This is a genomic window from Terrabacter sp. Soil810 (assembly GCF_001429645.1).
Lineage (GTDB): Bacteria > Actinomycetota > Actinomycetes > Actinomycetales > Dermatophilaceae > Terrabacter.
Genome location: NZ_LMSW01000012.1, coordinates 58078 through 115748 on the forward strand (window position 1 = coordinate 58078; position 57671 = coordinate 115748).

The window sequence follows — 57671 nt, forward strand, 5'->3', positions numbered from 1 at the left end:
CGTCGGCAACCTCCACGCCAAACACCGCTGGCACCACAACACCAAGACCGACGGCATCTGGACCTCGCGACCAGTCCCCGACGACGGCCCAGACGACAGTCTCGATGACGGCCTTGAATGGACCACCCTCACCGGCCGCACCTACACCACCCACCCCAAGAACTGGCGCGACGGCCTCGAGCCCCCACCACCACGACACCCACACCCACAATCACCGCCCGAGCAACCTGCCACACCAGCAGCGCTCACCCGATCCGAGGACGACCCANAGCGCATGGTCGCCACGGGGTGGCGTGGCGTGAATCACTAGGACGTCCTACTAAACCGAACTCGCGAGTAGGATTACGCTTCGTGAGCACGAATGCCGACTTCGACCTGTTCCGGACCAGCGAGGACCACGAGGCCCTGAGGGAGGCCGTCCGCGCGGTCGCCGAGGACAAGATCGCCCCGTACGCCGCCGCCGTCGACGAAGAGGCGCGCTACCCCCAGGAAGCGCACGACGCCCTCGTCGCCTCCGACTTCTTTGCGCCGCACGTGCCCGAGGAGTACGACGGCGTGGGCGCCGACGCGCTCGCGACGTGCATCGTCATCGAGGAGGTCGCCCGCGTGGACGCCTCCGCCTCGCTCATCCCGGCCGTCAACAAGCTCGGATCGCTCCCGCTCATCCTCGACGGCAGCGATGACGTCAAGGCCCGCTACCTGCCACCGCTCGCCAAGGGCGAGACGACCTTCTCCTACGGCCTGTCCGAGCGTGAGGCCGGCTCCGACACGGCGTCGATGAAGTGCCGGGCCCGTCAGGACGGTGACGACTGGGTGCTCAACGGCCAGAAGTCGTGGATCACCAACGCCGGCGTGTCGGAGTACTACACGGTTCTCGCCGTCACCGACCCGGACGGGCCCCGGGGTGCCAACGTCACGGCCTTCGTGGTCGAGAAGTCCGACGAGGGCTTCACCTTCGGGGAGAAGGAGCGCAAGCTCGGCATCAAGGGCAGCCCCACGCGTGAGCTGATCTTCGACGACGTCCGGATCCCGGGCGACCGCGTCGTCGGTCAGGTGGGCGACGGCCTCAAGATCGCGTTGCGCACCCTCGACCACACGCGCGTCACCATCGGGGCCCAGGCCGTCGGCATCGCCCAGGGCGCGCTCGACCAGGCCGTCGCCTACGTCAAGGACCGCAAGCAGTTCGGCAAGCGCATCGCCGACTTCGAGGGCATCCAGTTCATGCTCGCCGACATGGCGATGGAGCTCGAGGTCGCACGCCAGATGGTCTACGTCGCGGCGGCCAAGTCCGAGCGCGGCGACAAGGACCTCACGTTCTTCGGCGCGGCGGCCAAGTGCTACGCCTCCGACGTGGCGATGAAGATCACCACCGACGCGGTCCAGCTGCTCGGTGGCGCGGGCTACACCCGTGACTTCCCGCTCGAGCGGATGATGCGCGATGCGAAGATCACGCAGATCTACGAGGGCACCAACCAGGTCCAGCGCCTGGTCATGGCCCGCCAGGTCCTCAAGTAGGCTGGGCGCCGCTCGCGCGGGGAGGCCGGGCCATCGAGCCGTGAGACCCGACGACGAGAAGGACGCCCGTGGACCTGACTCCTGACCTCCATCCGGACCCCGAGCCCGCGGTCAGCGTCATCATGCCGATCCTCAACGAGGAGAGGCACCTTCGCGACGCCGTCGCGATGATCCTCGCGCAGGACTACACCGGACCGCTCGAGGTCGTCCTCGCTCTCGGGCCGTCGACGGACCGGACCGACGAGGTCGCCGAAGACCTCGCCGAGGCCGACGCCCGTGTGCGCGTGGTCGCCAACCCGAGCGGCCGCACGCCCGATGCGCTCAACGCCGCGATCGGCGCCAGCACGGGCGAGGTCATCGTCCGCGTCGACGGCCACGCCGAGATCCCCGACGACTACATCAGCGTCGCCGTGGCCGAGCTGCTCAGGGTCGGCGCCGACAACGTCGGCGGGGTCATGGATGCCCGGGGCACCTCGACCTTCGAGCGCGCCGTGGCGTGCGCGATGCGCAGCCCGCTCGGTGTCGGCAGTGCGCGGTTCCACACGGGGGGCGAGGCCGGCGACGCCGACACCGTCTACCTCGGTGTCTTCCGTCGCGCGGCTCTCGAGCGGGTGGGCGGCTACGACCCGCACTTCGCCCGCGCCCAGGACTGGGAGATGAACCACCGCATCCGCGAGACCGGGGGCAAGGTGTGGTTCACGCCGGAGCTCAAGGTTACCTACCGCCCCCGCGCGTCGGTCAAGGCCCTGGCCAAGCAGTACTTCCACTACGGCCGGTGGCGCCGCGTCGTCGCGCGACACCACGAGGGCACCATCAACCCCCGCTACCTCGCACCCCCGACGATGGTCGGCGTCACCACCGTGGCCACGATCGCCGGTTTCGTGTGGGCGCCCGCCTGGTTGGTCCCGGCCGCGTACGCCGCGGGCGTGACGGCGGGTGGCGTTGCCATCAGCAAGGGGGAGGCCCCGGCGACCCGTGCCGTGACTCCGCTCGTCCTGGCGACGATGCACTGGTCGTGGGGCATAGGGTTCCTGACGAGTCCGGGCCGCCTCAAGCGCTGAACGTGGCTCACCGCCCACGCGGCCGCCACATCGCCCGACCTCACACACACCGCATCGGAAAGGGACCTCGACTGTGCTCGACCAAGCAAGGCTGCTGACGCAGCTGGCCCAGCAGACGGTGCGGCGTCAGGTCGCCAAGCGCAAGCTGTCCCAGCGCCTCGAGCGCACCGGCCTCGAGCCCGGGTCGGACGCGCCGTTCCGCTGCGCGGTCTACTTCTCCGACGAACCGGTCAACCTCTACCAGATCCGGCAGTGGTACGCCCCGCTCCAGGAGCTGGCGAAGACCCAGCCCGTCGTCGTCATCTCGCGCATGCCCGAGACGACGAGCCTGCTGCTCGACGAGTGCCCGCTCCCGGTCGTGCACGGCCCGCGCGTGACCGACATCGAGACGTTCATGGCGGGGCACGAGATCGGGCTCGTGCTCTACGTCAACCAGAACGTCCGCAACTTCCAGATGCTCCGCTTCGCCGAGCCGGCCCACGTGTTCGTGAGCCACGGCGAGAGCGACAAGTCCTACATGGCCTCCAACCAGCTCAAGGCCTACGACCGGGTGTTCATCGCCGGGCCGGCCGCGGCCGAGCGCCTGAGCGGCGCGCTCGTGGAGTTCGACGTCGCGGCGCGCGCGGTCGAGATCGGCCGGCCCCAGGCGGACGTCACCTACGAGGCGCCGCAGCTGCCCGACGACGGGCGCACCACGGTGCTCTACGCCCCGACGTGGGAGGGCGACCGCCAGAGCATGGCCTACGGCTCCATCGCCACGCACGGCGCGTCCCTGCTGACGAGCCTGCTGGCCGACCGCAGGTTCCGGGTCGTCTACCGACCGCACCCGAGGTCCGGGAGCTTCGACCCGGCATACGGCACGGCGTCCTCGCACCTGGCCCGCCTCGTCGGGGAGGCCAACCACGCCGACCCGACCGCCGGGCACGTCGTCGACACCGAGACCGCGTTCGGCTGGCACCTGGGCCGGCTCGACACGTGCATCACCGACATCTCCGCCGTCGCCCTGGACTGGCTCGCCACGGGCAAGCCGCTCGTGCTGACGCGCCCGGCGAGCCCGCGTGCCGACGTCGAGCCGACCCGGCTCAACACGAGCGTGCCCATGGTGACGGCCGACCAGGCGCGCGAGATCGTGGGCATCCTCGACGACGCGATGTCGGCGTCCGACGCCAGCCGCGCCGAGGTCGTGCGGCACTACTTCGGCGACACCAGCCCGGGTGCTGCGACGCAGCGTTTCGTGCGTGCGTCGACCGATCTCATCGAGGCTCGGCTCGCCCGGACGGTGAACCGAGCCTGACAGCGGTCCGGGCCGGCCCCGGACCGACCGCGAACGCGGCACACGGCGAGCACCCCTAGACTTCGGCGAGGATCGGGTGGGGGACCGCCCAGCCCGGCCCTGGATGCAGAGGCCTCGAGACAGCACGAAGGAGAAGGTGGTCTGCGCGCATGATCGGCGTGTCCCAGTTCCGTGGCCTGATGGCCAACCGTCAGGTGCTACGCACCCTCGTGGAACGCGACCTGCGCGTCCGGTATGCCGGCAGCGTGCTCGGCTGGGTGTGGACGGTGCTCGACCCGCTGCTCATGGCGCTGGTCTACTTCGTCGTCTTCACCCTCATCTTCACAGCGCGACAAGCGGGTCACCAGCCCTACTTCCTCCACCTCGTGACCGGTCTGTTCCTGTGGCAGTGGTTCGCCCAGAACATGTCGGAGACGTCCCGGGCGCTGCTGTCCGAGGCACGCCTCGTACGGTCCGCGAACCTGCCGCGTGAGCTCTGGGTGGTGCGGGTCGTCCTCGCCAAGGGCGTCGAGTTCGTGCTCACGCTCCCGGTCATCGCCGCCTTCACGATCTTCTACATGATCACCGGGCAGACCAAGCTGCACTGGACCATCGTGCTCATCCCGGTGTCCCTCGTGCTCACCTTCCTGCTGTCCGTGGGCATCGGCATGATCCTCGCCCCCGTGACCGTGCTCGTGAACGACATGGCTCGCGTCGTCCGCATCGTGCTGCGCCTCGGCTTCTACGCCACTCCCGTGCTCTACAGCGCCGACATGGCTCCGCCCGTGCTGCAGACCCTGCTCGCGCTCAACCCGATGAGCGGCATCCTCGAGCTGTTCCGGTCCGGCTTCTTCAAGGGTGAGATGAACCTCCTGTCGGTCGCCTCGGCCGTGGTGCTCACAATCGTGCTGCTGCTCGTGGGGTCCGTCGTGTTCAAGCGGCTCGAGCCCGCCGTGCTGAAGGAGATCTGATGGCCAAGCCGGTGATCGAGGTGCGCAACCTCGGGATCGAGTTCTACCGCTCCCGTCGTCGGCGCATGTCGCTGCGCGAGATGGTGCTCAAGCGGCAGAACAGCGCCCCCAGCGACACCTTTTGGGCGCTGCGGAACATCTCCTTCGACGTCGCCAAGGGCGAGGCCGTCGGTCTCGTCGGCGGCAACGGCAGCGGCAAGAGCACGCTCCTGCGGATGATCGCCGGCGTCATGCTCCCCGACGAGGGCCACGCCAAGGTGCGCGGCAGGGTGGCGCCGCTCATCGAGCTGACCGGTGGCTTCCTCGGCGAGCTCACGGCGCGCGAGAACGTCTACCTCGCGGCGGGTCTGCACGGCCTGACCAAGGAGCAGATCGACGCGCGCTTCGACGAGATCTTCGACTTCGCCGGACCCCAGGTGCAGGCCGGCATGGACATGCCGTTCCGTCACTTCTCCTCCGGCATGCAGGTGCGCATCGCCTTCGCGCTCATCACGACGCTCGACCAGCCCGTCGTCCTCGTCGACGAGGTCCTCGCGGTCGGCGACCGCGCCTTCCGTGAGAAGTGCTACGAGCGCATGGAGAACATGCTCTCGGGCGGCAAGACGCTCTTCCTCGTGTCGCACAGCGAGCACGACCTGCGCCGTTTCGCCGAGCGAGGCCTCTACCTGTCCTCGGGCGAGCTCAAGGGCGACGGCCCCATCGACGAGGTGATCGCCCAGTACAACGCCGACGCCGACGCGGACGCCGCTTCGTGAGGCTCGACGAGCGCCCGCTCGTCGGCGACGCTCGTGCCCGGGCCGTGCACGGCCGGTCGTCCGGTGGCGACGTCGTCGTGCTCGGCGGCGACGCGGCGACGGACCTGCTCGAGTCGCTCGAGCCCTTCGCGCTCGCCCACCGGGCCGGCGTGGGGGACGGACACGACGTCTCGGCGACCCTGCGGGCAGCCGCGGACGCAGCGGACGCCGTGGACACCGTGGACACCGCGGGACGGACCTCCGGCGCCCCGCTCGTCCTCGTCAGCCACGACCTGCGGATCAGTCCCGTCGCACTCCTCGACGTCCTCGACGGCCCTCGTGACGTGACCGCGGCTGCGGTCGTCGACGGCCCGGTCACCGACCTGCGCGGCGACGGGTCCGACGAGACGCCGGGCGGGTTCGCCCCGGCTCGCGTCGACCCGGTGTCGCGACGCATCACCTCGGTCGGCACGGTGCGCCACGTCGCCAGCGACCCGACCACGTATGCCGCCGGCATCCTCCGCGTCGCCGCGGCCGACCGCGTCCGCGTGGCCGAGGTCCTTCGGGCGGCAGCGACGAGCGAGTCGGCCCGGGAGCCGGGCATGCAGGCCTTCGACCTGGCCCTGCTCGCCGTGGTGCGCGACGCCGTCGTCCCGGTCGTGGCCGTGCCGCTCGCCCACGTCACCGTCGAGCGTGGTCACGAGCAGCGCCAGGGCGCGGCAGGCTCCGCCTGGCAACAGCGTCTGCGGGCGGCGTCGCGCGGCAACGACGGAGTCTTCTCGACGCACGCGATCCGTCCGCTCTCACGCCGCCTCACGGCATACGGCCTCGGTCGTGGCTGGACGCCCAACGTCGTGACCTTCGCCAGCCTCCTCCTCGGTCTCGCGGCGTGCGCCCTCGCCGCCGTCGACACGCGCTGGACGTGGGTCCTGGCTGCCGTCCTGCTCCAGGCCTCGCTCGTCGTCGACTGCGTCGACGGCGAGATCGCCCGGTTCACCCGCCGCTACAGCCCGCTCGGTGGGTGGCTCGACGCGGTCAGCGACCGCATCAAGGAGTTCACGCTGGTGGCTGCGGTCGCGTGGGTCGCGGCTCGGCGCGGCGACGACCTGTGGTGGCTCGCCATCGTCGTGCTGGCACTGCTCGCAGCCCGACATGCCGAGGACTTCGCCTACGCCATGCGTCACCGGGCCCTGTCGACCCGGCCGCTCGCGTCCCGTCCCCTCGACGTGCCCGGCGACGGGGGAGCGCAGGGGGCCCGCACCGTCGTGCCGGCCGCACCGACGGGCCGCGCCCGCGTCGTCCGCGACATCAAGCAGGTGCTGCATCTGCCGATCGCCGAGCGCTACCTCGTCATGTCGGTCGGCCTCCTCGTCTACAGCCCCGCCTTCCTCCTGTGGGCGCTCGGGATCGCGTCGGCCGTCGCGTTCGCGTGGACCCAGGTGGGGCGTCTCGGCAAGGCCGCGACGCGACGCGACCGTTTCCGCGCCGACCACCCGGACCCGACGCTGCCGCACCTCGTCGACCTCGCCGTGGTGCCGCGACCGACCGGTCGCGGGCGGTTCGCCTGGCAGGTGCCGGGGTTGCTCGTCGCCGTCGAGGCGGCGGCCCTGCTCCTGGCCGCGGGGCGTGACCCGGCTGCCGGTGCGGCCGCCTACGCCTGGCTCGCCGCGGTCTGCTGGCACGTCTACGACAACGTCTACCGCCTGCGCGAGACGGGCAGCGGCACGCCGCACGCCCTCGTGCGCGCCACCCTCGGCGTCGAGGGGCGCGTCGTCGTCCTCGCGCTGATCGGCGGCTTCACCGACCGTCCGGCCGCGCCGCTGCTCGTCGGCGCGGTCCTGCTCATCGTGGCGTATGCCGCCGAGTCCGCCCGCGGGTGGCGCGCGGTCATCGGGTCGGCCCCCGCCGGTCGGGCCACCGATGCGGCAGTGGACGGTTCGACACGGCAGGATGGCTCCTCGTGACGCACGACCCGACGAACGACCGCCCGAGCATCGCCGAGCTCAAGGCCGTCGCGCAGCCGCCCGAGCACATCGCCCGCTACAACGCGGAGCACTGGGCCGGCGCGCTCTACATCCGTCACCTGTCGATCTATGCCACGCGGGCGCTGCTGCCGACGCACATCTCGCCCAACGGCGTCACGTGGCTGATGATCGTCACCGGTCTGCTCGGGGCCCTCGCCATCCCGTTCGGCGGCATCGTCGGGCCGATCGTCGCGGTCGTCGCCATGCAGCTGCAGATCCTGCTCGACTGCTCCGACGGCGAGGTGGCCCGGTGGCGGCAGCGGTTCTCGCCCGCCGGCATCTACCTCGACCGCATCGGGCACTACGTCACCGAGGGGGCGATCCCCGTCGCGATCGGCCTGCGCGCCGACGGCTGGAGCCTGTCCGCGCCCGGCGACGTCGGCGGCTGGACGGCGCTCGGCATGCTCGTCGCCCTCGGCGTCCTGCTCAACAAGGCCTTCACCGACCTCGTCCACGTGGCCCGGGCCAAGACCGGTCGCCCGCCGCTCGAGGACGTCGAGGGCACGGCTCGCCCCAAGGCGTCGGGGATGGCCCGGCTGCGTGGCGCCTTCGACTACGTCCCCGTCTTCCGGGCGTTCGTCGCCGTCGAGGCCTCGATCCTTGCGCTCGTCGCGGCCGTCGTCGACGCCGTCCACGGCGACCTGCTCGGCACGCAGGTCCTCGTCGTCGCCATGGTGCCGCTCATCGTCTTCACGGCCGGGGGTCACCTGCTGGGCGTGCTGTCCAGCTCGAGGCTCGACTGATGACCGGCGACGAGGCGCCCCTCGCGCGGCCGGCGCCGCTGCCGGTGCTGCAGTGGGCCCAGGAGCACGGCGAGGTCGGCGGCGTGCGCACGAGCCACGCGCAGCTGACGGCCGTCCTGCGGGCCGAGGGCATCCCGGTGTCCTACGTCGACACGGGGTCGGCGCGACGCGCGGCGGCGATGCTGCCGCGGCTCGGCCGCCGCTCGCTGCACCTGCTCCACCTGACGCGCCTGTGGCGGGCCATGCTGCTCGCCCCGGCGTTCGCGCTGCTGCCCGGACGCACGGTGCTCGTGCTGCACTCGGGATCGACGAGCGGGCAGGTCGAGCGGATGACCGCGTGGCGCCGGCGTGCGCTGGTGCTCGCGCTCTACGCGTACGACGAGATCTGGGCCGTCAACGACGAGATCGGGGCCATCCTCCCCGCGGCACTGCGCGCGCGCATCACGGTCGTGACGCCCTTCGACTCGTCGGCGGCGCCGGTGCCGAGCCCCTACGAGCGTGAGGCGCACGCGCTGGCCCTCGCGACGAACGCCGGGCTGGCCCACTACAACGCGCTGCTCGGGATCGAGACCACGCGCCTCGTGCGCGAGCGGTGGCCCGACGCGACGCTCACCGTCCTCGCGTACGGCAACGACACCCCGGAGGTCGACGCCCTGCGCCGGCTCGCCGAGACCGAGCCGTGGATCTCCGTGGCCTTCGACTCGCCGCCGGACCAGGTGTCGGCCGTCCTGTCCCGCGTCGGCACCTTCCTGCGCCCGACGAGCTGGGACGGCGACTCGGTCATCGTCCGGGAGGCCCAGGCCGCCGGAGCCACCGTCGTCGCGAGCGACACCGCTCCTCGTCCTGCAGGCGTCGTGCTCGCCGCTCTCGAGGCCGGGGCCCTCGCTGCCGCTGTCACGGACGGGGGACCCGTCAGCGACGGCAGCGGTCTCGCCCAGACGACGCTCGCCCAGGCCGTCCGCGCCACCGAGTCCGCCGCGGCTCGTCGCTGAGCAGGCGGACCGGTACCCTCGCTGACGACGAGGTGGGTCGCCCGCCCCGTCCACCCTGCCCTAGGAGAAGAGTGAGCAACCGGACCGTCATCACCTTCGGGACCTTCGACGTCTTCCACGTCGGCCACGTCCGAGTGCTCCAGCGTGCCGCCGAGCTCGGCGACCGCCTCGTCGTCGGGGTCTCGGCTGACGCCCTCAACATCGCGAAGAAGGGCCGACCGCCGGTCTTCAACCAGGACGAGCGTCTCGAGATCATCTCGGCGCTCAAGGTCGTCGACGAGGTCTTCGTCGAGGAGTCGCTCGAGCTCAAGCGCGACTACATCGTCGAGCACGGCGCGGACGTCCTCGTCATGGGCGACGACTGGGCCGGCAAGTTCGACTGGGTCGGCGACGTCTGCGAGGTCGTCTACCTGCCGCGCACCCCGTCGGTCTCGACCACGGGTCTCATCGAGCACATCGCCAGCCTGGGCTGACTCCCGCCCGGGCCTCCGCCGTCGCCGGCCTACTGCCCCCAGGCCACCGTGGACGCGTACGTCCCCGCCGCGAGCGGCGCCGTCAGGCGAGCTGCTGCCTGGACGCGGTAGACGAGCAGCTTCCCGTCGCTCGCGCGCCGGGCCAGGAGGTCGTCGCGGCCGTCGCCGGTGAGGTCACCGATGCCGCGGACCGCGCTCATCGCGTTCCAGCCCGAGGCGCCGATGTCGACGGCGGGGCGGAAGCCGCCGGTGCCGTTGCCCGGGTAGAGCACGAGCGCGCCGTCCGTGGCCCGCACCGCGACGAGGTCGCGCCGGCCGTCACCGTCGTACTCGCCGGAGGTCACCTGGCGGAGGCCGCCCCACCCGGTGCCGATCGTCGTGCTCGACACGATGCGTCCCGTACCGTCGCCACGGTGCAGGACGAGTCGCCCGTCGGTCGTCCGCGCGGCGATGTCGGTCTTGCCGTCGCCGTCCCAGTCACCCACGGGCACCACGAGGTTCACCGAACCCCACCCGGTCGCGAGCTGGTAGCGGCCCGCGTTGAGACCGCTCCTGCCCAGGCCGGGGTAGTACCAGGCCGTGCCGGCTGCGTCGATGGCGACGACGTCGCCGAGGCTGTCCTGGCTCCACGGGCCGACAGCCGCCGCCGCACGCATCCCGCTGAAGCCGGCAGACAGGATCTGCTTCGTCGTGAAGGCCATCGACCCGGTGTAGCTGACGGTCTTCAGGGTCGATCCGGACGGCAGGATGACGTCGGGGAGCCTCTCGCCGGTGACGTCGCGCGGCGAGATCGGGACGGACCGGACCGGGGCAGAGGTCACGGTCCACCACGTGCTGCGCAGGCCGAGCCGGGTCCGGAACGTGTCGCCGCTCACCGTGCTCGTGCCGGCGGATCCGGCGACCGTGACGGAGGCGACGCGTCCGCCCCACGTCCCCGTGCCGCCACCGCCGGTGCGGGAGCCGACGGCGATGGTGCGCAGGGTGCCGACGGTGGGGAAGGCCTTCTCGACCGACGCCGCCGTGAGCGAGGTCGTCCAGGCGCTCGGGTTGGACGCCGAGACCACGGCGCCGTCATAGGGGTCCGTCTTCGCCGGGAGGTAGGCCGTGCCGCCACTGACCGTGCGGCCGCCGTTGGACGCGGAGTACTGCGTGTAGGCCGGCTTGCCGCCGTAGGTCAGGACGTTGCCGGCCGTCGCGGTCGTGGCGTTCGTCGACCGCGTGTCCTCGTACCGGCGGACCAGGGTGCCCGCCGAGCTGTAGTCCGCGATGCCGTTGTACGCCTGGCACGACACGTCGCAGATGTCGTAGACGCGCGAGCCGGCCGCTGCGCGAGAGTGCGCGGCATACGTGCGGGCGGCGACCGCCTGCGCCGACAGGGCCGCTGCGGGCCAGCTCGCCGACATCTCGACGGGCACCACGGCGCGGGTGTAGCGCTCGGAGCCGACGAGGTTGACGGCATACGCCTTGCCGGAGACGGGCACGACCCGCACCGACCCGGCGTACTCGCGCTGGGTGCCGCTCGGCAGCAGGACCCGGACCGAGGACGTGGAGGGACGGCTGACCGTGAGCGGCAGCGTCGACCCCCGCCAGGTCGTCACGACGAACCAGCCGGCGCCCGAGTTCGCCTGCAGCGTCACGGCCGAGCCCTCCGGAACGATGCGCCATCGATAGGTGCTCGGGAGGGTGGACTGCCGCTTGCCGTCCGAGACGACCATGCCGCTGACGTTCGAGAACTGGGTGCCGGACGTGCCGACGGCGGAGAGCCAGACGCGCAGCGTCGGGTCCCCCTGGGCGGTGCGCGTCGTGCCGGGGTAGTAGAAACCGACGATCTGCTGCCACGTCAGGGCCTTCGTCGCCGCGCCGTAGGCACCCCACTGCGACAGCCCGACGCCGTGGCCGAAGCCGCGACCCGAGAGGGCGAACGTCGAGGAGGCCGGGCGGGCGTACGTCTCGAGGGCGGGGACGGCCGGCTGGGGGTCCCACTGCCCGTCGCGCCAGATCGTGCCGGCGCCGCTGCGGATGGCCGGCAGCTGCTGGGCGTATGCCGTGTCGCCGGGGCAGCCGGTCAGGCTGAGGTCCCGGTGCCCGATGGTGCGCGGCAGGGTCACCCTCTCGCCCGGGTCGAACTTCGAGTTGCCCGCGGAGGTGAGGGTGACCGAGCTCGTCGGGTCGAAGAGGGACCGGTCGGCCTCCCACGCGACGAGCTTCGTCACCGTGCTCTGGGTGGCGGCCGGGAAGGGGACGGACGTGAAGTCCCCGATGACGGAGATGCCGGTCGTCTCGGCGTTGAAACCGCCCGCCTGGGCCCCCTGGACGAAGCCGTCCGGGCTGCCCTTGCGGCCCTCGTAGGCCCGACCGAAGCGGTCGACGAGGATCTGGTAGCCGATGTCGCACCAGCCCTGGCTCTGCGTGTGGTACGAGTAGATCGAGCGGATGATCGCGGGCGCCTGGTCGGCCGTGTAGGTGTTGGAGTTGACCGTGTGGTGCACCACGACGGCCTTGAACCCGGGAAGACGTTCGGCGTCGCAGGTGCGCAGGCTCTCGTCGGCGCCCCACTCCGCGCGAGAGATGATCGTCGGTCGCGTGACGGCGGCGACGGCCGAGCCCGCGGGCGTGGCCAGGGCGTCGTCTGCGCTCGAGCGTCCTCCGTCGACGAGGCTGGCCCGAAGGCCGCGGGGGAGGGTGCCGTCAGGGGTCGTCACGCGGACGTCGAGGCCGTCCGAGCCGGCCGCGGCGACGGCCTCGGTGCCGGGGCGGGCGTGGCGCGCGTCGGCGGAGCCCGGGTCCGGACCGTCCCCGTCGAGCTCGAGGTCGGTCCAGCCCGACCATCCGCTCTCGCCGTGGGTCCGCACCTCGACGTGGGTCCCGGCGGGCGGTGCCGAGTCGAAGGTGACACCGGCGAGGTCGAAGTCGACGCCCTGCACCTGCTTCGTGGCGACGACGGGGTCACCGGCGCCGTGGCGGTCGACCGCGTCGGCACCGGTGCCGGACGCCGTGGTGGAGCGTTTCGCGGTGCCCGCGCCGACGCCGGCCACGGCGGGGATCGCGACGTCGTGGACGACCGGTGAGACCGGTCGGGGCGTGGCACCCGAGGTCACGGTGGGAACGACCATGAACGTGGCGCTGAGCGCGACGACGGTGAACGAGGTGGGGATGAGGCGCACGAGAGTCACTCCTGGGTGGAAGACGGCGATCGTCCCAAATGTCCCATTTATTGACGTAAACACAAGGCCTTGTTGGCCGATTCGTGACCGTACCAGCCGAATTCACAGGAAAGACCGCAATTGCGCAGACCGAATGACAAAGGGAGGTAAATTCCCGCGTTCCCGCAGGCACGGAAAATGCGCGGTCACGACATTCGTGACCGCGCCTTCTCTCGTTCTCGGAAGCCGGTGGGAGGGGCCGGTGGCTCAGCCGTGGGTGGGCGCCGGCTACAGGTCGACGATGAGCTCGGGCTCGGTCTTCTCGCGCACCTCGGCCTCGGTGACCCCGGGTGCGAGCTCGCGCAGCACCAGGCCCGAGTCGGTGACGTCGAGGACGCAGAGGTCGGTGATGATGCGCTGGACGACGCCACGGCCGGTGTAGGGCAGTGAGCACTCCTTGACGATCTTGTAGGACCCGTCCTTGGCGTTGTGCTCCATGAGCACGATGACCTTCTTGGCGCCGTGGACGAGGTCCATCGCACCACCCATGCCCTTGACCATCTTGCCGGGGATCATCCAGTTGGCGATGTCGCCGCCCTGAGAGACCTGCATGGCGCCGAGGATGGCCGCGTCGACCTTGCCGCCGCGGATCATCCCGAAGCTCGTCGCCGAGTCGAAGAAGGCCGCACCCTTGCGGAGGGTGACGGTCTCCTTGCCCGCGTTGATGAGGTCGGGGTCCTCGTCGCCGTCGAACGGGTAGGCACCGACGCCGAGGATGCCGTTCTCGGACTGGAGCACGATCTCGACGTCGTCGGGGACGTAGTTGGGAACGAGGGTCGGCAGGCCGATGCCGAGGTTGACGTAGGCGCCGTCGGCCAGCTCGGCGGCGGCGCGCGCGGCCATCTGCTCACGGGTCAGAGCCATCTCAGGCCTCCTGCTCGGTGGTCGTGCGCGGGCGGACGGTGCGGCGCTCGATGCGCTTCTCGGCAGCCTGCTCGGGGGTCAGCGGCAGCACGCGCTGGACGAAGATGCCGGGCAGGTGGATCTCGTCGGGGTCGAGCTGCCCGGGCTCGACGAGCTCCTCGACCTCGGCGACCGTGACGCGGCCGGCCATGGCGCACAGCGGGTTGAAGTTGCGGGCGGACTGGTTGAAGACGAGGTTGCCGTGACGGTCGCCCTTGGCGGCACGCACGAGACCGAAGTCGGTCGTGATGGCCTGCTCGAGGACGAAGGTGCGCGTCTCGCCCATCCAGTCGAAGTCCTGGGTCTGCTTGGGCGGCGACGCGACGGCGATGTTGCCGGAGTCGTCGTAGCGCCAGGGCAGCCCGCCCTCGGCGATCTGGGTGCCGACTCCCGTCATCGTGAAGAAGGCGCCGATGCCGGAGCCGCCGGCGCGCAGTCGCTCGGCGAGCGTGCCCTGCGGTGTCAGCTCGACCTCGAGCTCGCCGGAGAGGTACTGCCGCTCGAACTCCTTGTTCTCGCCGACGTACGAGCTGACCATGCGACGGATCCTCTTGTCGCGCAACAGGATGCCAAGGCCCCAGTCGTCGACGCCACAGTTGTTCGAGACGGCCTCGAGGTCGGTGAGGCCGGCGTCGTGGATCGCCGCGATGAGGACGGAGGGGATGCCGCAGAGGCCGAAACCGCCGACCGAGAGCGACATTCCGTCGCTGATCCCGGCGATGGCCTCCTGGGGGGTGGAGACGACTTTGTCCATGGGTCGGACTCTATCCGCGCCGCCGCGCGCCGGTGCCGTGGGGTCGCCCTACACGAGCGGGTCGACCTGTGGTCGCCGGGCACGTATGCCGTCCGGCTCCCGGAGTGGCCGAATGACAGCCGTGTCATTCGACGCCGTCGAGAAGAACACCCCTGTAATTCAGCGGACTGCCTTGTGATGGGTGTGACTGGAGTGCATAAATGGTGCGGGAGTAAACCCACTGCACGCCACCCACCACCCCATGTCTCGACCCGGCTCCAACGCCTGACAAGAGGTTCACCATGGCCCTGCGCCGACGCCCGCTGGGCCTCGTCCTCGCCCTGCCCGCGCTGACGGTGCCGATGACGGCGACCCCGGCCGCGGCGGTCCAGGCACCACCGACCCGGACGCTCCCGAGCGCGCTCGACGTCTACGTGCCCTACCAGGGGCAGACGATCTGCGACCCCGTGGCGCGGCCCGGCGTGCTGGCGTTCGCCCGGCTCATGACCTCGCACTACGGGATGGGCTCGACCGGCCTCATCGGGCGCACGTGCGGCAGCGGCCCCTCCGAGCACTACGACGGCCGTGCGTGGGACTGGATGCTCAACGTCAGCAACCCCTCGCAGGAGGCGGTCGCCCAGTCCGTGCTCGCGTGGCTGACGGCCCCCGACAAGAACGGCGTCAAGGGGGCGATGGCCCGTCGCTTCGGGATCATGTACATCATCCACGACCGGAAGATGTGGCGCTCCTACGCGACGGAGCGCGGCTGGGCGCCGTACTACGGCTCGTCGCCGCACACCGACCACGTCCACTTCAGCTTCAACTACGACGGGGCGGCGGGCCGCACGTCGTGGTGGACCGGCGTCGCCACGCGCAGCTACCTCACCACGCTCCCGCCGGCGGCGTCGAGCATCCCGACCACGCCGACGACGCCGGTGACGACGAAGCCGGTCGTGCTCTCCTACGGCATGCGCTCCGAGGCGGTGCGACAGCTGCAGGTGCGCCTGGGCAACCTCCCGACCACCGGCTACTTCGGCGACCAGACCAAGGCCCGCGTCATCGCCTACCAGGCCTTCGTCGGACTGCCCCGCACCGGCACCGCCGACCTGCGCACCCAGGAGATCCTCGCGACGCGCGGCTGGAGGAGCGTCACCGCCGCCTACCCGACGCTGAGGCTCGGCATGACCTCGGCCGCCGTCAAGGTCCTCCAGACGAAGCTCGGATCGCTGCCCACGACGGGCTACTACGGCTCCATGACGCGGGCCCGGGTGACGGCCTACCAGAAGTTCGTGGGGCTGCCGCAGACCGGCGTCGCCGACCCCGTGACCCAGGCGCGGCTGTGGGTCCGTGGGTGGACCGGCACGGCGGCCTCGGGCGCGACGACGCCCGCCTACCCGACCCTGCGGTTCGGCATGACGTCGGCGGCCGTCAAGACCCTGCAGGCCAGGCTCGGCTCGCTGCCCACGACCGGCTACTACGGCACGATGACCCGCGCGCGGGTGACGGCGTACCAGCGGTTCGCCGGCCTGCCGCAGACCGGCGTCGCCGACTCCACGACCCAGCAGCGTCTCTACACGCGCGGCTGGTCCGCCACGGCGACGGCCGCCCTCGTGGGCCGCCCGACCGTGACGACCGCAGAGCTGCCCACGACCACGACCGGGAGGGACCTCGCCATGACCACCTACGCCAGCACGTCGTCACGCACCAGCGCCGGGGTCGCCAGCGTCGACGTCGGCACGAGCTACACGGCATACAAGAGCCTGACGCTCGCGACCGGGTCGCGGGGCGCGGCGGTGCGGGTGCTCCAGCGCGCCCTGGGTGGACTCGCCGTCGACGGCGTCTTCGGCTCCGTGACACGGGACAAGGTCGTCTCGCTGCAGCGGTCGCTCGCCCGGCCGCAGACCGGGCTGGTGACGCCCGAGCTCTGGGACGTGCTCGAGGCGCGTGACTTCCCGTTCGTGGCCGACCGGTCGACGGTGCTGCGCGCGGGTGACACCGGACCCCAGGTGGTCGCCGTGCAGCGCCTCCTCGGGGTGCGTCAGACCGGCATCTTCGACCTGGCGACGCGTGAGGCGGTCAAGGCCGCCCAGGCGCACGCCGGTCTCGCGAGCACCGGGGTCGTGGCCTCCCGGACCTGGTCCCTCTTCGACCGCCTGTCGGCGTAACCGGCTGCGGCTCAGGCGTTCTCGCGGGCGTCGACCGTGACGCCCTCGGACGCGAAGCGAGCCGCGAGATCCTCGCGGTCACCGCGCACGAGCACGACCGAGCCGTCGGCCGACCACGCGCCGAGCGCCAGTCGCAGGACCTGCTCGAGCCCACCGGCGAGCGCGACGCGCGGGGACGTGCCCCACCCGTCGTCGGGCACGACGACGGCGCCGTATGCCGTGTCGAGGCCGTCCGCGGCCAGCGCGACGTCTCCGGGCTCGGCGTCGGACATCGGTGAGAAGAGGTCGCCGTGGGTGGCCAGCTCGCGGGCCTCGTCGACGGCGCCGCCTGCGTCGCCGGCCTCCGGGTGGCTGCGGGCCAGCGCCGGCAGGGAGACGAGGACCGCGTCGCCGCCGTGGCCGGCCGCAGCGGCAGGGGAGTCGGTGACGAGCACGTCGGCCCCGGCCGCAGCGCTGCCGACGACGACCGTCGCCCCGACCGACCAGGTGGCGAGCGCCCAGTAGAGCGAGCGCCAGTGCGCCGGCAGGTCGAGGCCGACGGTCGTGCCCGGTCCGGCCGCGGCGTCGTCCTGGAGGAGGTTCGCGGCCTTGGAGACCCAGTTGGCCAGGACGCGCGCGCTCAGCTCGATGCGCTCGCCCGCGGTCGGTCCCGGCTCGTCGTCGTACCACGTCAGGCGCGGCCGGCCCGGGTCGGCCGCGACCATCCGGGCGAGCACCTCGGCGGGCAACAGGTCGGCCATCAGCTGTTCTTCGCTCCCTCGACGGTGGTGCCGGGCGGCGGCTCGGTCAGCGGCTCGTCGTCCTTGAGGGCCCTGAAGAGCGCCTTGGCGCGCTCGGTGTCCCACTTGACGGCGAGGGCGCCGGCGCTCGTGCGGTAGGCGAGGTCCGAGGTCGGGACCGAGAGGGAGAGCCCCTCGTCGTTGCTGACGGCGCGCATCGCCTGGAGCACGCGGACGGCGTCCGCGATGCCGGTCTCCTGGCCGACGGCGAGGCCGGCGGCGGAGGCGTCGGCGAAGCTCTTGTAGCGCCAGGGGATGAGGACGGTCGAGGGCGTCGCCGCCTTCTTCATGAGCGCGCCCAAGAACTGCCGCTGGCGGGCGGCGCGGCCGATGTCGCCCAGCGGGTCCTCGTAGCGGGAGCGGACGTAGCCGAGGGCGTTGCCGCCGTCGAGGGTCTGGCAGCCCTTCTTGAGGTCGATGCCGGCCTTCTTGTCGTTCATGTCCCGGGCCACGCAGATGTCGACGCCGCCCACGCTGTCGACGACGGAGGCGAACCCGCCGAGGCCGATCTCGATGTAGCCGTCGATGTGGATGCCGGTGACCTGCTCGACGGTGTCGGTGAGCAGCTTCGGCCCGCCGATGGAGTAGGCGGCGTTGATCTTGTTGGAGCCGTGGCCCGGGATCGGCACGTAGGAGTCGCGGGGCAGCGAGACCATGACCGGCTTCCCGCCGCTCTCGGGCACGTGGACGAGCATGATCGTGTCGGTGCGGTTGCCCGCGGCGTTGCCCGTCGCGTACTTCTTCCGCTGCTCCTTGGTCAGGCCCTCGCGGCTGTCGGAGCCCACGAGCAGGTAGTTGTAGCCCGAGGTGTCGGTGGGTCGCTCGCCGTCGGGAATGTTGTCGACCTTGTTGACGGCCCCCCAGGCCTGCATCGGCACCCAGACCATGAAGCCGATCCAGGCCACGAGGAGCACGAGCAGCACGACGAGCGCGATGCGTCCCTTGCGCCAGCGGTAGCGCGGCTCGTGGGGTGGGGCGGTGGGTCCGAGGTCCCGCTCGTCGTGGCGCGGGGGTGCGACGGCGCCACCTCGGGGTCGCTTGGGCCGACGCCGCGTGTCGACGACGTAGGCCTCGTCGCGGCCGGGGGTGCCGGGGCGGCGCGGAGTGCTCGGATCAGTCGGCATCGGCTGCCTTCACGCTCGGGGACGGGGGAACCTCGGCGGACAGTGTGTCAGTCGATCCTGTCGACCTCACGTGCTCCACTGCCGGCCGTGCCTCGTCGAGGGCGATGCGCCGCGCGAGACGCGTGTAGCGGGTCTCCATCGCGCGGAAGCGCTTGTACGTCGTCACGACGAAGCCGAGGAAGGCCACGACGAGCCCGTAGAGGATGAGGTCGGCGCCACGCCCGATCCCGAGCGCCTTGGCGAGGTTGGTCCACGTCTTGCTCGGGTCGATGATCGAGTAGATGACGATGCCCAGCAGGAAGAGGAGCCCGAGCCGTCGCATGGCCTGCGTGCGCTGGCCCGAGCCGATCAGCAGCCGCCACGCGATGGCGAGGACCGCGGCGATGAGCAGGATCTGGATGACGCTCTGTCGACTCATCGCCAGATCAGCTCCGCCAGGATGTTGACGGCGTTCCAGAGCGACTGGCCCTTGGCCTTGGAGTAGTCGGTGTAGAGGATGTGCACGGGCTCCTCCGCGTAGGCGACCTTGGCGCCGTCGAAGCGCATCGAGCCGATCTGGGCGACGATCTCGGACGCGTGGGCCATCCGGTTCTGGGTGATGTCGAGCTTCTCGACGACGTCGCGGTGCAGCACGCGCAGGCCGTTGTGTGCGTCCGTGAGGCGGGTGCCCGTCGTGAAGTTGGTGTAGGCGACCGCGGCTCGCAGGACGAGCCGCTTGGACGCCGAGGCCTCCGTGCGCTCGTCGAGGAAGCGCGAGCCGAAGACGACGCGCACGTCCTCCCGCCGGATGCGCTCGACCATGACCTCGACGTCGTCGATCTGGTGCTGGCCGTCGGCGTCGTAGGTGACGACGTAGCGCATGCCCGGGTCACCCAAGGCGTAGTCGAAGCCGGTCTGCAGGGCCGCGCCCTGGCCGAGGTTGACGGGGTGGCGCACGACGGCCGCGCCGGCCTGCTCCGCGCGGGCGGCAGACGCGTCGTGCGACCCGTCGTCGACGCACACGATGTTGGGGAAGACGGCGCGGGCCTCGCGCACGACGTCGGCGATGACGGCTGCCTCGTCGTAGAGCGGCACGACCAGCCACACGTCCTCGTTCTGCATGCGCCCAGCGTAGAGCGCCCCCGGCGCCCCGACCGACACGCGAGGTGCAGGCGGCAGCACGCCTCGGGGTGCACGCCGGCAACTAGAGTCGGGGCACCATGACGGACGCGTTGCCCCAGGCCGCCGGGAGCCCCGGAGCCGCACCCCACCTCGAGGCCTCGGCCGGGCCGGACGACTCGACGGGATCGGCCGCGCTCCGCCTCGCGATCGTCGGCCCGACCCATCCGCACAAGGGTGGAGTCGCCGCACACACGACGATGCTTGCCCACCACCTCGCGGACGCGGGCCACGACGTCACGCTCGTGTCGTGGGCGCACCTCTACCCCTCGAAGCTGCACCACGCCGACGCCTCGGTGCCCGACGGGGTGCCGGAGGTGCCGCCGTTCCCGCGGACCATCCGGGCGCTCAGCTGGGCCCGCCCCGACACCTGGGTGCGCGCGGGGCGGCGGCTGCGCGACGTCGACGCCATCCTCGTCGTGCACGTCATGCCTCCCGTCGTGCCGGCCCACCTGGCGCTGCTGCGGGCCGCCGGCGCCGTGCCCGGTGGTGCCGGCCCACGCCCCCAGTCGGTCGTCGTGTGCCACAACGTCCTGCCGCACGAGCCCCATCCGGGCGACGCCCGCCTCATGTCGGCGCTCTTCTCGCGCGTCGACTCCGTGCTCGTCCACAGCGCCGACCAGGCCACCGTGGCCCACGACCTCGGCGCGCGCCGCGTCTCCGTGGCCGACCTCCCGCCCCACCTGCCCGGCGGTGACCCCATCCTGCGCGGCCCGCGCCCCGGTCCCACCCGGCTGCTCGCCCTGGGTCTGATCCGCGAGTACAAGGGCATCGACGTGCTCCTGCGTGCCATGCGGTCCGTGCCCGAGGTGACGCTCACCATCGCCGGTGAGATCTGGGGGGCCAACCGCGGCGTCATCGGCCGCCTCGCCTCCGACCCGGCGCTCGCGGGACGGGTGGAGATCCGCGACGGCTACGTCCCGGCCGACGCCCTCGCCGCGCTCCTCGCCGACCACGACGTCCTCGCGCTGCCGTACCGCTCTGCGACGGCGTCCCAGAACGTCATCCTCGGGCACGCGCACGGGCTGCCCGTCCTCGCCTCCGACATCGCCCCGTTCTCGCAGCAGGTGGACGACGGCGTCAACGGGATCCTCGTCCCGCCGGAGGACGAGCGTGCGCTCGCCGGCGCCCTCCGGCGCCTCGGCGACCCGGACGTCCGCCGCCGCCTCGCCGAGGGCGTGCAGACGCCGGACCTCTCGGGTCCGTGGGCGCACTACCTCGGCACGCTCGAGGCCCTGTCCGTCGACGAGAGCGTGCTGCTCGGTGAGCCGGGCGGGTCGTATGCCGTCGCCCCCGACCCCGACGACCCCGACGACCCCGACGACCGCGACGACCCGGACGACCCGGACGACCCGGACGACCCGGACGAGCTCGAGCCCGCCGACCAGACCTCCGACGAGACCGCCGCGGGGGACCGGGGCCTTCTCCCGCGCACCGGGCGGCTCCTGGGCCACGGGGCGCGCCACGTCGCCGGTCGGGTGCGCCGCAGCGCCACCCGGGCCGTCGCGGCCCGGCGCCCGCTCGTCTCCCTGCGTCCCGACGACCTGCCCGAGTGGGTCCTCGCGACCGACGTGCTCGGCGAGCCCGACGAGGCCGACGACGCCCGCCGGCTCTCGCGCATCCTCGGCCTGCCGCGGTCCCTCGACAGCGTCTCGGCGTGGGCGGCCCTCGGCAGCCTCGCAGCGATCCTGCGGGTGCGAGACGACGGCCGCCGCAGCGCGGTGATCGTCGACGAGGGCGGCACCCGCTCCCTGCTCTCCCGGTGGGCGCGCGCGGTCGGTTTCGCGCCGGTCGAGATCGACTTCACGGGCGCGCACCCGAGCGTCGCGGCCCTCGACGTCGACACCGGCTCCCTCGACGTCATCGTCCGCATCCACCCCAACGGGTGCGACGCCGACGACGTCGACCACGTGCTCGAGCAGGCCTCGTGGGCGCTCCGCTCGGGGGGCCTCCTCGTCGTCACCGTCCCGATCGGCCCGCGCGCGGCCGAGGGGGCAGTCGGACCCGCCGACGTGCGCGGCATCCTGGCCCGCGCCCACGACCTCGGGTTCGTGCTCATCGGCGACCTCGACGGCGACGTCAACTCCCGGATGCGGGAGGCGGCGTCACGCGCCCGGGCCGACGACGCGGCATACGGACTCGTGCGTCTCACGCTGAGACGGCGCTGAGCACCCGGATGACACTGCGATGATGGGTGCGACATGACCCGTAAGAAGATCCTCACCCTCCTGCGCGTGGCCATCGCGCTCATCACGCTCGCAGCCGTCACCTACGCAGTCGTCCACAACTGGGCCGACGTGTCCGTGCACCTCGACAAGATCTCGTGGACGACGTTCCTGTGGTCGACCCTGGCGGCGGCCGTCGGCACGTGGCTGACGATGATCGGCTGGAAGACGCTGCTGCGCGACCTCGGCTCCGACCTGCACCTCGCGCCCGCCTCCGGCGTCTACTTCGTCGGCCAGCTCGGCAAGTACCTCCCCGGCTCGCTGTGGTCGGTGCTCGTCCAGGCCGACATCGCGAGCCACCTCAAGGTGCCGCGCCGGCGCACCGCCGTGACAGGCCTGCTCGCGCTCGGCCTGGCCCTGCTCACGGGCCTGCTCGTCGGGCTCCCGGCGGCGTCGTTCCTGCTCACGAGCACCGAGTCGGGCTTCGACTGGTGGCTGCTCCTCGGCATCCCGATCCTCGTCGTGCTCTGCGTGCCCAAGCTGCTCAACGCGGTCATCGCCAAGATGCTGCGCACCATCAAGCGCGAACCCCTCGAGCACGAGCTGTCGGCGGGCGCCGTCCTGCGCGCCGTCGTCATCTTCGTCCTCGTGTGGGTCGCGTTCGGCGTGCACACCCTGCTGCTGGCCCGAGCGGTCGCCGGCGACGCGTCACCCCACCCGGACCTGACGACCGCTGCGATGACCGGATACGCGCTGTCGGTCTCCCTGGGCATGCTGACGATCGTCCTGCCGGCCGGGCTGGGCGCCCGCGAGGGCCTGCTCACCCTCATCCTGTCCACGGCGATGCCGACGCCGGCCGCGGCCGCGGTCGCGATCATGTCGCGCTTCATCGTCACGATCGTCGACGTCGTGGCCGCGCTCGGAGGGTGGCTCTACGCCCGCTCGCACCACCTCATCAGCGAGCGGCACGCCGCCGCGGAGAGCGACGTCAGCGTCTGAGCCGCCGCCGGACTAGCGGCGCTCGAGGACGAAGACGGGGATGAGGCGGTCGGTCTTCGTCTGGTACTCCGCGTAGGGCGGGTAGGCGGCGACGCACCGCTCCCACCACTGCTCGCGCTCCTCGCCCTCGAGCTCGCGGGCGTGCACCGGGAACGTCTCGGTGCCGGCCTGCAGGTCGATGTCGGGGTGGGCGAGGAGGTTGTGGTACCACTTCGGGTGCGTCGGCGCTCCGCCCTGGCTCGCCACCGCGGCGAACGAGCCGTCGTGCTCGACGCGCATGAGCGGCACCTTGCGGATCGCCGCGGTCTTCGCGCCGCGCATCGTCAGCATGACCACGGGCAGGCCCATGATGTCCACGGAGTCGGTGGTGCCGGTGCGCTCGATCGTCTCGACCTGCTTGCGGACCCAATCGCTCGGGCTGGGGACGTACTCGCCGGTGATCGCCATGACGGCAGGGTAACCCCGCCTCACGCGACCGGCCCCCGGTGGGTCACCGGGGGCCGGAAGGCGTACGCGTGGGCTGCGTCGTGCTGACGGGTGGCCCGCTCAGGCGGCGCCGGGCTCCGGGGCCGAGCTCCACGGGTGCTTCTTGACGAAGTCCTCGACGAGGGTGGTGTTGAGGCCGCCGCACAGCTGGCGGTGGCCCATCTGGTTGGCGACCTTGCCGCTCGCCTGGTCGACGTCGGCCGACCAGTGCGACAGGGCGTACTTCTTGCCGGCCGGAAGGGCGCCGTAGGCGGGGTCCCAGGGGCTGATGAGGAACTTGTTGGCCGACTCCTTCATGGCGTTGACCTGCGTCGACAGCGCCTGGAACGCGGCCGCCTGCTCCTTCTCGACGGAGCGGTCGTACCAGAGGATCGTGTAGCCGTGCTCGAGGTTGTGCACCAGCGTCTCGATCTGCGGGGCGTCCGCGACGGTGTAGACGCGGCGGCCGTCGACGGCGGGGACGGCGAAGTGCTTGCCGCTCGACGGCGGGACCGTGGAGTACGCGATCTTCGTCACGTCTGGCTGGTTGGTGCCGGGGCCGACGTGCTCGCTCGAGCCGCTCGCGGGGTCGTTCGTGACCGGGTCGCACGAGGCGGCTGCGACGTCGCCGCTGATGTTGGCGAGCGCCTCGTCCTTCTTGTTCTGCTCACCGATGATCGCCCAGGCGACGGCCGCGCCGATGATGGCGATGACGGCGACGCAGGCACCGATGACGACGAAGAGGCGACGGCGCTCGGCCTTCTTCTGGGCGGCCTGCATCTCGGCGACGCGCTCGCGGCGGTCTCGGCTCGTCTCGCGGGCCATCGTTCCTCGTTCCTGTCGGTCTGTCGGCATGGGGCCGGGGCCGGTGGGGCCGGTGGGCGGAGCGGTGTGGGTCGCACTCGGCGAGGGAGGTGTCATCCCGTGGGGCGACGGTGCTGAGTGTAGGCGAGGATGTTGTGGTGCCCGAACCCCTGACCCGCCTGTGGCGCAGCGACCGCGAGATCGCGCTGCGCGCCCAGCTCGGGGTCTTCCGCAGGGGCTCGGGCGACCCGACGTCGCGCTTCGGACGCGACGGCACGGTGACGCGGGCGGCGCAGACCCCGGAGGGGGTCGGCACCCTCCACCTCGTGTGCCGTCCGGGCGACTCCGAGGTGCACGCACAGGCGTGGGGTCCGGGGGCCGCGTGGCTGCTCGCCGCGGTGCCGGCGCTGCTCGGCGAGGACGACGACCCCTCGGGCTTCGAGCCGCACCACGACCTCGTCGCCGAGGCGTGGCGGCGCTTCCCGCACTGGCGGGTGCCGCGGTCGGGCCTCGTGTTCGACGCGCTCGCACCGGCGGTCATCGAGCAGAAGGTGACGGGCCAGGAGGCGTTCTCCGGCTACCGCTTGCTCGTGCGTCGTTTCGGCGCGCCGGCGCCGGGTCCCTTCCCGGGGCTCATGGCCCCGCCGACGGCGACCGGGTGGGCGGCCGTCCCCTCGTGGGCGTGGTTGCAGGCGTCGGTCGACGGCGCGCGCTCGCGCACGATCGTGCGGGCCGCGGGGTATGCCGGCCGGCTCGAGCAGGGTGCGTCGGTCTCGGTCACCGAGGCGCACCGTCGGCTGCGTGCGCTGCCGGGCATCGGGGTGTGGACGGCGGCCGAGGTCGCCCAGCGGGCCCTCGGCGACCCCGACTCCGTGTCGTTCGGCGACCACCACGTCGCCAAGGACATCGGGTGGGCCCTGACCGGGACCCCGGTCGACGACGACGGACTCGCCGAGCTGCTCGAGCCCTACCGCGGTCACCGCTACCGGGTGCAGCACCTGCTCGGTCTCGCGGGTCACCACCGGCCGCGCCGGGGCCCGAGGATGGCGCCGCGGACACACCTGCCGACGCGTGCGCGCTGACCGAGCGGCACGGCATACGCCGTCGGACGCGTGGGACCGGTGGTGGTTCGTGCAGATCTGTGCCGACAAGCCACCACATGTCGCCCGTGTCGTCTAGGCTCCGGTCGGCCGCCCGGAGTGCGGCCCTCCATCCTCACGAAAGGCAGCCACGTGGCTCGTCATCACCTGGGGGCTCGCGCCCTCACCATCGGGGCCGCTGCGGCGCTGCTCGGCCCCATCGCACTCGCCGTCCCGGCGGGTGCGGGGCAGGCGCAGGGGTCGCACGGCCTCGACCTGCGCGGCCGCACCGGTCTCGCCGTCGCCGGCAGCGCCAGGGCGTCGTCCGGCGAGGTCGCGTCGAGCGCCCGGAAGGCCGTCGGCTCCGCCCAGGGCCGGAAGGCGGCGCCTCGCTCGGCGACCTCCGGCCGCGTAGCGGCGAGCACGCTCGGCTCCGTGTCCCTCTCGGCGGCCTCCGTCGAGGGCACGTCCCCGTCCCTGACGACCCAGGCGGCGCCGCAGGCGGTCGCGGGCACGTGCGCCGACGGCACCATCGACGTCAACCCGATGGCCGACCGCACGGTCGTCCACGCCACGTCGCCGATCAACGGCGCCCTGACACTCCAGCGGCTGCGCGAGTACGGCTCCTGGCGGACGATCGCCACGGGCTCGGGCACGACCCTCAAGGTCAACGACACGACGGTCAACGAGAACGTGTCCTACCAGTACCGCCTCATCGCCAAGAACGGGACCGATCCCGACTTCGACTGCTCGACCGAGTTCATGTACGGCATGTGGACCCGTGACGGCGCCGGCGACCCCGACGCCGTCGTCGCGGGCACGACGGGCATCTTCCAGCAGGGGATGTTCAGCGTCGGCAGCCGTGCCGTCGCGAACGAGTACCAGAGCCCCCGCTACTCGACCGACGGTCGCCTCTACGCGGCGACCAAGGTCATCGACGACGCCACCGGCCGGGCCGTCCTGGAGGTGCGTCGCGCGTCCAGCTCCGCGCTCGTCTTCACCGTCGACCTCGGCACGGGTGCCTTCCCGGCGGACCCCGACTTCTCGCCCGACGGGCAGACGATCGCCTACACCCGCTACGCCGCCGACACCGGCCGGTCGCTGGGCCTCGGCTTCGTCGACGTCTTCGGCCCGCACACCAAGACGGTGCTCGACACCACGACGCGCATCGGTGAGCCCTCGTGGCGTCCCGACGGCACGAGCCTCGTCGTGTCGACGTTCGGGGTGACGACGCCGGGTCTCGCCGTCGTCACGAAGGCGACCGGGGTCGTCACGCCGCTCAGCGGCACCGCGGGCGGGTACACGCCCGAGGTCGCACCCGACGGCACGATCCTCTTCGGCTGGACCGCGGACGACCAGTCGTCCAGCGCTCTGCGCCGCAAGGCCACGAGCGGTGCGGTCACTCCTGTGCGCACCTCGACGACCGACTTCTTCATCTCGCCGCGCCTGACCCCGGACGGCACGCTGTACGTCGAGCGCGACACGCCCGACACGGCCGACCCGACGAGCTACTCGATGGCCGTCCACTACGTCGACCCCGCCAACGAGCTCGATGACGAGGTCACCGCCGTCGGCCTCGAGTTCGAGGACACCCTCATCAACGGGTGGGACGTGCGCCAGCCGCAGAGCAAGGGCACCTCGGACTTCACGGCCGAGGCCCACCACGACATCGTGGCCCGCGACTCGAGCGGCAACCTCTACGCCTACCGCAACACCGGCAACCAGCTGAGCGGCCGCGTCCAGATCGGGTCCGGCTGGAAAAGCTACACGGCAGTCCTCGCCGCGGGTGACCTCACCGGAGACGACCAGGCCGACCTCGTCGGCCGCGACGCCAACGGCGCGCTGTGGCTCTACCGCGGCAAGCCGACCGGCGGCTTCTCGGCCCGGACCGCGCTCGGCACGGGCTGGAACAGCTACACGCTCGTGGCGCCCGGCGACTGGAACGGTGACGCCCGGGCCGACATCGTCGCGCGCGACGGCGCCGGCACGCTCTGGCTCTACCCGGGCACCGGTCGCGGCACCCTCGCCGCCCGCGTCCAGCTCGGCACCGGCTGGGGTGGCCTCACCATCGTCGGCACCGGCGACATCGACTTCGACAACCGCGCCGACCTCATGACGCGCGACTCGGCGGGCCGGCTGTGGATCTACCCGGGCAACGGTACGGTCGGCTTCCTCGCGCGTCGCCAGATCGGCTCGGGCTTCGGCCAGTTCAACGCCATGACGATGACCGAGGTCACGTGGCACCGCCCCCTGCTCTGGGTGCGCACCACGGCCGGTGAGCTGGTCAGCTTCGAGCTGCGCGGCGACGGCGTCTTCTCACCCGGCGACGTCTACAGCGTCGGCACCGGCTGGGGCGGCTTCACGCTGACGTCCTGACCGGCATACGCCTTCGNGGACGCGCGAAGGCCCGGCACCCCCTGACGGTGCCGGGCCTTCGCGCGTCGCGCCGCTCGGTCAGCGGCGGTAGGAGACCACGACGCTCGGGCGCGGGAANGCCGTCGGTGTGCGGCCAGGTGCTCGAGGGCGTCTCGAACGTCGCGCCGTCGGTCTCGCCCGGGTGCTGCACGGCGACGAAGACCGAGAGCTGGTCGTCGGTGACGAGCGGGCCGCACGTCTCGGCGCCGAACGGCACGGTGAGGAACTGCTCGACCCGACCGCGGTCGGGGCCGGCGACCGGGACGCGGAAGAGGCCGTCGTTGGAGCCGAGGACGTTGCCGTCGGTTGAGATCCAGAGGTTGCCGGCGGCATCGAAGGCCACGTTGTCGGGGCAGCTGATCGGGCTGACCTTCGACGTGTCGTAGCCGGCGAAGTAGGTCTCCGGGGCCGCGGGGTCGCCGCAGACGAGGAAGAGGTCCCACGTGAACGTCGTTGCGGTGTGGTCGTTCCCGAGCTCGGTGAGCTCGAGGACGTAGCCGTTGCGGTTGCCGGACTTGCTCGTCAGCGGCGCGTCGAGGGCGGCCCGGACCATGCTCGAGCCGAGCGGGTTCGTCTCGTCCGTGGGGTACTTCACGCCGCGGTCGGAGTTGTTGGTCAGGGCGGCGTAGACCTTGCCGTTGACGGGGTTGGGCTCGACGTCCTCGGGGCGGTCCATCCTCGTCGGGCCGACGGTGTCGGCGGCGAGGCGCGTGTTGACGAGCACCTCGGCGACGCTCATGCCGGCGACGTAGGACGTCGTGTCCGAGGTCAGGGCGATCCACGTCCCGGCGCCGTCGAACTCACCGTCGCCCGTGCCGTCGCCGACGAACTTCGCGACGTAGAGCGTGCCCTGGGTCAGGAGCGTCTTGTTGTGGGCGCGGGCCGAGCGGGAGCTGCCCGGGCGGAAGCGGTCGGCGGACACGAACTTGTAGAGGTAGTCGCCGCGCTCGTCGTCGCCCATGTAGGCGACGGCGTGGCCGGAGTCGGAGATCGTGACGTTGGCGCCCTCGTGCTTGAGGCGGCCGAGCATGGTCTGCTTGACCGGCGTCGAGTCGGGCTCGTAGGGGTCGACCTCGACGACCCAGCCGAAGCGGTAGGCCTCGTGGGGGTGCTTGCTGAGGTCGAAGCGCTCGTCGACGGTGGACCAGCCGCGGTTCGTGGCAGCGCCGGTCGCGAGGCCGTAGCGCTTGAACGACGTCGCGTTCGCCGGGTCGACGGCGCCGCTCGCGTCGAAGTAGCCGTTGAAGTTCTCCTCGCCGGACAGGACGGTGCCCCACGGCGTCGTGCCACCCGCGCAGTTGCCGAACGTGCCGAGCACGCGGGTGCCGGTCGGGTCGGCGGCCGTGCGGAGCAGCTCGTGGCCGGCGGCCGGGCCGTGGAAGGCGAACTCGGTGTGCACGGTGATGCGGCGGTTGTGGTGGGCGCGACGGTGGTCGGCGCGGATCCAGGATCCCTGCGCGCGGCCGCGCTCGATCGTGACGACGGCCATGCCGTGCGCGGCCATCGCGATCTTCTTGGTCGTCGCGTCGTCGTACTCACCCGTCGGGAACATGAGGTTCTCGTCGGTGTACTCGTGGTTCGTGACGAGCAGCGCGCGACGGCCGTCGAGGGGCAGGACGCCCACGTAGTCGTTGTTGTAGCCGAACTGCTGGGCCTGAGCCTCGGGTGTCTGGGCGTGCGCGTCGAAGCGGGGCGCGCCGGCCTCGACCGGGTCGCCCCAACGGATGACGACGTTGTGGGTGAACTCGGGCGCGTTCGTCACGGCGTCGGCGCGGTTGGGTGCGACGGGCGTGAAGGCGGCGCGGCTGACGTCACCGGTCTGGCGGCCGCGAGCTGCCGAGGCGGCCGTGGAGTCGGCGGCGGCGGCCGGCGTGGCGGTCGCGAGGCCGCCGACGACGAGGGCACCGGCGCCGATGGCACCGCCCTTGAGCAGCGACCGGCGGGCGAGGGCGCGCTCGACGAGGTCGCGCATCGCGGGGTTGGCGCTCTCGTTGGGGACGGGCGCGTCGCACGCGTTGTTGCAGCGGTAGTGGCACGTCATGCGGCTGCGCGAGCCGTGTCGCGGGGTGGCGATCACGGGGAGAAGCTTGGGGGTCACGCGGGTGCTCCTTCGGCGAGGTGAGTCCGCCGCGCCCCTCTGGTCGACGCGGCTGGGAACCGTCTGTGACGCTATGAGCGGTGGGGGAGCGGCTGGGTGCCCCTCCGGTGGCCATCGGGTGAACTCCGCGTGTCCCCGCTTGTGCCCCACGAATCGCTTCGGCCGAGGGTGTGCCGTCGGAAAGGCCTCGTGCCCGCACGCCGGCGGTGGGACGCTGGTGGCCATGCGGATGCTGTTCGCGACGACGGCGGGCACGGGACACTTCGGGCCGATGACCTCGGTCGCGAGGGCGTGCGCCGAGGCCGGACACGAGGTGCGGGTGGCTGCCCCGGAGTCGTTCGCGAGCCACGTGACGCGGGCCGGTCTCGAGCACGTGCCGTTCGACGACGTGCCGCCGGAGGTCATGGGCGCCGTCTTCGGTCGGCTGCCGTCGATGTCTCCGAAAGAGGCCAACGCGACGGTGGTGCGCGACGTCTTCGGCCGGCTCGACGCGCAGGCGGCCTGGCCGCGCGTGCAGGAGGTCGTCGACGACTGGGCTCCCGACGTCATCCTGCGCGAGCCGTGCGAGTTCGGGTCGCTCGCCGCCGCTGTGCGATCCGGAGTGCCGCACGTCGAGATGGCGATCGGGCTCGGGAACCTCCAGCGGTGGGCCGGGCAGGTGCTCGTCGACCCGCTGGGCGAGCTCGACGTGCTCGCCGGGCTCGACCGGGGGTCGTGCGCTGCGGCGATGTCGTCGGCCCCCGTCTTCTCGCAGGTGCCACCGAGTCTCGACATCACCGACGAGGACGGGAGCGGGACGAATGACGATGCTGCAGGGGGCGGCGTCCCGACGGTCATGCGCTATCGGGACGGCGAGGCGAGCACCCGCTCGGGGACCCTGCCGACCACGTGGGGGGACTCCGAGCGCCCCCTCGTCTACGTGACCTTCGGGTCGGTGACGGCCGGCTTCGAGGAGCTGAGCACCGTCTTCCGCCTCTCGCTCGAGGCGCTGGCCGACCTCCCCGTGCGGGTGCTCCTCACGACGGGGCACGCGGGTGACCCCGAGATGCTGCGCCCCTGGCCCCGGAACGCCCACGTCGAGCAGTGGTGGCCGCAGGACGACGTCATGCCGCTCGCGTCCGCGATGGTCGGTCACGGCGGGTTCGGCACGATGATGTCGGCCCTCGCGGCCGGGGTGCCGCAGGTGCTGGTGCCCCTCTTCGCCTTCGACCAGGAGGTCAACGCGCAGCGCATCGACGAGGTCGGTGCCGGCGTGCGGCTCGGGGGACGGCAAACGGCCATGTCCGGGCTGGCGGAAGCCGTCAACCGGGTGCTCGACGACGCGGGTGTCAGGTCGAGAGCCGAGGCGCTCGCGGACGAGATCGCGGGGCTCCCCGACGCGTCGGAGGTCGTGCCCCTGGTCGAGGCCATGGCTGCGGTGCGGTGACCGACCCGCGCCGGCCAAGAGGCGTACGGTCAGCGAAAAGCGCTGTGGGTCAAGGGATGTGGCGCTCGGCGTCGACCTCGTTGCGCATCACCACGAGGGCCTGGGCGTGGTCGTGCAGGGCGACGTCCTCGTCGCTGACGGGCACCCATGGGCGAGCGGCGACGGCGTTGCCGTCGACGTCGAGCGGCACGAAGACGATGAGCGAGTGGGTCGTCAGGTCGAGGTCGCCGGTGGACGGGTCACCCGAGCGGACGTGCACGCTGATGTGCATGCTCGACGTGCCCGTGAGCAGCAGTCGTGCCTCCACCTCGACGAGATGGCCGATCCGCAGCGGTCGGTAGAAGCGGACGCCGCCGGCGTACACGGCGACGTTGGACGCCGAGCCGGTCCACTCGGTCGCGAGCACGTGCGCGGCCTCGTCGATCCAGCGCATGACGATGCCGCCGTGCACCTTGCCGCCCCAGTTGACGTCGGTCGGTGCGGCGAGGAAGCGCAGCACGACGCGCGGGGCGGTGCCGGCGTCGCTGTAGGTCTGGGCCGCCATTGCGGCGGCGATCTCGTTGCGCAGCCCGATGCGGGTGACGGCGCTCTCCTGCCATTCGCGGTCGTGCTCGTCCTCGGGGACCATCTGGGCGACCGGTGTCGGCCTGCCGTGCTCGTCGACGGCGACGAAGACCATGATGCAGTCGGTCGTGGGCCGGAGGTCGCCGTCCCGGGGGTTGCCGGCCGAGACGGTGACGAGGATGTGCATGCTCGTCGTGCCGGTGTGGATGACCCTCGCGGTCGCCTCGACGAGGTCGCCGACCTCGACGGGCCGCGTGAAGCGCACGTTGCCGACGTATGCCGTGACGCTGTACGTCCCGCTCCACCCCGCGGCCGCCGCGTAGCCCGCCTTGTCGATCCACTCGAGGACGCGCCCGCCGCCGACGGTGCCGGAGTAGCCGGCGTCGGTCGGCGCGGCGAGGAAGCGCAGGGTGATCTCTCGTGCGCCGCGCGGCATGGGGTCCTCCTCGAGCCAGGGTGTGGGTCACGAGAGTGGCAGAGCGCGAGCCGTCGTGGGCGGTGAGTCCGGCCTCCGGCACCGCTCCGGGTCGAGCAGCGCCACCTGGAGCGGTGTCGCGCGCCCGTCGACGACGAGGTGGCCCCGACCGGGGCGGCGGGTGGCCTCGACCTCGAGACGGACGCCGAGCACGTCGCCGTCACCCGGGGAGGTCGCCCCGAGCAGGATCCCGACTCCGTCACGGGCCACCTCGGGCACGAGCCCGCGGAAGGCCGCGTTCGCGCGGGTCAGGTCGGCGCCGACCACGACGACCCCGTCCGTGCCGTCGACGAGGCGAGCCGCCTCGAGGAGCGCCGCCTCGGCGGGGCTGCCGTCGACGAGCTCCGCGTCGTCGACGAGCAGGCACAGGTCGGGGTCGTCCTGACGGGTCCTGACCAGGTCTGCGGCGTCCTGCTGGGTCAGCGCAGGGCAGTCGCGGATGGCCGCCCACGTCGACAGGGCCGAGCGGCGGGGGCTGACGACCGTGACGGACCTTCCCTGTTCGAGCAGCTGGTGACCGATGGTCGCCAGCGTGGAGGATCGGCCGGAGCGGCTCGGCCCGGCGACCAGGACGCGGCCACCGGGGCCGAGCGGCAGTGCCGAGGGCGTGGCGGTGTCGCCGCCGATCCCGATCCACAGGGTGTCCCGGGCTGTGGGTAGCTCGTCGAGCTCGACCCGCTCCGGCAGCGCGGCGATACGCCACGGGCCACCGCTCGGAGCACCGGCAGGCCCCGTGGTCCTGGTCAGGCCGTCGCGCTGGGCGTCCGCGACGCGGGCCACTTCGTCCAGGAGGGAACCGGTGGTGGGCGTGACGAGCTGCACCTCGTGTCCGGTGCGGAGGTCGATCGCTCGTCCGGGTGGGCGGCCCGAGGCGGCGTGCTCGGGAGAGATGCCGGCGAGGGTGAGGTCCAGAGGGTCGGGCAGGTGCAGGGCCAGTCGTCGGTCGAGCAGGCCCGGCAGCCTGCCGGAGAGGATGGCGCGGCCACCCGTGACGGCGAACCTCACCCCGGCGCCCGGGCCGTCGCGGAGGAGCCGGTGGAGCTCGTCGACGGGCGCGCCGTGGTCGATGCCCGCCAAGGACTCCTCGAGCGACTCCCAGCCGTCGACGAGCACGACGGTGCGGGCGGCCCCGGGCTCCTCCCCGTCGACGAGGCGGAGCAGGCGGGCGATCAGTCGTCGGCTGCGGGTCGGGTCGCCCCCGTCCGTCACCGTCCCCACGTGGGGGAGCGACCCGAGCGTGGCGCACGGTCCCGCGACGCCCTGGAGCACGTGGACGTGCAGCTCCGTGGGTGCGGCCGTCCCGACGAGGCCGAGTGCGAGGGTGACGAGCGCGGTGGAGCGTCCCGAGCGTGGACCCCCGGCGATCCCGAGGTGCCCACGGTCCTGCGCTCGCCACCAGAACGTGTCCCGGCGCTGCTCCTCGGGGACGTCGACGAGCCCCAGCGGCACGTCGCCCCCGGGTGAGGTGGCTGGGGTGCTCGGCTCGGTCGCGATGACGTCGTCCGGGCGCAGCACGGTGGGGAGCGGCGGCAGCCAGGGTGGAGGCGGCGACGGTATGCCGGCTCGGCGAGCGGCGGTGTTTGCGGCCTCGACGACGGCGTGCAGCTCGGTCGGTCGACTGTCGTCACCGTCCGGTTCGTGGTCCCGCGGGGCGACGGGGGAGAGCAGGTCGCGCTCGACGACGCGAACGTCCCTGCTCTCTGCGGCGTCCTCCTCGGGCCGCCCGAGGTAGGCCGTCTGGATCGTTGCCAGGCTCCGGTCGCCCGAGCGGATACAGGCCCGTCCTGGTGTGCGGGCGTCCAACGACGCAGCGTCGACGGCGTCGACGACGTCCTCGCTGTCGGACCGGTCACGGACGCGCAGGGCGATGCGGACGGCGACGTTGGCCCGCATGTCGGCGGAGACGATGCCGGCCGGGCGCTGTGTCGCCAGCACGAGATGGAGCCCGAGCGAGCGGCCGAGGGCTGCGACGCGCACCAGGCCCGCGATGAAGTCCGGGAACTCGTCGGCGAGTGCCTTGAACTCGTCCACGACGATGACGAGCCTGGACAGCGGAGGGAGCTCACCGCATACGGCCGCGGCTCTCCGATAGTGGTCGAGGTCGCGCGCCGACGCCCGCGCGAGCAGCCGCTCGCGGCGCTTCATCTCGGCGTCGAGCGAGGCGAGTGCCCGTGCGGTCAGGTGCGCGTCGAGGTCGGTGACGAGGCCGACCGTGTGCGGCAGGCGGGCGCAGTCGCTGAAGGCCGAGCCCCCCTTGTAGTCAACGAGGAGGAAGGCCAGCTCGTCCGGGCGGTTGCTGACGGCGAGGCCGGTCACCAGGGCCTGGAGCAGCTCCGACTTGCCCGAGCCCGTGGTCCCTCCGACGAGCACGTGTGGCCCGTCGGCCGCGAGGTCGATCGTGAGGTCGCCGTCGGTCGTGCGGCCCAGGAGGGCGACGGGCCGACCCGTGCTGCGCGACCACGACCGCTGCAGACCCTCGACGGTCGTGGGGTCGAGACCTGTCGACCGGTGCAGGTCGACGAACGACACGTGACGCGGGAGGGCTGCCTCACCACCCTCCGGTGTCGCGTCGACGAAGGGTGACAGGGCGCGGCTGACCCTCTCGAGCCATCCGAGGGACGGCAGGTCGGGTGCCACACCGGTGAGGGTGTGGCCCTCCTCCCGCACCGTGGCCGACTGTCCGGTGTCGGCCACCTCCACCGTGGCGCGCGTCTCGGCCGGGAGCGAGGTGACGTCGCGGTCGAGGCAGACGAAGACGACCCCGGCCCGTGGCCCGTCCCTCAAGAGCTCCGCGACCCCGGGTCGTGCTCGCAGACCGCTGGCACCGTCGAGGACGACGACCACGTCGGGGGGCGGGGGCCGAGAGCCGGTCCAGCGACCGTCGGCCGCCACGAGTCGGCTCTCGACGAGGACGCGGAGGCCGCCCACCTGTCGGGCCACGCCCGTCGGGTCGCCGGACACGGCTGCGGCCGAACCGTCGTCGGCGCGGACGTGCGGGAGGTGCGCGGCCCACTCCCAGTCGAGCGCGGCAGGCCGGCTGTCGGCGAGGACGAGCAGCCGGACGTCGCGCGGTGTGTGCCATGCGGCCACCTGAAGGAGCAGGCCGCCGACGAGGCTGAGTGTGTGGCCCCGAGGGCCCGCCGCGCCCACGACGCCGCACGTCCCGAGGTGCAGCAGGGCTGGCAGGCCGCCCACCTCGGGAGGCCCTTCGGGCGCCGGACCTGAGACGTCGACGCCCGTCGGCTGGGTCGCAGTCCCGACCCGGAGGACCAGGTGGTCGTCGTCCGACCGGCGGCGTTCCCACAGACGGGTCCCGCGGCGACGGACCACAGCCTCGAGGTGCGTGAGGTCGGGATGGTGCTCGCGCCGTCGTGCTGCATCGGTCGCGGTGGCCTCGACGAGGTCGTCACGGGCACGAGCGACTCGGGTGGCATGCTCGCGGACCTGTCTGCGGTACGACACCCGACCGGCGCGCCGGTCGCTCCACCACTGGCCCAGGAGCAGGACCGGCGACATCAGGGCGAAGAGGAGCAGGACGGGTGAGGAGAGGGCGACGGCGAGCACTGCCGACAGGACCACGGGTGCCAGGGACGTGAGCAGCGGCATCCGTTGGTGCTCCGGGCGTATCGGCGCATCGGGGAAGACCACCGACGGCGGCGCGCCCACCTCGCGGAAGCGCGGTTGGCGATGGATGCGGACCTCACCGTCGACGGTCTCGTGGTGCCCACTGCGGACGTCGACGGTGCCGAGCACGAGGGTCGTCGACCCCACGGTCAGCCGCTGGCCGTGCTCCAGTCGGGCGCCCTCGAGCGGCAGGGGCGACGAGTCGACGCGCGACCCGTTGGTCGGGCGGTGGTCCGTGACCGTGACGCGGTCGGCGGCTACCGTGACGACGGCGTGCGCGCGCGAGACCCCGGGGTCGTCGAGGCGTACGTCCGCGGACGCGGCCCGGCCGATGACGTGCTCGCCCCTGCCTAGTGAGACGACACGCCCAGCCCCCGGGCCGCCGACCACCCGCAGCTCGACGGCTCCGCGGCCCGTCGCGGGCGCCACGGGGTCACCTGGCCGCGCGACGGTGAGGAGGGCGCCCCTCAGGAGGGGTGGCGACCCGACCACGTCCCCGTCGGACACGAGGCGGCCGTCGATCCGGAAGCCGCAGCCCTGCACCCCGGCGATGTCGTTGAGACTGGGACGGACGGCGCCGAAGACCGTGCCGGACGGGGCCTCGATCGTGACGTGACGCGGGGCCGGACCGACCTCGTGGGTGTCGATGACAGTCATGGTCAGGCGCACCGGAGCCTCCTTCTCGGGGGTCCCATGAGACCGCCCAGGAACCCCGAGGTGCGAGGTGCGTGCACAGGTGTGGATGACGACGGCCGCGTGCGCCCGGGAGACGATACGGTGCCCGGTGCATCGACGAACCCCACGGCGCCCTGTGGACGAAGTTCCCGCGTTTGACTGCATTTGACCTAGCTTGGACGCGCCAGATCGCGACAGTCCGGGCAGGATGTCGGGCGAAGCAACTCACAGGGTTCAGGGGAAGGCATGTCGACACAGGAAGCGGTGCGTCACGTCGAGGGCGAGGTCCGCGAGCTGATCCGTCGCTCGGGTCTCGATCCGGCCAGCGACTCGAAGGCGGTCCGCCGGCTCGTCCAGGACGCCGTGCAGGACTACGACGAGAGGTCCCTCCACGGCGGCCTGCCCTCGCTCGGGGACCAGCGGCTGGCCGTGCACTCGATCCTCGCGGTCGTCGCCGGCTACGGGCCGCTCCAGCAGTACTTCGACGACGCTGCCGTCGAGGAGATCTGGATCAACGAGCCCTCGAGGGTCTTCGTGGCTCGTGGCGGCATCGCCGAGCTGACCCCGACGATCCTGACGGCCGACGAGGTGCGAGACCTCGTCGAGCGCATGCTCAAGAGCAGCGGTCGGCGCGTCGACCTCAGCAGCCCCTTCGTGGACGCGACCCTCGCGGACGGTTCGAGGCTCCACGTCGTCATCCCGGACATCAGCCGGACCCACTGGCAGGTCAACATCCGCAAGTTCGTCGTCAAGGCCGACCACCTCGACGACCTCGTCCGCCTCGGCACGATGCCACGGCAGGCGGCGACGTTCCTCGAGGCCGCTGTCGCGAGCGGGCTCAACGTGCTCGTGGCCGGAGGCACCCAGGCGGGCAAGACGACGCTCCTGAACTGCCTCGCGGCCGCCATCCCGCCACGCGAGCGCATCGTCACGTGCGAGGAGGTCTTCGAGCTGAAGATCCCCCAGCGTGACGTCGCGGCGATGCAGTGCCGACAGCCCAGCCTCGAGGGCACGGGGGAGGTCCCGCTGCGCCGACTCGTCAAGGAGGCGCTGCGGATGCGCCCGTCGCGCATCATCGTCGGCGAGGTGCGTCAGGAGGAGAGCCTCGACCTGCTCATCGCCCTGAACAGCGGTGTGCCCGGCATGTGCACCGTCCACGCCAACAGCGCCCGCGAGGCCGTCACGAAGATGTGCACACTGCCCCTCCTCGCGGGCGAGAACGTCTCGAGCCGCTTCGTCGTGCCCACCGTGGCAGCGGCGGTCGACGTCGTGGTCCATGTCGCGCTCGAGCGTGACGGCGTGCGGCGCGTGCGGGAGATCGTGGCCGTGCCGGGACGGGCCGAGGGCGACGTCATCGAGATCGCCGACCTCTTCGTCACCCGCGGCGGTGCTCTTCGACGCGCCGACGGGTTCCCGCCGCACCGGGAGGCCTTCGAGCGGGCGGGATACGACGTGACGGCCCTTCTGGGGCAGGCGGACTCGTGATCTCGCCGCTGTTCGTCGGTCTCCTGCTGGGTGTGGGCGTCTTCTTCGTCTACTGGTCCTTCTGGCCGCAGCAGCCCGCGCGCGAGAAGGCCGGCAGGGGCGGCTTCATGGTCGAGCTGCGAGACCACCTCACCCAGGCCGGCTACTCCTCGGTGTCTCCCGGCCACGTCGTCGCCGGGTCCGTGGTGCTCTTCGTCATCACCTTCCTCATGGTCCTCGCGCTGACGCGCGTCGTCCCCATCTCGCTGTGCTTCAGCCTGATGGCCGGCGCGCTCCCGCTCTCGCTGGTGCGGATGCGGGCGCGCAAGCGCCGCAACAAGCTTCGCGACCTGTGGCCAGACGTCGTCGACAACATCACGTCTGGCGTGCGTGCGGGCCTGGCGCTGCCCGAGGCGTTGTCGCAGCTCGCCGTCCGGGGCCCGGCCGAGCTGCGTCCCGCGTTCGCCGCCTTCGCGGAGGACTACCGGACCACCGGCCGTTTCCACGACTGTCTCGACCGTCTCAAGGACCGGTTGAGCGACCCGGTCGGCGACCGCATCGTCGAGTCCCTCCGGATCGCACGCGAGGTGGGCGGCAGCGACCTCGGCAAGCTGCTGCGCACGTTGTCGTCGTTCCTGCGCGAGGACGCTCGCACCCGGTCCGAGCTCGAGACGCGGCAGAGCTGGACGGTCAACGCGGCCCGGCTCGCGGCCGGCGCCCCCTGGGTCATCCTCGGGCTGCTCGCCCTCAACGGCGGCTCGCTCGCGGCCTACTCGTCGCCCACCGGCTGGGCCGTCCTCGCGATCGGTGCCGGCCTCTGTCTCGTGGCCTACCGCGCCATGGTCTGGATCGGTCGACTGCCTGAGGAAGAGCGGGTCCTGCGGTGAACGGGCTGACGGGCCGGCTCGGCGAGGTGCTTCGTGACGGGTGGTCGTGGGCCGGGGCCAGCGCGGGTGTGCTCGTGGTCGCGGGCATCGCGCTCGTCGTCGCCGGGCTGCCCACCAACCGCCGCCCCACGCTCGACGACCGCCTCGAGCCCTACCTGCGTGACACACCGCGCCCGTCGACCCTGCTCTCCCGGCCGGCACCACCGCGTGGGCCCTTCGGCTTCGGTGAGCTGCTCGCGCCCTTCGTGGCCAGGCTCGGGTCGGGGGTGGGTTCCGTGATCGGCGGCGCCCCGTCCGTGGCCAGCCGCCAGCTCCGAGCCGGCCGCCAGGCGGACGTCGACCGGTTCCGCGCGGAACAGGTGATGTTCGGCGCGATCGGCGGACTGGGCGGACTCGTCTTCACCGCCGTCGTCGCCGTCGCGCAGCGGCGCTTCCCGGTGTCGGTGCTCGTGTCGATGGTGCTCGTCGGCGTGCTCGGCGGGATCGCGGGTCGCGACTACCTCCTCAGCCGTGCAGCAACCCGGCGGGAGGCCCGCATGCTCACCGAGTTCCCCACGGTGGCAGAGTTGCTCGCGCTCGCCGTCAGCGCAGGGGAGGGCGCGGTCGGGGCGCTCGAACGCGTCTGCCGACTCTCCCGCGGAGAGCTGTCCGACGAGCTGCGACGGTGCCTGGCCGACGCGCGTGCCGGAGCCAACCTGCCCACCGCCCTGCAGGGCCTTGCCGACCGCACCGGACTGATGAGCCTGACCCGCTTCGTCGACGGGATCGTGGTGGCTGTCGAGCGCGGCACGCCGCTCGCCGACGTCCTCCGGGCCCAGGCGCAGGACGTCCGCGAGGAGGGTCGACGCACGCTCATGGAGGAGGGAGGGAAGAAGGAGATCTACATGATGGTCCCGATCGTCTTCCTCACGCTGCCCGTGACGGTGCTCTTCGCGCTCTACCCCGGCCTCAGCTTCCTCCACCTCAAGCTCTGACACCCGGCCCTCCGGGTGCTTCGTCACCGCAATCCGACACAGGGAGAAAGAGAATGAACCGCATCATCACGGCCCAGGCACGGGTCCGAGCCGTCCTCACGACCGCCGTATCGCGTCGCATCGCCGGCCCTCGTGACCGTGGCGACGTCCCCGGCTGGGTCCTCGTCACGATCATGACCGCGGGGCTCGTCACCGCTCTGTGGGCCCTCGCCGGCCCCCAGCTCGGGCAGCTCTTCAGCGACGCCATCTCGGACGTCAAGGGCCCGTGAGGCCCGCGAGGGCCGTCGGCACGTCCGTGGTGAGCCCCGGTGTGCTCCTGGCCCGCCTGCGGCACCGCTCGACCACGGCTGCAGACCGCGAGCGCGGTTCTGCGATAGCGGAGTTCGTGATGGTGGCTGCCCTGCTGCTGTTCGTGGCCATGGGTGTCTTCCAGCTCGGACTGGCGCTCTACGTCCGCAACACGCTGATCTCGGCGGCGTCCGAGGGCGCCCGCTACGGCGCACGAGCCGATGCGCAGCCCGGCGACGGCGTCGCGCGCACGAAGGCGCTCATCGCGACGTCCTTGAGCGCATCCTTCGCGCAGGACGTGAGTGCCGCTCGCTCGCTCACGGCTTCGGGCGTACGCGTGGTGGAGGTCCGCGTGACGGCTCCGCTGCCCGTGATCGGCCCGATCGGGCCCGCCGGAGGACTCACGGTGTCGGCCCGTGCCTTCAGCGAGGAGCAGGTCGTGGCCGGAGCCGACCTGTGATGCGACCGCAGGACCTCGTCGCCTGCGCGGCCCGGCCTCGACACCCCGGAGGAGGCAACGGTCGCGTCGACCTGGAGGCGGGCCGCGCCATCCTCGAGTTCATCTTCCTCGGCATCCTGCTGCTGCTCCCGCTGACCTACCTCGTGCTCACCGCGGCCCGTCTCCAGGCGGCGTCCTTCTCGGCTTCACTGGCCGGACGGGAGGCCGGGCGCGCGTTCGTCACGGCTCCGTCGGACGACGAGGGGTACGCCCGTGCACGCGCAGCCGCCCTCCTGGCCTTCTCCGACTTCTCGTTCGACGACGGCGCGGGGGTGGCCGTGGCCTGTGACGGTTCTCCGTGCCTGCGCCCCGACGCTTCCGTCACCTCCACGGCGACCATCGAGGTCCAGCTCCCGCTGGTGCCGGACTTCCTCGCGGTTCACCTGCCGGCGTCGGTGACCATCTCGTCGACCCACGTCGCCTCCGTCGACCGGTTCGTGGCGCGATGACGAGCGCGTATGCCGCCCGCCCGGGAGCCGTCGCCCGCCGGCTGTGCGTCCGGCCGCGACGTGGACGCGCGCGTGACGAGGGCCAGATCGGGGTGCTCGCCCTCGGCCTCTTCGTGCTCGCGACACTCCTCGTGCTGGGCGCCATCGACGTCACGGCGGCCCAGCTGGCCCGCATGCACCTGCTCGACGCGGCCGACTCGGCGGCGCTCGACGCTGCCGACGCGCTCGACGAGCGCGCCGCCTACGAGGGCGGCGTCCTCGAGCAGCTCGCCATCACCGACGAGTCGGTGGCACGCGCGGCCTCAGCGCACCTGGCCCGCACACCGCTGCCGTCAGGCATCACCGCCTGGTCCGTGGTCCCCGACACCGGCACGAGCGACGGGGCGACCGCCGTGGTCACGATCCAGGGCAGCGCGACCCTGCCGATGAGCGGCTGGGTGCTCGAGTCGCTCGGAGGCAGCGTCACCATCACCGTGACCTCCAGGGCCCGGGCGCCGCTCGGCTGAGGCCGCGGGCGTCAGACGACGCGAAGGCTCCGCAATATTCGCAAAACGGCCACCCGCCAGTCGAATCCGCACTAGCGTCCGTCGACGACGCCCACACCGCCCAGCACGTCCAAGGCCTGGCGGCGTGGCGCGTCGCGCCAGGCAGTGATGGCGCCGTCCGAAGGGCGGCGCCATCCGCACGTGCCGCGGCCATGGTGCCGCGACGTCAGACAGGGAAGCATGCGCACGCTCATCACCAAGGCCCTCGTGGCCACCGCCGGACTCGGCCTCGCCGTGGCCGCGCCCATCGCCGCCGCGAGCTCGGCCCAGGCGCTCCCGGCGATCATGATCTACAAGGTCCAGTACAACTCGCCGGGCTCCGACACGGGCAGCAACACGAGCCTCAACGCCGAGTACGTCGTCATCAAGAACACGACCCGCAGCAACCGCGTCCTCACCGGCTGGACGCTGCGCGACAAGACCGGCTACACCTACCGGTTCCCGACCTTCACCCTGAAGGCCGGCGGCACCGTGACCGTCCACACCGGCCGCGGGTCCGCGACGTCGACGCACCGCTACTACAACAAGACCTGGTACGTCTGGAACAACACGGGCGACACGGCATACCTCAAGAACGCCTCGGGCACGACGGTCGACACGTGTGCCTGGAGCGGCGGCGGCACCGCGAAGTACTGCTGAGCCCGCACGACCGACGCCCTCACGACAAGGCCCGCCCCGCACCCGGGGCGGGCCTTCGTCGTCCCCGGCAGGGGGAGGCACCCAGTGCGCTCGCCCGGCGCCCGCGGAACTGGGAGCTGTCCCACCAGCGGGCTGGGAAAGGTCAAGAGATCGTCAAAAACGCCTCATTACGTCACGAAGGCGATAATTTGGACAAACAGTGCCAATACCCCTCGAGACCACGTGCCCCACGGGTGGTCTCGGCGTCTGTCCGAACACGCACCAACACGCACCGCATGGAGCCACCTCGGTCCTGAGCCCCCAGCACATCCCCCACAGCAGGAGAAGGCACATGAAGCGGATCATCTTCGTCGTCCTGGCAGCCCTCGGACTCGCCGTCGGGGCGGCCGCCCCCACGCAGGCCGCCAAGCCCAGCCCCACGGTCAACCCGGCCTACTGGGGCCACTGGAGCAGCCCGGCCCTCGTCTACGACGCGACCGGCAGCAACACGAGGTTCAAGGTCGCCGAGGCCGTCTCGGAATGGCGCAAGTCCGGCTGGAACGTCAGCATGACGACCGACGCCACCAGGGCCAACATCAGGGTCATCCCGGAGCAGCCGGCGAGCGGCGCCATAGGCGAGGCCTCGCTCGTCAGCAGCGGCGGCGTCATCACCGGGTGCACGGTCAAGCTCGGCCCGGCCTTCGCCCAGCAGGTGTACTCCGAGCACATGGCCATCCACGAGCTCGGCCACTGTGGCGGCCTGCCGCACTCGTCGTCGCCCAGGAGCGTCATGTACCCGCAGACCAGCGCCACTCTGGCCATGACCCGGCCCTCGGGCCAGGACATCCAGTGGATGGCCGGCGACTACTGATCGACCAGCACCACGTGCTCGGGGGAGCCTGCACCGCAACCACATCGGGCCCACGGCGTCTGCCGTGGGCCCGATGCGAGTGCTGCCGCGCCGCTCGTGGCGGGGATGGCGACGAGCGGTACGCGTGCGGGAATCGGGCCCGGTGCCCGCCCGGCGTGCGCGGCGCGGCTCCCTGCTGCCGTAGGCTGTTCCATCGTGGCTGTTGACTTCACGCAAGAAATCAAGGAACTGCGCGCGACGATGGATTCCGTGCGCGGGGTCACGAACCTCGACGAGCTCGCCCGGACCATCAGCGAGCTCGAGCAGCAGGCCTCCGCCCCCGACCTGTGGGACGACCCGGACGCTGCCCAGCAGGTCACGAGCGCGCTGTCCCGCGCCAACTCCGAGCGCGACCGCGTCCTCGGCATGGATGCGCGCATCGAGGACCTCGAGACCCTCGTCGAGATGGGCCAGGAGGAGGCCGACGCCGCCACCCTCGAGGAGGCCGAGCGCGACCTCGCCACCCTGAAGAAGGACGTCGGCGAGCTCGAGGTCCGCACGCTGCTGTCGGGGGAGTACGACGAGCGCGAGGCCGTCGTCACGATCCGGGCCGGCGCCGGCGGCGTCGACGCCGCCGACTTCGCCGAGATGCTCATGCGCATGTACCTCCGCTGGGCCGAGCGCCACGGCTACCCGACCAAGGTCATGGACACCTCCTACGCCGAGGAGGCGGGCCTCAAGTCGGCCACCTTCGAGGTCAACGTCCCGTATGCCTTCGGCCACCTGTCCGTCGAGGCCGGCACGCACCGCCTCGTCCGGATCAGCCCGTTCGACAACCAGGGCCGTCGCCAGACGAGCTTCGCCGCCGTCGAGGTCATCCCGCTCATCGAGAGCGACGACTCGGTCGAGATCCCCGAGAACGAGCTCAAGGTCGACGTCTTCCGTTCGAGCGGGCCCGGCGGCCAGAGCGTCAACACGACCGACTCGGCCGTGCGCATGACGCACATCCCGACCGGCATCGTCGTCTCGATGCAGAACGAGAAGAGCCAGATCCAGAACCGCGCCGCCGCCCTGCGCGTCCTCCAGTCCCGCCTGCTCCTGCAGCGCAAGGCCGAGGAGGCCGCGGTCAAGAAGGAGATGGCGGGCGACGTGAAGGCGAGCTGGGGCGACCAGATGCGCTCCTACGTGCTCAACCCGTACCAGATGGTCAAGGACCTCCGGACCGAGTTCGAGACGGGCAACCCGAGCGCGGTCTTCGACGGCGACATCGACGGTTTCGTCGAGGCCGGGATCCGCTGGCAGATCGGGCAGAACCGGCAGCAGGACTGACATTTCGGGGCGACCTCGTCTTTCGACGGGCGCGACGGCCGCTGCGCTCGTAGGGTCGCGTCGTCGGCTCCCCCCGACGGCGTCACCGTGCCGGACCGCTCGGTGACCGTCCGCTCACGGTGGGTCGGCGCAGCTCGCGCACCCGCCTGAGAGGTTCCGCCCATGTCACCCCTCCACCGCCTCGCCACGACCTTCGCCGCGCTCGTCGCAGCCGCCACCGTCGCCATCGGGCTGGCGCCCGCGGCGTCTGCTGCTCCCACCGCCCCCACCGCTCTCGTCGCCAGCGCTTCCCAACCGTGCAGCAGCGTCCGGCAGATCGGCGACCGGAAGGTCGTCTCCGACCTCGGCATGTCCGCCTTCACGGTCCGCCAGTACATCGGCTGGTGCAGCGACTCGCGCGGGTCGGCGTGGATGAACTTCGCGTCCGTCTACGTGTGGGACCAGTACCACGTGCGCGGCTTCGCCTACCGCTCGTACGCCGGTGTCGCCGTCCGCGGCGAGCCCGAGACGCGCGGCTTCACGGCGAGCGCCAACCGCCAGCAGCTGAGCTACTCGACCCCCGTGCGCACGACGGCCCTGTGCACGCAGGGCTGGGGCAAGCTCTACCGCGCCGGGTCGGAGTCGGCACAGGGCCTCTCGTCGCTCGCCTGCTGAGGCGCCCGACCGACCCGGCGGCCCGCCACGCCGGGCCCGGCCGTTTTCCGGGGGTTTCGCCCGTCGGCCCGTAGCCTCGGATGCGGCCCGGTGCACGCCGGCGTATGCCGTCACGCACCACCCGGCCCAGCCGCTGTCCCGCTGATGCCCAGCTGATGTCCAGTACGAGTCGAGGCCCGACGCATGATCCTCTTCGAGAACGTCACGAAGACCTACCCGCGCACGACTCGTCCGGCGCTCGACGACGTCAGCCTCGAGATCCCGCGCGGTGAGTTCGCCTTCGTCGTCGGCACGTCCGGATCGGGCAAGTCGACGATGATGCAGCTCGTCATGAAGGAGCAGGACGTCACCCGCGGGCGCGTCCTCGTCGCGGGACGCGACCTCGACCGCCTGCCGGAGCGCAAGGTCCCGGCCCTGCGGCGCGAGATCGGCTGCGTCTTCCAGGACTTCCGCCTGCTGCCCAACAAGACGGTCTTCCAGAACGTCGCCTACGCCCTCCAGGTGCTCGGCAGCAGCCGGGCCCGCATCCGCCAGACCGTGCCCGAGACGCTCGAGCTCGTCGGCCTCGCCGGCATGGAGAAGCGCCTGCCGCACCAGCTCTCCGGCGGGGAGCAGCAGCGCGTCGCCATCGCCCGCGCCTTCGTCAACCGCCCGCCGATCCTGCTCGCCGACGAGCCCACCGGCAACCTCGACCCCGACACGAGCCTGGGCATCGTCCAGCTGCTCGACCGCATCAACCGCACCGGCACGACCGTCGTCATGGCCACCCACGACACGGTCACCGTCGACGCGATGCGCAAGCGCGTCATCCGCCTCGACCGGGGCGTCCTCGTCAGCGACATGGAGGCGGGCGACTACACGACCGGTTCGATCCCGCGCATCCGGCTCGAGGAGGAGGCCGAGGCCCCGCGCCGCGCGGACGAGCCCGAGGCGTCCGACGGCTACGACGACGGGGACCCCACGGCATACGACCCCGGCGACGAGCCCGATGGGCTCCCGCCCATCGGGCGCGACGCCGACGAGCCACGCAGCAGGGGCGGGATCTTTCGCCGGCACAAGGCCGTCCAGACGAGCGACCGCTGAGCGCGAGACGGAGCGAGACACGACATGCGATTCCAGTTCCTCCTCGGCGAGATCGGCAACGGCCTCCGGCGCAACCTCTCGATGGCCGTCTCGGTCGTCATCGTCACGATGATCTCGATGTACCTCCTCGGCCTCGGCCTCATGGGCCAGCGGCAGGTCGACACCATGAAGGACTACTGGTACGACCGCGTCCAGGTCACGGTCATGCTCTGCGCCGAGAAGACGCGGTTCACCAACTGCGCGGGTGAGGCGACGACCGACGCACAGCGGACCGCGATCAAGGCCGAGCTCGAGGCCCTCAAGCCGACGGTCAAGGAGGTCTACTACGAGTCGCGCGACGAGGCGTACGACCGGTTCAAGCAGACGTACAAGAACTCGCCGCTCGCCCGGGCGGGGGAGTCCTACTTCGCCGACTCCTACCGGGTGAACCTCAACGACGCCGGCAAGTTCGACGTCGTCGCGAGCTCGATCAAGGGCATGCCCGGTGTCGCCGACGTCCAGGACCAGAAGAAGCTGCTCGAGAAGTTCTTCACCTTCATGAACACCGTGTCGTGGGCGGCGATCGCCCTGTCCTCGCTCATGGTGCTCGCGGCCGTCATGCTCATCTCGACGACGATCCGCCAGACCGCCTTCAGCCGTCGGCGCGAGACCGGCATCATGCGTCTGGTCGGCGCCTCGAACTTCACGATCAGATTCCCGTTCGTCATGGAGACCGTCCTGTCGAGCGTGCTCGGGGCGGTGCTGGCGATGGGCATGCTGTGGGCCACGGTCCGCTACGGCGTCGTCGGCTTCCTCAGCCAGACCCTGACCGACACCGCCTTCATCGGGGTCGCGGACGTCTACTACGTCGCGCCCTTCGTCATCGTCGGCGTCATCGTGCTCTCGAGCCTCACGTCCTGGGTGACGCTCCGCCGCTACCTGCGCGTCTGACGCCCGCCGCTGCTCCACGATCTCCCGGATCCGCACCCGGGGGAGGGGTCGGTGCCGCATGCTGTCCCAGGCGGGCATACACCCCTGATCGTGACGAAGTCTCCCCATCGCGAGTGACCTGTGGTACCAATGGAACATATGTGGCTCATGAGGCGTTCTGAGAGGAGCGGGCCCGCGGCCAGGCTGACGGCCGCCGGGCTCGTCGTCGTGTGCTCCGTCTCCGTGGGATCGGCGCTCGTCGCCCGCGCCGACTCGGTCTCCGACCAGAAGAAACGCAACGACCGGAAGATCGCCGCGCTCGGCCAGCAGCTCGAGGGCACCAACGCCTCGCTCGCCCGCGCCTACGTCAACCTCCAGCGCACCAACGCCGCGCTCCCGATCGCCCAGCAGCGCGTCGCCTCCGCCCAGACGGCCCAGGTGCGAGCCCAGGCCGCGCAGGTGGCGGCCGAGGCCACCGAGGCCCGGGCCATCGCCGCCGAGGCCAAGGCCCGCGCGCACAACGAGGCCGTCGCCCAGAAGCTCGCCGTGGCCCAGGCCAACGAGCAGCGCGCCAAGGAGCAGCTGGCCAAGAGCTCCACCGACCTCGTCACCAGCCAGGACGCCCTCGACTCGTACGCCGCCGAGGTCTTCCAGGGCTCCGGCCAGGAGTCCCAGCTCGGCATGGTCTTCGGCTCGACGTCGCCCGAGGACTTCGCCAACCGGCTCGTCATGGCCGACACCGCGAGCGCCGTCGCCAGCGACACCATCGACAAGCTCGCCGCGATGACGGCCGACAACACCTCGACCCGCTCCTACCTCACGTCGGTGCGGGGCGAGATCGCCGAGCTGAAGCGTCAGGCCGAGGCCGCGCTGCGGGGCGCGGAGGCGGCCGCCGCGGCCGCCACCCAGGCCAAGAACCAGGCGATCATCGCCAAGAACAACGCCATCACGGCCACCCAGAACGCCGCGGCGGCCAAGACGCAGCTCGACCAGCTGAAGTCCAAGCAGTCGTCCTTCGCCGCCGACCTCGCGGTCCAGAAGAAGAGCGAGGCCTCTGACCTCGCCGCGGCGCGCGCCGAGTCGGCCCGCCTGCAGGCCGTCCTCGTCGAGCGTGCCCGGCAGGCCCGCATCGCCGAGCAGAAGCGCCTCGCCAAGCTGCGCGCCGAGCGCGCCGCCAAGATCCGTGCCGAGCGGGCCAAGGCAGCCGCGGCCAAGAAGCGCGGCCAGGTCTACGTCCCCAAGACCCCGCCGCCCGTGCAGGGCGACTCGACCCCGTCCAACTACCTCAGCTACCCCGCCGTCGGCCCGACGACGTCCGGCTTCGGCATGCGGTGGCACCCGGTGCTCCAGAAGTGGATGCTCCACGACGGTCTCGACTGGGGCATCCCGTGCGGCACGCCCGTGTATGCCGCGGCGCCGGGTGACGTCATCCGCGCCGGCTGGCGCGCGAGCGGGTGGGGCAACCAGATCCTCATCGACCACGGCATCCACCGGGGCGTCGACCTCGTCACGAGCTACAACCACCTGTCGAGCATCGTGAAGTTCGGCGGCAGCGTGAGGCGAGGCCAGCTCATCGGCTACTCGGGCACGACGGGCTACTCGACGGGCTGCCACCTGCACTTCGGCACCTACGAGGACGGCACGCCCGTCAACCCCCGCAAGTGGCTCTGACCGACGCCCGCCGACAAAACCGACTCTGAGTCGAGTCTGCCTTCGGGGTAGCGTTGGTGCGCTGACCACACACCACGAAGGCGGAAGGACGGCCCGGTGCCCAAGGAGAAGGGGCGGTCGCTCATCGCGAGCAACCGCAAGGCCCGACACGACTACCTCATCGACGACACCTTCGAGGCGGGCATCGTCCTCTCCGGCACCGAGGTGAAGGCGCTACGGATGGGGCGCGCGTCCCTCGTCGACGGCTTCGCCATGTTCACCGGCGACGAGCTCTACCTCGAGAACGTCCACATCCCCGAGTACCTCAACGGCACGTGGAACAACCACGCCCCGCGTCGCAAGCGCAAGCTGCTCCTGCACCGTGCCGAGCTCGCGAAGATCGCGCACAAGACCCGCGAGAGCGGGCGCACCATCGTGCCGCTGTCCCTCTACTTCAAGGACGGCCGCGCCAAGGTCGAGATCGCGATCGCGACCGGCAAGAAGGAGTACGACAAGCGCCACGCCCTGCGCGAGCGCCAGGACAACCGTGAGGCCGATCGCGCCATGAGCGCGGCCAACCGTCGCCGCTGACCCTCCAGCCGGAACCGCGGGCGTCGATGCCGCGTCCGGTGTCAGGATGCAAGGGACCAACGACGTGGAGGGATCCCGATGGCTGGATCGACCGGACCGACCCGATCGAGCGTGACGCGCGGCCGGCGACTCGCCGTGCTGGGGCTGCTCCTCGCGGCCGCCCTGCTCCTGCTCACCCCGGCGGGGAGCGCGCAGGCCGCCGGTGACGAGGGCATGGACTCCTTCGTCGCGGTCTACGACCTGCAGCCCGACGGCAGCATGAAGGTCACCGAGACGATCACGTGGCGCTTCCCGAGCGGTGAGCAGCGGCACGGCATCTTCCGCAACATCGTCGTGCGGATGGGCTGGAACGACGAGGAGAACCGCTACCGCTACTTCGACCTCACAGACGTCGCCGTGTCGAGCCCGACCGGTGCGCCGGACGAGTTCCGCGTCAGCGACAACGGTGCGTCCGAGGAGATCCGGATCGGCTCGGCGGACCAGCTCACGAGCGGGACGCAGGTCTACACGGTCAGCTACACGCTGCACGACGTGCTCAACCCGATCACGGCCGACGGCAAGCCGGCCCCGGACTCGAGCCAGGCCGCCACCGTCGAGCTCTACTACAACGTCTTCGGGACCAACGAGACGACGGCGCGTGACCGGGTGTCGATCACCGTCAACGCCCCGACGGGTTCGACCCAGGTCGCCTGCTACCAGGGCGTCAGCCGGTCCGACACGCCGTGCCAGGCCACCTCGGGCGACCCGGCCCGTTTCTCGGCCGCCGGCCTGACGTCGGGCGACGCCATGTCGGTGCTCGCCTCCTACCCTGCCTCGGCCTTCGGCGACGTGCGCGCCGACGTCCGTGAGGGCGACTCCGGTGCGTCGATCGGCTCCGACGCCGCGCCGGCCGCCAACGCGGCGGCCTGGGCCGGCGCCGTCGGCGCCCCGGTGCTGGCCCTGGCCGTCATGGGTGCGCTCGTCTGGACGCGTGGTCGCGACGAGCGCTACGCCGACCTCACTCCGGGCCTCTCACCGGCGTACGGCACCGGCGCCACGGGCGACGGCACCCCGGCCGCCGCCACCGTGCGTGGCGGGTCGTCGACCGTCGCCGTCCAGTTCCAGCCGCCGAAGGGCGTGCAGCCGGGGATGGTCGGGACGATCATCGACGAGACCGCGAACCCGATCGACGTCTCGGCCACGGTCATCGACCTCGCGGTGCGCGGCTTCATCCGCATCGAGGAGAGCGACGGCGGGGGCGGCGTGTTCAGCCGCACCGACTGGACGCTCACCCGGCTCGCGCCGCCGGCCGACGAGCGGCTGCTGCCCTACGAGCGCCAGCTGCTCGACGGGATCTTCTCCAGCCGGGGTGACGCCGTGCGCCTCTCGGAGCTGAAGAACACCTTCGCGAGCACCCTCAAGCGCATCCAGAGCGGGATGTACGAGGAGGTCGTGACGCGTGGGTGGTTCCGCTCCTCGCCCCAGACCCAGCGCGGCGCCTGGCAGGGGCTCGGCCTCGTCATCGCCGTGCTCGGCGGCCTCATGCTCTTCTACGGCCGGCCGGCGATCAGCGCGATCCTCGGTGGCAGCTTCGGCGGCGGGGTCGCCCTGGGTGTCGGGCTCGTCGTGGCCGGCATCATCGTCTGGGTCCTCGGCGGGCGGATGGCCGCCAAGACCGCCGAGGGCTCCGCGGTGCTCGCCCAGTCGCTCGGCTTCAAGGAGTACCTCACGACCGCCGAGGCCGGGCAGATCGAGTTCGACGAGGCCTCCAACATCTTCAGCCGCTACCTGCCGTATGCCGTGGTCTTCGGTGTCGCGGACCGGTGGGCCCGCACCTTCGCCGACGTCGCGAAGGCGGCCGAGGCCGCGAACCGGCCGCTCGTGATGCCGACGTGGTACGTCTGGAGCGGCAACGCCTTCCCTGACTTCACGAGCATCGCGGACGGCGTCGACTCCTTCTCGACGACGTCGACGGGCACGTTCACCTCGACACCCGGCTCGTCGGGATCGTCCGGGTTCTCCGGCGGGGGTGGCTTCTCCGGTGGCGGTGGCGGCGGGTCCTCGTCCGGCTCCTGGTAGACGGAGCCGGACGCGCCGACGCGAGGGCGAGCAGGGCGCCCACGCCGGCCACGACGCCACAGAGCGGCCACAGCAGGCCGGGGGCTGCGGCATACACGATCCCGCCCAGCGGCGCCGACAGCATGGCCCCGCTCGTCGCGGCGCCCGTGTAGAGGCCTTGGTACTGACCGACGAGATGGGAGGGCGCGGCGTCGAGGACGTGGGCGGTGGCCGTCGTCTTGTAGAGGACCTCGCCGGCGGTGAGCACCACCATCGCGACGACGGCCGCGACCGCGACGCCCAGCCAGGTCAGTCCGAAGATGACGAACCCGACTGCCACGAGGGCGTATCCGGTCGCGATGATGGGAATCGCGGGGCGGTCCCGGGCCAGATCGCCACGGGGATCTCGAGGGCGAGGATGAGCGCCGACCCGATCGCCACCAGGAGCGTGTAGAGCGCGAGCGGCTGGCCGTGGTCGCGCAGGTACAGGGGGAGGGTCGAGTAGAGCTGTCGGTAGACGAGGTCGACGAGCACGACACCGGGCAGGAGCAGCAGGAGCGACCGGTCGGCCCGGACGGCCCGCCAGAGCCCGGCCGGTGCGTCGGGCTCGCGGGCGACCGGAGCCTCGTCGGGCAGGAAGCGCGACGTGACGTGGCGCAGCACGAGGGTGAGGACGCCGTCCACCACGAAGAGCGTGTCGTAGCCGTGCGTGGCGAGCAGGGCGCCGACGGGAGGCCCGATGACGAAGCCGGCGTTCGAGGCGGCTCGGCTGACGGCGACGGACGACCGGCGCGACCCGGCCGGGACGGCGAGCGCCGCGAGGGCGCCCTGCCCGAGGGATGCGACGGCGCCGAGGTAGCCGGTCACGGGCATCGTCATGGCGAGCAGCCAGACGGGCTGCCACGGGATCAGGGCGGTGAGGACGCCGACGACGCTCGCCGCGAGGAGCAGGACGCGGCGGTGTCCGTGGCGGTCGCCGAACCGTCCTCCCGTGAGGTTGCCGAGCAGTGCGCCCACGCCGTTCGAGCCGGCGACGACACCCGCCGGCACGACGCCCAACCCGCGGGGGCCGGTGAGGTAGAGCACGAGGAAGAGCATGAGGAAGGCGCTGGCGGAGCTGACGAGGCGCCCGGCGGCCAGCACCCAGACGACGCGGGAGAGGTCTCTCAGGTCGTGCACCCCGACATCAGACCATGGTCAGTCTCTTTTGGAAACTCGGTTAGGATGACGACATGACGAGGCGACACGCGAGCCCTGCAGACCCGTGCGGCATCGCCCATGCCGTCGGCGTGCTGGGTGACCCGTGGAGCCTGCTCGTCCTGCGCGACGTCGCGGGTGGTCGCACCCGCTTCGAGCAGCTCGTCGCCGAGACGGGCATCTCGCGCAAGGTCCTCACCCAACGCCTCGAGGCCCTCGTCGCCGACGGCGTGCTCGAGCGCCGTGCCTACTCCGAGCGACCTCCCCGACACGAGTACGTCCTCACGGACCTCGGCCGCGGCGCGCTCCCGGTGCTCGGCGCCCTCCAGGAGTTCGGCGACACGTGGTTGCTCGGTGACGGGCAGCCTGACGCCGGCGCTCCGGCGGACTCCAACGAGGCGGCCCGCGTCGGCGCCCTGGTCGGAGAGACGGTCCCGCGACTGCACGCGCTCGACCCCGTCTCCGACGAGCCGCTCACCGTCGTCTACTGCTACCCGGGCAACGCCTTCCCGGGTGCAGCGGAGATCCCCGGCGGCATCGGCTGCACGCTGGAGTCCTGCACCTACCGCGACCGGCTCGCAGAGTTCGCCGACCTCGGCGCCTCCGTCGTCGGGGTCTCGACACAGCGCCCCGGCGAGCAGGCCGCGTTCGCGGCGGCGAACGGCATACGCTTCCCGCTGCTCTCCGACGCCGACCTCGAGCTGACGACGGCGCTGCGCCTGCCGACCTTCCGGGCCGGTGGCACGACGAGGCTCAAACGGCAGACGCTCGTCGTCGACCGCGACCGCACGGTGCGCGCCACGCTCTTCCCGATCCCCGACGTCACGGGCTCGGTCGAGGAGGCGCTGCGGCTCGTCCGCGAGATCGCCGGGCGGCCCGACGGGTTCGGTCAGGACGACTGGCCCACCCGACGCAACGTGCCGCTCCTGCCGCCGTCGTAGCCCGTGCGGTACGCGAGGACGTCGTCCCCGAGGATGAAGTAGTCACCGCCGTGGCGCAGCTCGCAGGACGGTGAGCTGTCAGGCGAGTAGGAGCCCGTCGCGAAGTCGAACTGCGGACCGTCGCTGATGCCGACGAGCGTGATGTCGGCGACGCAGGGGAGCAGGTCGGTCGTCAGGGTGCCGCAGCGACGCCCCTCGGCACAGTCGGCGGTGACGACGAGGGTCATCGTCAGCTGCTGGGAGCCGTACCGGGCGGGCCCGGACCAGGTGCCCGTGAGCCGGTCGATCAGCGCCGACCTCGGTGCCGGGACCGGCGAGGGTGCCGGCGTGACCAGCGCGCCCTGTCCTGACGCGGACGGCGACCCGAGGACCGACGACGCGCCGACTGCGGCCTGGGGCGTCGACGGGGGGAGGAAGTGGGTCACGAGCGTCGCGGCCGCCGTGATGCCTGCGGCCCCGAGCGCCGTGACGGCCGCCCAGCCGGTGGGGCTGAGACCGCGACGACCCCCACCGACGGGAACACCCGGCGGCTCGGTCAGCCCTGTCTCACCACTCATGCCGCACCAGCTCTGACGGCCCCGAGACCTCCAGCCTAGCGGCGGCCGGCCCCCGGCCGTCAGCCGATGACCACGAGCAGGTCGCCACCCTCGACCTGCTGGTGGGCGCCGATGGCCACCCGCGAGACGGTGCCACCGGCGGGGCTCGCGATGTTGGCCTCCATCTTCATGGCCTCGATCGTCGCGACGACCCCGCCGGCCTCGACGGTGTCGCCCTCGGCCACGGCGAGGGTGACGACGCCGGCGAAGGGGGCCGCGACCTGGCCCTTGGCTCCGGGGTCGGCCTTCTCGGCGGACTTGACGTCGGCCTCGACCGAGCGGTCGCGCACGGTGATCGGGCGGAACTGGCCGTTGAGGGTGCACATGACGGTGCGCATGCCCTTGGGGTCGGCCTCACCGATGGACTGGACGCCGAGGATGAGGCGCTTGCCCGGCTCGATCTCGACCTCGTACTCCTCACCCGCCTCGAGACCGTGGAGGAACTCGACCGTCCCCAGCACCGACAGGTCGCCGTAGGACTCGCGCGAGGTCTCGAACTCCTTCGTCGGCCCCGGGAAGAGCAGCTGGTTGAGGGTGCGTCGGGGGGCCGTGCCGAGATCGGACTCCTGCTCGGCCGTCAGCTCGGTCAGCCGCGGCTTCGACTGGCGGCCGGCGAGTGCCTTCGTGCGGAACGGCTCGGGCCACCCGCCGGGCGGGTCGCCGAGCTCACCGTTGAGGAAGCCGATGACCGAGTCGGGGATGTCGTAGCGCTGCGGGTCGTCCTCGAAGTCCTTCGGGTCGGCGCCGGCACCGACGAGCGCCAGGGCGAGGTCGCCGACGACCTTGGAGCTCGGCGTCACCTTGACGACGTTGCCGAGGATCCGGTTCGCCGCGGCATACATGTCCTCGATGGCCTCGAAGCGGTCGCCGAGACCGAGAGCGATCGCCTGCTGGCGCAGGTTGCTCAGCTGCCCACCGGGGATCTCGTGGAAGTAGACCCGACCCGTGGGGGAGTCGAGGCCCGACTCGAAGGGGCGGTAGAGGTGGCGCACGGCCTCCCAGTAGGGCTCGAGGGCGAAGACGTTCTCGATGTCGAGGCCGGTGGGCCGGTCGGTGTCGTCGGTCGCAGCGACGAGGGCCGAGAGCGAGGGCTGGCTCGTCGTGCCCGCCATCGTCGCGGTCGCCGCGTCGACGGCGTCGACCCCGGCGTCGATGGCCGCGAGCAGCGTGCCGATCTGCCCGCCCGCCGTGTCGTGGGTGTGCAGATGCACCGGGAGGTCGAAGCGCTCCCGCAGGGCCCGGACGAGCCGCGACGCGGCGGGGGCACGCAGCAGCCCCGCCATGTCCTTGATGGCGAGGACGTGGGCACCCGTGTCGACGATCTGCTCGGCGAGGCGGAGGTAGTAGTCGAGGGTGTAGAGCCTCTCGCCCGGCGACATGAGGTTGCCCGTGTAGCAGAGTGCCACCTCGGCGACCGCGGTCCCGGTCTCGAGCACGGCCTCGACGGCAGGGCGCATCTGCGACACGTCGTTGAGCGAGTCGAAGATGCGGAAGACGTCGAGCCCCGTCGAGGCGGCCTCGCGCACGAAGGCGTCGGTGACCGCGGTCGGATAGGGGGTGTAGCCGACGGTGTTGCGGCCGCGCAGCAGCATCTGGAGCGGGATGTTGGGCATCGCCTCGCGCAGCGCGGCCAGGCGCTCCCACGGGTCCTCGGCGAGGAAGCGCAGGGCGACGTCGTAGGTCGCGCCGCCCCAGGCCTCCATCGAGAGCAGCTGCGGCGTCAGGTGCGAGACGTGCTTCGCGACATGGAGCAGGTCGCGGGTGCGCATGCGGGTCGCGAGGAGCGACTGGTGCGCGTCGCGGAAGGTCGTGTCGGTGACGGCGACGTCGTTCGCCTCGCGCAGCGCTCTCGCGAAGGCGGCCGGACCGTCGGCGACGAGACGGTCTCGGGCACCGGGCGGCAGCGGCGCATCCGGGAGCGGGGGGAGCTTGGTGCGCGGGCGGATCCGCGTCGTCACCGGCCCGTTGGGCTGGTTGACGGTGACGTCGGCGAGGTAGCTGAGCAGCTTCGTCGCGCGGTCGGCGCTGATGCGCGCCGAGAGCAGCTCGGGTCGCTCGTCGATGAACGAGGTCGTCGCGAGGCCCTCCTGGAAGACCGGGTCGCCGAGCACCGCCTCGAGGAAGGGGATGTTCGTCGAGACGCCGCGGATGCGGAACTCCGCGAGCGCGCGCTGGGCCCGACGGACGGCGATCGGGAAGGTCATGCCGCGGCACGTGAGCTTGACGAGCATCGAGTCGAAGTGGGCGCTGATCTCGGCACCGACGAAGACGGTGCCACCGTCGAGCCGCACGCCGCTGCCGCCGGCCGAGCGGTAGACCGTGATGGTGCCGGCATCGGGACGGAACCCGTTGGCGGGGTCCTCGGTCGTGATCCGGCACTGCATCGCGAAGCCCTTGGTCCGGATGTCGTCCTGGCGCAGGCCCATCGACGCGAAGGTGTCGCCTGCCGCGATCTGCATCTGCATGACGACGAGGTCGATGTCCGTGACCTCCTCGGTCACGGTGTGCTCGACCTGGATGCGCGGGTTCATCTCGATGAAGACGTAGCGGCCGTCCTCACCGAGGAGGAACTCGACGGTGCCGGCGTTGACGTAGCCGATCGAGCGGGCGAACTCGACGGCGTCGGCGCACATGCTCTCGCGGGTGGCCGCGTCGAGGTTGGGCGCCGGGGCGATCTCGACGACCTTCTGGTGGCGTCGCTGGAGCGAGCAGTCGCGCTCGTAGAGGTGGACGACCTCACCCGTGCTGTCGGCGAGCACCTGGACCTCGATGTGCCGCGGGTTGACCACGGCCTCCTCGAGGTAGAGCGTCGGGTCGCCGAACGCCGACTCGGCCTCGCGCTGGGCGGCCTCGAGCGCGTCCCGCAGGCCCTCGCGCGCCTCGACGCGGCGCATGCCACGGCCACCGCCACCGCTCACCGCCTTGACGAAGACGGGGAAGCCGATGTCCTCGGCCGCGGACGCGAGGGTGTCGAGGTCGGTGCCGGGCTCGGAGCCGCGCAGCGTCGGCAGGCCGGCGTCGCGCGCGGCCGCGATGGCACGGGCCTTGTTGCCGGTGAGGTGGAGCACCGAGGCGGGTGGGCCGATGAAGGTGATGCCGGCCGCGTCGCACGCCTCGGCGAGGAGGGGGTTCTCGGAGAGGAAGCCGTAGCCGGGGTAGATCGCGTCGGCACCGGCCTCGACGGCCTGGGCCACGATGGCCTCGTGGTCGAGGTAGGCCCGGACCGGGTGGCCCTCCTCGCCGATCTGGTAGGCCTCGTCGGCCTTGAGCCGGTGCTCGCTCTTTCGGTCCTCGTAGGGGAAGACGGCGACCGTGCGGGCGCCGAGCTCGGTCGCGGCCCGGAAGGCTCGGACGGCGATCTCGCCTCGGTTGGCGACGAGAACCTTGCGGAACATCGGACCTCCAGGGTGCGGGGGCGACTCGTGTGGTCCGCGTCGACCACGTCGGCAGCCTAGTGGCGGGCTCGTCAC

The 57671-nt window shown here is 71.9% G+C and carries 47 protein-coding genes and 1 pseudogene; 32 read left to right on the top strand and 16 right to left on the bottom strand.

Features of this window, described 5'->3' with window-relative positions:
- Positions 1–351 precede the first annotated feature (351 nt).
- The 9 genes from ASG96_RS15130 to ASG96_RS15170 all read left to right on the top strand — a co-directional run bounded on the left by ASG96_RS15130 (position 352) and on the right by ASG96_RS15170 (position 9786).
- Entirely contained in the window at positions 352–1515 is a 1164-nt protein-coding gene (locus tag ASG96_RS15130; protein ID WP_056759594.1) for an acyl-CoA dehydrogenase family protein, read from the top strand.
- A gap of 68 nt (positions 1516–1583) precedes the next feature.
- The gene (locus ASG96_RS15135; protein ID WP_082588833.1) at positions 1584–2576 is read left to right on the top strand and encodes a glycosyltransferase family 2 protein; all 993 of its coding nucleotides are present in this window, start codon (positions 1584–1586) and stop codon (positions 2574–2576) included.
- A 73-nt stretch (positions 2577–2649) separates the two neighbouring features.
- Positions 2650–3870 (top strand): CDP-glycerol glycerophosphotransferase family protein, encoded by a 1221-nt coding sequence (locus ASG96_RS15140; protein ID WP_057588485.1) that lies wholly within the window; start codon positions 2650–2652, stop codon positions 3868–3870.
- Between the two features lie 149 nt (positions 3871–4019).
- Positions 4020–4820 (top strand): ABC transporter permease, encoded by an 801-nt coding sequence (locus ASG96_RS15145; RefSeq protein WP_056759592.1) that lies wholly within the window; start codon positions 4020–4022, stop codon positions 4818–4820.
- Positions 4820–5575 carry an ABC transporter ATP-binding protein gene (locus ASG96_RS15150; protein WP_056759591.1) on the top strand — a complete coding sequence of 252 codons (756 nt, stop codon included), beginning with the start codon at positions 4820–4822 and terminating at the stop codon, positions 5573–5575. Before ASG96_RS15145 ends, ASG96_RS15150 begins: the two co-directional genes overlap by 1 nt.
- Positions 5572–7518, top strand: coding sequence for a DUF5941 domain-containing protein (locus ASG96_RS15155; protein WP_057588486.1), 1947 nt, complete (start codon positions 5572–5574; stop codon positions 7516–7518). Before ASG96_RS15150 ends, ASG96_RS15155 begins: the two co-directional genes overlap by 4 nt.
- A complete protein-coding gene (locus ASG96_RS15160) occupies positions 7515–8321 on the top strand; it encodes a CDP-alcohol phosphatidyltransferase family protein (RefSeq protein WP_057588487.1) in 807 nt (268 codons plus the stop codon). Before ASG96_RS15155 ends, ASG96_RS15160 begins: the two co-directional genes overlap by 4 nt.
- Positions 8321–9313 (top strand): glycosyltransferase family 1 protein, encoded by a 993-nt coding sequence (locus ASG96_RS15165; RefSeq protein WP_056759585.1) that lies wholly within the window; start codon positions 8321–8323, stop codon positions 9311–9313. Before ASG96_RS15160 ends, ASG96_RS15165 begins: the two co-directional genes overlap by 1 nt.
- 71 nt (positions 9314–9384) lie before the next feature.
- On the top strand, positions 9385–9786 hold the full coding sequence (locus tag ASG96_RS15170; protein WP_056759584.1) for an adenylyltransferase/cytidyltransferase family protein: 402 nt from the start codon (positions 9385–9387) through the stop codon (positions 9784–9786).
- A 29-nt stretch (positions 9787–9815) separates the two neighbouring features.
- Here ASG96_RS15170 and ASG96_RS15175 read toward each other — a convergent pair whose 3' ends face one another.
- The 3 genes from ASG96_RS15175 to ASG96_RS15185 all read right to left on the bottom strand — a co-directional run bounded on the left by ASG96_RS15175 (position 9816) and on the right by ASG96_RS15185 (position 14646).
- Positions 9816–12950, bottom strand: a complete 3135-nt coding sequence (locus ASG96_RS15175) for a SpoIID/LytB domain-containing protein (RefSeq protein ID WP_056759582.1) — start codon at positions 12948–12950, stop codon at positions 9816–9818.
- A 267-nt stretch (positions 12951–13217) separates the two neighbouring features.
- Positions 13218–13853 (bottom strand): 3-oxoacid CoA-transferase subunit B, encoded by a 636-nt coding sequence (locus ASG96_RS15180; protein WP_056759580.1) that lies wholly within the window; start codon positions 13851–13853, stop codon positions 13218–13220.
- 1 nt (position 13854) lies between these two features.
- On the bottom strand, positions 13855–14646 hold the full coding sequence (locus ASG96_RS15185; RefSeq protein WP_057588488.1) for a CoA transferase subunit A: 792 nt from the start codon (positions 14644–14646) through the stop codon (positions 13855–13857).
- A gap of 281 nt (positions 14647–14927) precedes the next feature.
- Here ASG96_RS15185 and ASG96_RS15190 point away from each other — a divergent pair, with 281 nt between their 5' ends.
- The gene (locus ASG96_RS15190) at positions 14928–16790 is read left to right on the top strand and encodes a peptidoglycan-binding protein (protein ID WP_057588489.1); all 1863 of its coding nucleotides are present in this window, start codon (positions 14928–14930) and stop codon (positions 16788–16790) included.
- An 11-nt stretch (positions 16791–16801) separates the two neighbouring features.
- Here the strand turns inward: ASG96_RS15190 and ASG96_RS15195 are convergent, their stop codons facing one another.
- Genes ASG96_RS15195 through ASG96_RS15210 form a run of 4 tightly spaced genes read right to left on the bottom strand, consistent with a single transcriptional unit; the run spans position 16802 to position 19794 of the window.
- Complete coding sequence (locus tag ASG96_RS15195; protein WP_056759574.1) at positions 16802–17530, bottom strand: TIGR03089 family protein; 729 nt, start codon at positions 17528–17530, stop codon at positions 16802–16804.
- Complete coding sequence (locus ASG96_RS15200) at positions 17530–18693, bottom strand: LCP family protein (RefSeq protein ID WP_057588490.1); 1164 nt, start codon at positions 18691–18693, stop codon at positions 17530–17532. Before ASG96_RS15200 ends, ASG96_RS15195 begins: the two co-directional genes overlap by 1 nt.
- Positions 18683–19111: a DUF2304 domain-containing protein gene (locus ASG96_RS15205; RefSeq protein WP_056759571.1), complete on the bottom strand. Its 429-nt coding sequence runs from the start codon at positions 19109–19111 to the stop codon at positions 18683–18685. Before ASG96_RS15205 ends, ASG96_RS15200 begins: the two co-directional genes overlap by 11 nt.
- Positions 19108–19794 carry a glycosyltransferase family 2 protein gene (locus ASG96_RS15210; RefSeq protein ID WP_056759666.1) on the bottom strand — a complete coding sequence of 229 codons (687 nt, stop codon included), beginning with the start codon at positions 19792–19794 and terminating at the stop codon, positions 19108–19110. Before ASG96_RS15210 ends, ASG96_RS15205 begins: the two co-directional genes overlap by 4 nt.
- Before the next feature lie 98 nt (positions 19795–19892).
- Here ASG96_RS15210 and ASG96_RS15215 point away from each other — a divergent pair, with 98 nt between their 5' ends.
- On the top strand, positions 19893–22019 hold the full coding sequence (locus tag ASG96_RS15215; protein WP_235509177.1) for a glycosyltransferase family 4 protein: 2127 nt from the start codon (positions 19893–19895) through the stop codon (positions 22017–22019).
- Positions 22020–22052: 33 nt separating this feature from the next.
- The gene (locus tag ASG96_RS15220) at positions 22053–23015 is read left to right on the top strand and encodes a lysylphosphatidylglycerol synthase domain-containing protein (protein WP_057588491.1); all 963 of its coding nucleotides are present in this window, start codon (positions 22053–22055) and stop codon (positions 23013–23015) included.
- A 12-nt stretch (positions 23016–23027) separates the two neighbouring features.
- Here ASG96_RS15220 and ASG96_RS15225 read toward each other — a convergent pair whose 3' ends face one another.
- Both ASG96_RS15225 and ASG96_RS15230 read right to left on the bottom strand, forming a co-directional pair.
- Positions 23028–23462 (bottom strand): nitroreductase family deazaflavin-dependent oxidoreductase, encoded by a 435-nt coding sequence (locus ASG96_RS15225; protein WP_057588492.1) that lies wholly within the window; start codon positions 23460–23462, stop codon positions 23028–23030.
- A 99-nt stretch (positions 23463–23561) separates the two neighbouring features.
- Positions 23562–24305, bottom strand: coding sequence for a DUF3105 domain-containing protein (locus ASG96_RS15230; RefSeq protein ID WP_056759566.1), 744 nt, complete (start codon positions 24303–24305; stop codon positions 23562–23564).
- Positions 24306–24439: 134 nt separating this feature from the next.
- On the opposite strand from ASG96_RS15230, the gene ASG96_RS15235 reads away from it, so the two are divergent.
- The gene (locus ASG96_RS15235) at positions 24440–25366 is read left to right on the top strand and encodes a DNA-3-methyladenine glycosylase (RefSeq protein ID WP_056759565.1); all 927 of its coding nucleotides are present in this window, start codon (positions 24440–24442) and stop codon (positions 25364–25366) included.
- A gap of 150 nt (positions 25367–25516) precedes the next feature.
- Entirely contained in the window at positions 25517–27739 is a 2223-nt protein-coding gene (locus ASG96_RS15240) for an FG-GAP-like repeat-containing protein (RefSeq protein ID WP_056759564.1), read from the top strand.
- 118 nt (positions 27740–27857) lie between these two features.
- Here the strand turns inward: ASG96_RS15240 and ASG96_RS15245 are convergent.
- Positions 27858–30101: pseudogene (locus ASG96_RS15245) on the bottom strand (PhoX family phosphatase); the annotation flags it as partial.
- On the opposite strand from ASG96_RS15245, the gene ASG96_RS15250 reads away from it, so the two are divergent.
- Entirely contained in the window at positions 30100–31302 is a 1203-nt protein-coding gene (locus tag ASG96_RS15250; RefSeq protein WP_162262044.1) for a glycosyltransferase, read from the top strand. The pseudogene ASG96_RS15245 and the gene ASG96_RS15250 overlap by 2 nt on opposite strands.
- 49 nt (positions 31303–31351) lie before the next feature.
- Here the strand turns inward: ASG96_RS15250 and ASG96_RS15255 are convergent, their stop codons facing one another.
- Positions 31352–32302, bottom strand: coding sequence for an acyl-CoA thioesterase (locus ASG96_RS15255; RefSeq protein WP_057588494.1), 951 nt, complete (start codon positions 32300–32302; stop codon positions 31352–31354).
- A 27-nt stretch (positions 32303–32329) separates the two neighbouring features.
- Positions 32330–36634, bottom strand: a complete 4305-nt coding sequence (locus ASG96_RS15260) for an FtsK/SpoIIIE domain-containing protein (protein ID WP_057588495.1) — start codon at positions 36632–36634, stop codon at positions 32330–32332.
- 252 nt (positions 36635–36886) lie between these two features.
- Here ASG96_RS15260 and ASG96_RS15265 point away from each other — a divergent pair, with 252 nt between their 5' ends.
- The 16 genes from ASG96_RS15265 (at position 36887) to ASG96_RS15340 (ending at position 51488) form a co-directional block, all read left to right on the top strand.
- Positions 36887–38125 (top strand): CpaF family protein, encoded by a 1239-nt coding sequence (locus ASG96_RS15265; RefSeq protein WP_057588496.1) that lies wholly within the window; start codon positions 36887–36889, stop codon positions 38123–38125.
- Positions 38125–38991, top strand: coding sequence for a type II secretion system F family protein (locus ASG96_RS15270; protein ID WP_057588672.1), 867 nt, complete (start codon positions 38125–38127; stop codon positions 38989–38991). The genes ASG96_RS15265 and ASG96_RS15270 overlap by 1 nt, the downstream gene beginning before the upstream one ends.
- Positions 38988–39965, top strand: coding sequence for a type II secretion system F family protein (locus ASG96_RS15275; RefSeq protein WP_082591814.1), 978 nt, complete (start codon positions 38988–38990; stop codon positions 39963–39965). The genes ASG96_RS15270 and ASG96_RS15275 overlap by 4 nt, the downstream gene beginning before the upstream one ends.
- 53 nt (positions 39966–40018) lie before the next feature.
- Positions 40019–40234, top strand: coding sequence for a hypothetical protein (locus ASG96_RS15280; RefSeq protein WP_056759531.1), 216 nt, complete (start codon positions 40019–40021; stop codon positions 40232–40234).
- The gene (locus ASG96_RS15285) at positions 40231–40713 is read left to right on the top strand and encodes a TadE family protein (RefSeq protein WP_369813606.1); all 483 of its coding nucleotides are present in this window, start codon (positions 40231–40233) and stop codon (positions 40711–40713) included. Before ASG96_RS15280 ends, ASG96_RS15285 begins: the two co-directional genes overlap by 4 nt.
- A complete protein-coding gene (locus ASG96_RS15290) occupies positions 40713–41201 on the top strand; it encodes a hypothetical protein (RefSeq protein WP_057588497.1) in 489 nt (162 codons plus the stop codon). The genes ASG96_RS15285 and ASG96_RS15290 overlap by 1 nt, the downstream gene beginning before the upstream one ends.
- The gene (locus ASG96_RS15295) at positions 41198–41707 is read left to right on the top strand and encodes a pilus assembly protein TadG-related protein (protein WP_056759527.1); all 510 of its coding nucleotides are present in this window, start codon (positions 41198–41200) and stop codon (positions 41705–41707) included. The genes ASG96_RS15290 and ASG96_RS15295 overlap by 4 nt, the downstream gene beginning before the upstream one ends.
- Before the next feature lie 219 nt (positions 41708–41926).
- Positions 41927–42385, top strand: coding sequence for a lamin tail domain-containing protein (locus ASG96_RS15300; RefSeq protein WP_057588498.1), 459 nt, complete (start codon positions 41927–41929; stop codon positions 42383–42385).
- A gap of 331 nt (positions 42386–42716) precedes the next feature.
- Positions 42717–43235, top strand: a complete 519-nt coding sequence (locus ASG96_RS15305; RefSeq protein ID WP_057588499.1) for a matrixin family metalloprotease — start codon at positions 42717–42719, stop codon at positions 43233–43235.
- A gap of 195 nt (positions 43236–43430) precedes the next feature.
- Positions 43431–44543 (top strand): peptide chain release factor 2, encoded by a 1113-nt coding sequence (gene prfB / locus ASG96_RS15310; protein WP_056759521.1) that lies wholly within the window; start codon positions 43431–43433, stop codon positions 44541–44543.
- A gap of 162 nt (positions 44544–44705) precedes the next feature.
- The gene (locus tag ASG96_RS15315) at positions 44706–45197 is read left to right on the top strand and encodes a hypothetical protein (protein WP_057588500.1); all 492 of its coding nucleotides are present in this window, start codon (positions 44706–44708) and stop codon (positions 45195–45197) included.
- A gap of 183 nt (positions 45198–45380) precedes the next feature.
- Entirely contained in the window at positions 45381–46280 is a 900-nt protein-coding gene (gene ftsE, locus ASG96_RS15320) for a cell division ATP-binding protein FtsE (RefSeq protein ID WP_057588501.1), read from the top strand.
- Between the two features lie 24 nt (positions 46281–46304).
- The gene (ftsX, locus tag ASG96_RS15325; RefSeq protein WP_056759516.1) at positions 46305–47210 is read left to right on the top strand and encodes a permease-like cell division protein FtsX; all 906 of its coding nucleotides are present in this window, start codon (positions 46305–46307) and stop codon (positions 47208–47210) included.
- Positions 47211–47357: 147 nt separating this feature from the next.
- Positions 47358–48860, top strand: coding sequence for a peptidoglycan DD-metalloendopeptidase family protein (locus ASG96_RS15330; protein ID WP_235506763.1), 1503 nt, complete (start codon positions 47358–47360; stop codon positions 48858–48860).
- 96 nt (positions 48861–48956) lie between these two features.
- Entirely contained in the window at positions 48957–49430 is a 474-nt protein-coding gene (gene smpB, locus ASG96_RS15335) for an SsrA-binding protein SmpB (protein ID WP_056759512.1), read from the top strand.
- A 78-nt stretch (positions 49431–49508) separates the two neighbouring features.
- Positions 49509–51488: a DUF2207 domain-containing protein gene (locus ASG96_RS15340; RefSeq protein ID WP_057588502.1), complete on the top strand. Its 1980-nt coding sequence runs from the start codon at positions 49509–49511 to the stop codon at positions 51486–51488.
- Here the strand turns inward: ASG96_RS15340 and ASG96_RS23835 are convergent.
- Together ASG96_RS23835 and ASG96_RS15345 are read right to left on the bottom strand one after the other, a co-directional pair.
- Positions 51391–51807 (bottom strand): MFS transporter, encoded by a 417-nt coding sequence (locus ASG96_RS23835; RefSeq protein ID WP_200962704.1) that lies wholly within the window; start codon positions 51805–51807, stop codon positions 51391–51393. The genes ASG96_RS15340 and ASG96_RS23835 overlap by 98 nt on opposite strands.
- Positions 51777–52646 (bottom strand): MFS transporter, encoded by an 870-nt coding sequence (locus ASG96_RS15345; RefSeq protein ID WP_057588503.1) that lies wholly within the window; start codon positions 52644–52646, stop codon positions 51777–51779. Before ASG96_RS15345 ends, ASG96_RS23835 begins: the two co-directional genes overlap by 31 nt.
- A 53-nt stretch (positions 52647–52699) precedes the next feature.
- Between ASG96_RS15345 and ASG96_RS15350 the strand changes: the two genes are divergently transcribed.
- Positions 52700–53605 (top strand): winged helix-turn-helix transcriptional regulator, encoded by a 906-nt coding sequence (locus ASG96_RS15350; protein WP_082591816.1) that lies wholly within the window; start codon positions 52700–52702, stop codon positions 53603–53605.
- On the opposite strand, the gene ASG96_RS15355 is transcribed toward ASG96_RS15350, so the two are convergent.
- Entirely contained in the window at positions 53554–54162 is a 609-nt protein-coding gene (locus ASG96_RS15355; RefSeq protein ID WP_057588504.1) for a hypothetical protein, read from the bottom strand. The genes ASG96_RS15350 and ASG96_RS15355 overlap by 52 nt on opposite strands.
- Positions 54163–54221: 59 nt before the next feature.
- Positions 54222–57596 carry a pyruvate carboxylase gene (locus ASG96_RS15360; RefSeq protein ID WP_057588505.1) on the bottom strand — a complete coding sequence of 1125 codons (3375 nt, stop codon included), beginning with the start codon at positions 57594–57596 and terminating at the stop codon, positions 54222–54224.
- Positions 57597–57671 lie beyond the last annotated feature (75 nt).

Bases quoted from the DNA above. Each gene is read 5' to 3' on its own strand.
- ASG96_RS15190 (WP_057588489.1), top strand. From the start codon at position 14,928: ATGGCCCTGCGCCGACGCCCGCTGGGCCTCGTCCTCGCCCTGCCCGCG.
- ftsE (WP_057588501.1), top strand. From the start codon at position 45,381: ATGATCCTCTTCGAGAACGTCACGAAGACCTACCCGCGCACGACTCGT.
- ASG96_RS15355 (WP_057588504.1), bottom strand. From the start codon at position 54,162: ATGAGTGGTGAGACAGGGCTGACCGAGCCGCCGGGTGTTCCCGTCGGT.
- ASG96_RS15180 (WP_056759580.1), bottom strand. From the start codon at position 13,853: ATGGCTCTGACCCGTGAGCAGATGGCCGCGCGCGCCGCCGCCGAGCTG.
- ASG96_RS15195 (WP_056759574.1), bottom strand. From the start codon at position 17,530: ATGGCCGACCTGTTGCCCGCCGAGGTGCTCGCCCGGATGGTCGCGGCC.
- ASG96_RS15220 (WP_057588491.1), top strand. From the start codon at position 22,053: ATGACCCGTAAGAAGATCCTCACCCTCCTGCGCGTGGCCATCGCGCTC.
- ASG96_RS15330 (WP_235506763.1), top strand. From the start codon at position 47,358: ATGAGGCGTTCTGAGAGGAGCGGGCCCGCGGCCAGGCTGACGGCCGCC.
- ASG96_RS15165 (WP_056759585.1), top strand. From the start codon at position 8,321: ATGACCGGCGACGAGGCGCCCCTCGCGCGGCCGGCGCCGCTGCCGGTG.
- ASG96_RS15265 (WP_057588496.1), top strand. From the start codon at position 36,887: ATGTCGACACAGGAAGCGGTGCGTCACGTCGAGGGCGAGGTCCGCGAG.
- ASG96_RS15205 (WP_056759571.1), bottom strand. From the start codon at position 19,111: ATGAGTCGACAGAGCGTCATCCAGATCCTGCTCATCGCCGCGGTCCTC.
- ASG96_RS15210 (WP_056759666.1), bottom strand. From the start codon at position 19,794: ATGCAGAACGAGGACGTGTGGCTGGTCGTGCCGCTCTACGACGAGGCA.
- ASG96_RS15295 (WP_056759527.1), top strand. From the start codon at position 41,198: ATGACGAGCGCGTATGCCGCCCGCCCGGGAGCCGTCGCCCGCCGGCTG.
- ASG96_RS15290 (WP_057588497.1), top strand. From the start codon at position 40,713: ATGCGACCGCAGGACCTCGTCGCCTGCGCGGCCCGGCCTCGACACCCC.
- ftsX (WP_056759516.1), top strand. From the start codon at position 46,305: ATGCGATTCCAGTTCCTCCTCGGCGAGATCGGCAACGGCCTCCGGCGC.
- ASG96_RS15215 (WP_235509177.1), top strand. From the start codon at position 19,893: ATGACGGACGCGTTGCCCCAGGCCGCCGGGAGCCCCGGAGCCGCACCC.
- ASG96_RS15145 (WP_056759592.1), top strand. From the start codon at position 4,020: ATGATCGGCGTGTCCCAGTTCCGTGGCCTGATGGCCAACCGTCAGGTG.
- ASG96_RS15350 (WP_082591816.1), top strand. From the start codon at position 52,700: ATGACGAGGCGACACGCGAGCCCTGCAGACCCGTGCGGCATCGCCCAT.
- ASG96_RS15360 (WP_057588505.1), bottom strand. From the start codon at position 57,596: ATGTTCCGCAAGGTTCTCGTCGCCAACCGAGGCGAGATCGCCGTCCGA.
- ASG96_RS15300 (WP_057588498.1), top strand. From the start codon at position 41,927: ATGCGCACGCTCATCACCAAGGCCCTCGTGGCCACCGCCGGACTCGGC.
- ASG96_RS15200 (WP_057588490.1), bottom strand. From the start codon at position 18,693: ATGCCGACTGATCCGAGCACTCCGCGCCGCCCCGGCACCCCCGGCCGC.
- ASG96_RS15185 (WP_057588488.1), bottom strand. From the start codon at position 14,646: ATGGACAAAGTCGTCTCCACCCCCCAGGAGGCCATCGCCGGGATCAGC.
- ASG96_RS15280 (WP_056759531.1), top strand. From the start codon at position 40,019: ATGAACCGCATCATCACGGCCCAGGCACGGGTCCGAGCCGTCCTCACG.
- ASG96_RS15305 (WP_057588499.1), top strand. From the start codon at position 42,717: ATGAAGCGGATCATCTTCGTCGTCCTGGCAGCCCTCGGACTCGCCGTC.
- ASG96_RS15255 (WP_057588494.1), bottom strand. From the start codon at position 32,302: ATGCCGCGCGGCGCACGAGAGATCACCCTGCGCTTCCTCGCCGCGCCG.
- ASG96_RS15150 (WP_056759591.1), top strand. From the start codon at position 4,820: ATGGCCAAGCCGGTGATCGAGGTGCGCAACCTCGGGATCGAGTTCTAC.
- ASG96_RS15225 (WP_057588492.1), bottom strand. From the start codon at position 23,462: ATGGCGATCACCGGCGAGTACGTCCCCAGCCCGAGCGATTGGGTCCGC.
- ASG96_RS15340 (WP_057588502.1), top strand. From the start codon at position 49,509: ATGGCTGGATCGACCGGACCGACCCGATCGAGCGTGACGCGCGGCCGG.
- ASG96_RS15250 (WP_162262044.1), top strand. From the start codon at position 30,100: ATGCGGATGCTGTTCGCGACGACGGCGGGCACGGGACACTTCGGGCCG.
- ASG96_RS15315 (WP_057588500.1), top strand. From the start codon at position 44,706: ATGTCACCCCTCCACCGCCTCGCCACGACCTTCGCCGCGCTCGTCGCA.
- ASG96_RS15230 (WP_056759566.1), bottom strand. From the start codon at position 24,305: ATGGCCCGCGAGACGAGCCGAGACCGCCGCGAGCGCGTCGCCGAGATG.